At 49.2% G+C, this 57,671-nt stretch carries 57 protein-coding genes; 19 read left to right on the top strand and 38 right to left on the bottom strand.

The window, feature by feature from the left end:
• Positions 1 to 75: 75 nt before the first annotated feature.
• Positions 76 to 285: a hypothetical protein gene (locus tag KDM89_RS13190; RefSeq protein ID WP_212688378.1), complete on the top strand. Its 210-nt coding sequence runs from the start codon at positions 76 to 78 to the stop codon at positions 283 to 285.
• Between the two features lie 52 nt (positions 286 to 337).
• Here KDM89_RS13190 and KDM89_RS13185 read toward each other — a convergent pair whose 3' ends face one another.
• Positions 338 to 1,519, bottom strand: coding sequence for a cystathionine beta-lyase (locus tag KDM89_RS13185; protein ID WP_212688377.1), 1,182 nt, complete (start codon positions 1,517 to 1,519; stop codon positions 338 to 340).
• Positions 1,520 to 1,690: 171 nt separating this feature from the next.
• Here KDM89_RS13185 and KDM89_RS13180 point away from each other — a divergent pair, with 171 nt between their 5' ends.
• Positions 1,691 to 2,593, top strand: coding sequence for a type 2 periplasmic-binding domain-containing protein (locus KDM89_RS13180; RefSeq protein ID WP_212688376.1), 903 nt, complete (start codon positions 1,691 to 1,693; stop codon positions 2,591 to 2,593).
• Positions 2,594 to 2,623: 30 nt separating this feature from the next.
• Here KDM89_RS13180 and KDM89_RS13175 read toward each other — a convergent pair whose 3' ends face one another.
• The 6 genes from KDM89_RS13175 to phaC form a co-directional block, all read right to left on the bottom strand.
• Positions 2,624 to 3,715 (bottom strand): hypothetical protein, encoded by a 1,092-nt coding sequence (locus KDM89_RS13175; RefSeq protein ID WP_212688375.1) that lies wholly within the window; start codon positions 3,713 to 3,715, stop codon positions 2,624 to 2,626.
• A 139-nt stretch (positions 3,716 to 3,854) separates the two neighbouring features.
• Positions 3,855 to 4,289 carry a hypothetical protein gene (locus KDM89_RS13170; RefSeq protein WP_212688374.1) on the bottom strand — a complete coding sequence of 145 codons (435 nt, stop codon included), beginning with the start codon at positions 4,287 to 4,289 and terminating at the stop codon, positions 3,855 to 3,857.
• Positions 4,289 to 5,671 (bottom strand): 30S ribosomal protein S12 methylthiotransferase RimO, encoded by a 1,383-nt coding sequence (gene rimO / locus KDM89_RS13165; RefSeq protein WP_212688373.1) that lies wholly within the window; start codon positions 5,669 to 5,671, stop codon positions 4,289 to 4,291. The genes KDM89_RS13170 and rimO overlap by 1 nt, the downstream gene beginning before the upstream one ends.
• Before the next feature lie 138 nt (positions 5,672 to 5,809).
• A complete protein-coding gene (gene phaR / locus KDM89_RS13160; protein ID WP_212688372.1) occupies positions 5,810 to 6,367 on the bottom strand; it encodes a polyhydroxyalkanoate synthesis repressor PhaR in 558 nt (185 codons plus the stop codon).
• 249 nt (positions 6,368 to 6,616) lie between these two features.
• On the bottom strand, positions 6,617 to 7,357 hold the full coding sequence (locus KDM89_RS13155; protein ID WP_212688371.1) for a 3-ketoacyl-ACP reductase: 741 nt from the start codon (positions 7,355 to 7,357) through the stop codon (positions 6,617 to 6,619).
• A 51-nt stretch (positions 7,358 to 7,408) separates the two neighbouring features.
• Positions 7,409 to 9,127 (bottom strand): class I poly(R)-hydroxyalkanoic acid synthase, encoded by a 1,719-nt coding sequence (gene phaC, locus KDM89_RS13150; protein ID WP_212688370.1) that lies wholly within the window; start codon positions 9,125 to 9,127, stop codon positions 7,409 to 7,411.
• Between the two features lie 98 nt (positions 9,128 to 9,225).
• Here phaC and KDM89_RS13145 point away from each other — a divergent pair, with 98 nt between their 5' ends.
• Positions 9,226 to 9,441, top strand: coding sequence for a hypothetical protein (locus KDM89_RS13145; protein WP_329604670.1), 216 nt, complete (start codon positions 9,226 to 9,228; stop codon positions 9,439 to 9,441).
• On the opposite strand, the gene pgeF is transcribed toward KDM89_RS13145, so the two are convergent.
• Positions 9,416 to 10,198, bottom strand: a complete 783-nt coding sequence (gene pgeF / locus KDM89_RS13140) for a peptidoglycan editing factor PgeF (protein ID WP_230427851.1) — start codon at positions 10,196 to 10,198, stop codon at positions 9,416 to 9,418. The two genes, KDM89_RS13145 and pgeF, sit on opposite strands and share 26 nt — an antisense overlap.
• Positions 10,198 to 11,238 carry an RluA family pseudouridine synthase gene (locus tag KDM89_RS13135; RefSeq protein WP_212688368.1) on the bottom strand — a complete coding sequence of 347 codons (1,041 nt, stop codon included), beginning with the start codon at positions 11,236 to 11,238 and terminating at the stop codon, positions 10,198 to 10,200. Before KDM89_RS13135 ends, pgeF begins: the two co-directional genes overlap by 1 nt.
• A 43-nt stretch (positions 11,239 to 11,281) precedes the next feature.
• Between KDM89_RS13135 and KDM89_RS13130 the strand changes: the two genes are divergently transcribed.
• Positions 11,282 to 12,085 carry an outer membrane protein assembly factor BamD gene (locus KDM89_RS13130; protein WP_212688367.1) on the top strand — a complete coding sequence of 268 codons (804 nt, stop codon included), beginning with the start codon at positions 11,282 to 11,284 and terminating at the stop codon, positions 12,083 to 12,085.
• A 361-nt stretch (positions 12,086 to 12,446) separates the two neighbouring features.
• Here KDM89_RS13130 and yaaA read toward each other — a convergent pair whose 3' ends face one another.
• Positions 12,447 to 13,223, bottom strand: a complete 777-nt coding sequence (gene yaaA / locus KDM89_RS13125) for a peroxide stress protein YaaA (RefSeq protein ID WP_212688366.1) — start codon at positions 13,221 to 13,223, stop codon at positions 12,447 to 12,449.
• A gap of 21 nt (positions 13,224 to 13,244) precedes the next feature.
• Here yaaA and KDM89_RS13120 point away from each other — a divergent pair, with 21 nt between their 5' ends.
• From KDM89_RS13120 to KDM89_RS13085, 8 genes are all read left to right on the top strand, one after another.
• Positions 13,245 to 13,703, top strand: coding sequence for a putative toxin-antitoxin system toxin component, PIN family (locus KDM89_RS13120; RefSeq protein ID WP_230427850.1), 459 nt, complete (start codon positions 13,245 to 13,247; stop codon positions 13,701 to 13,703).
• A 239-nt stretch (positions 13,704 to 13,942) separates the two neighbouring features.
• Complete coding sequence (locus tag KDM89_RS13115; RefSeq protein WP_212688365.1) at positions 13,943 to 14,698, top strand: protein phosphatase CheZ; 756 nt, start codon at positions 13,943 to 13,945, stop codon at positions 14,696 to 14,698.
• A complete protein-coding gene (locus tag KDM89_RS13110) occupies positions 14,698 to 16,584 on the top strand; it encodes a chemotaxis protein CheA (RefSeq protein ID WP_212688364.1) in 1,887 nt (628 codons plus the stop codon). Before KDM89_RS13115 ends, KDM89_RS13110 begins: the two co-directional genes overlap by 1 nt.
• A gap of 144 nt (positions 16,585 to 16,728) precedes the next feature.
• Positions 16,729 to 18,213: a protein adenylyltransferase SelO gene (locus KDM89_RS13105; protein WP_212688363.1), complete on the top strand. Its 1,485-nt coding sequence runs from the start codon at positions 16,729 to 16,731 to the stop codon at positions 18,211 to 18,213.
• A gap of 13 nt (positions 18,214 to 18,226) precedes the next feature.
• Positions 18,227 to 18,619 carry a peptide-methionine (R)-S-oxide reductase MsrB gene (gene msrB / locus KDM89_RS13100; protein WP_212688362.1) on the top strand — a complete coding sequence of 131 codons (393 nt, stop codon included), beginning with the start codon at positions 18,227 to 18,229 and terminating at the stop codon, positions 18,617 to 18,619.
• Between the two features lie 15 nt (positions 18,620 to 18,634).
• Positions 18,635 to 19,267, top strand: a complete 633-nt coding sequence (locus tag KDM89_RS13095; protein ID WP_212688361.1) for a septation protein A — start codon at positions 18,635 to 18,637, stop codon at positions 19,265 to 19,267.
• Entirely contained in the window at positions 19,245 to 19,526 is a 282-nt protein-coding gene (locus KDM89_RS13090) for a BolA family protein (protein ID WP_212688360.1), read from the top strand. The genes KDM89_RS13095 and KDM89_RS13090 overlap by 23 nt, the downstream gene beginning before the upstream one ends.
• A 41-nt stretch (positions 19,527 to 19,567) precedes the next feature.
• Positions 19,568 to 20,350: a peptidylprolyl isomerase gene (locus KDM89_RS13085; RefSeq protein WP_212688359.1), complete on the top strand. Its 783-nt coding sequence runs from the start codon at positions 19,568 to 19,570 to the stop codon at positions 20,348 to 20,350.
• Between the two features lie 572 nt (positions 20,351 to 20,922).
• On the opposite strand, the gene purL is transcribed toward KDM89_RS13085, so the two are convergent.
• The 20 genes from purL to KDM89_RS12985 all read right to left on the bottom strand — a co-directional run bounded on the left by purL (position 20,923) and on the right by KDM89_RS12985 (position 43,905).
• Positions 20,923 to 24,912 carry a phosphoribosylformylglycinamidine synthase gene (gene purL, locus KDM89_RS13080; protein WP_212688358.1) on the bottom strand — a complete coding sequence of 1,330 codons (3,990 nt, stop codon included), beginning with the start codon at positions 24,910 to 24,912 and terminating at the stop codon, positions 20,923 to 20,925.
• 136 nt (positions 24,913 to 25,048) lie between these two features.
• Positions 25,049 to 26,719, bottom strand: coding sequence for an ArnT family glycosyltransferase (locus KDM89_RS13075; protein WP_212688357.1), 1,671 nt, complete (start codon positions 26,717 to 26,719; stop codon positions 25,049 to 25,051).
• A 67-nt stretch (positions 26,720 to 26,786) separates the two neighbouring features.
• Complete coding sequence (locus KDM89_RS13070; protein ID WP_212688356.1) at positions 26,787 to 28,004, bottom strand: EAL and HDOD domain-containing protein; 1,218 nt, start codon at positions 28,002 to 28,004, stop codon at positions 26,787 to 26,789.
• Positions 28,005 to 28,251: 247 nt separating this feature from the next.
• Positions 28,252 to 28,641 (bottom strand): chemotaxis response regulator CheY, encoded by a 390-nt coding sequence (cheY, locus tag KDM89_RS13065; protein WP_212688355.1) that lies wholly within the window; start codon positions 28,639 to 28,641, stop codon positions 28,252 to 28,254.
• A 104-nt stretch (positions 28,642 to 28,745) separates the two neighbouring features.
• The gene (locus KDM89_RS13060) at positions 28,746 to 29,822 is read right to left on the bottom strand and encodes a protein-glutamate methylesterase/protein-glutamine glutaminase (RefSeq protein WP_212688354.1); all 1,077 of its coding nucleotides are present in this window, start codon (positions 29,820 to 29,822) and stop codon (positions 28,746 to 28,748) included.
• Positions 29,823 to 29,849: 27 nt separating this feature from the next.
• Positions 29,850 to 30,458, bottom strand: coding sequence for a chemoreceptor glutamine deamidase CheD (gene cheD / locus KDM89_RS13055; protein ID WP_212688353.1), 609 nt, complete (start codon positions 30,456 to 30,458; stop codon positions 29,850 to 29,852).
• Positions 30,455 to 31,342, bottom strand: coding sequence for a CheR family methyltransferase (locus KDM89_RS13050; RefSeq protein ID WP_212688352.1), 888 nt, complete (start codon positions 31,340 to 31,342; stop codon positions 30,455 to 30,457). The genes cheD and KDM89_RS13050 overlap by 4 nt, the downstream gene beginning before the upstream one ends.
• A 27-nt stretch (positions 31,343 to 31,369) precedes the next feature.
• Positions 31,370 to 33,067: a methyl-accepting chemotaxis protein gene (locus KDM89_RS13045; RefSeq protein WP_212688351.1), complete on the bottom strand. Its 1,698-nt coding sequence runs from the start codon at positions 33,065 to 33,067 to the stop codon at positions 31,370 to 31,372.
• Between the two features lie 30 nt (positions 33,068 to 33,097).
• On the bottom strand, positions 33,098 to 33,592 hold the full coding sequence (locus tag KDM89_RS13040) for a chemotaxis protein CheW (protein ID WP_212688414.1): 495 nt from the start codon (positions 33,590 to 33,592) through the stop codon (positions 33,098 to 33,100).
• A gap of 27 nt (positions 33,593 to 33,619) precedes the next feature.
• Positions 33,620 to 35,626 (bottom strand): chemotaxis protein CheA, encoded by a 2,007-nt coding sequence (cheA, locus tag KDM89_RS13035; RefSeq protein ID WP_212688350.1) that lies wholly within the window; start codon positions 35,624 to 35,626, stop codon positions 33,620 to 33,622.
• Positions 35,627 to 35,670: 44 nt separating this feature from the next.
• Positions 35,671 to 36,036, bottom strand: a complete 366-nt coding sequence (locus KDM89_RS13030; protein WP_212688349.1) for a response regulator — start codon at positions 36,034 to 36,036, stop codon at positions 35,671 to 35,673.
• A gap of 43 nt (positions 36,037 to 36,079) precedes the next feature.
• Positions 36,080 to 36,628: a chemotaxis protein gene (locus tag KDM89_RS13025; RefSeq protein WP_212688348.1), complete on the bottom strand. Its 549-nt coding sequence runs from the start codon at positions 36,626 to 36,628 to the stop codon at positions 36,080 to 36,082.
• A gap of 46 nt (positions 36,629 to 36,674) precedes the next feature.
• On the bottom strand, positions 36,675 to 37,604 hold the full coding sequence (gene motB, locus KDM89_RS13020) for a flagellar motor protein MotB (RefSeq protein ID WP_212688347.1): 930 nt from the start codon (positions 37,602 to 37,604) through the stop codon (positions 36,675 to 36,677).
• Positions 37,605 to 37,628: 24 nt separating this feature from the next.
• Positions 37,629 to 38,489 (bottom strand): flagellar motor stator protein MotA, encoded by an 861-nt coding sequence (motA, locus tag KDM89_RS13015; RefSeq protein WP_212688346.1) that lies wholly within the window; start codon positions 38,487 to 38,489, stop codon positions 37,629 to 37,631.
• A gap of 139 nt (positions 38,490 to 38,628) precedes the next feature.
• Positions 38,629 to 39,405: a class I SAM-dependent methyltransferase gene (locus tag KDM89_RS13010; protein WP_212688345.1), complete on the bottom strand. Its 777-nt coding sequence runs from the start codon at positions 39,403 to 39,405 to the stop codon at positions 38,629 to 38,631.
• 21 nt (positions 39,406 to 39,426) lie between these two features.
• Positions 39,427 to 39,975, bottom strand: coding sequence for a flagellar transcriptional regulator FlhC (flhC, locus tag KDM89_RS13005; RefSeq protein ID WP_212688344.1), 549 nt, complete (start codon positions 39,973 to 39,975; stop codon positions 39,427 to 39,429).
• Positions 39,976 to 40,019: 44 nt separating this feature from the next.
• Positions 40,020 to 40,337: a flagellar transcriptional regulator FlhD gene (flhD, locus tag KDM89_RS13000; RefSeq protein WP_189357986.1), complete on the bottom strand. Its 318-nt coding sequence runs from the start codon at positions 40,335 to 40,337 to the stop codon at positions 40,020 to 40,022.
• Positions 40,338 to 40,799: 462 nt separating this feature from the next.
• Positions 40,800 to 41,501, bottom strand: coding sequence for a DNA polymerase III subunit epsilon (gene dnaQ, locus KDM89_RS12995; RefSeq protein ID WP_212688413.1), 702 nt, complete (start codon positions 41,499 to 41,501; stop codon positions 40,800 to 40,802).
• 29 nt (positions 41,502 to 41,530) lie between these two features.
• Positions 41,531 to 42,934 carry a tRNA lysidine(34) synthetase TilS gene (tilS, locus tag KDM89_RS12990; RefSeq protein WP_212688343.1) on the bottom strand — a complete coding sequence of 468 codons (1,404 nt, stop codon included), beginning with the start codon at positions 42,932 to 42,934 and terminating at the stop codon, positions 41,531 to 41,533.
• The gene (locus KDM89_RS12985) at positions 42,931 to 43,905 is read right to left on the bottom strand and encodes an acetyl-CoA carboxylase carboxyltransferase subunit alpha (protein WP_212688342.1); all 975 of its coding nucleotides are present in this window, start codon (positions 43,903 to 43,905) and stop codon (positions 42,931 to 42,933) included. Before KDM89_RS12985 ends, tilS begins: the two co-directional genes overlap by 4 nt.
• 433 nt (positions 43,906 to 44,338) lie before the next feature.
• Here KDM89_RS12985 and KDM89_RS12980 point away from each other — a divergent pair, with 433 nt between their 5' ends.
• Genes KDM89_RS12980 through KDM89_RS12960 form a run of 5 tightly spaced genes read left to right on the top strand, consistent with a single transcriptional unit; the run spans position 44,339 to position 48,666 of the window.
• Positions 44,339 to 45,361, top strand: coding sequence for a nuclear transport factor 2 family protein (locus tag KDM89_RS12980; protein ID WP_230427847.1), 1,023 nt, complete (start codon positions 44,339 to 44,341; stop codon positions 45,359 to 45,361).
• A complete protein-coding gene (locus tag KDM89_RS12975; RefSeq protein ID WP_212688340.1) occupies positions 45,361 to 46,638 on the top strand; it encodes a L,D-transpeptidase family protein in 1,278 nt (425 codons plus the stop codon). The genes KDM89_RS12980 and KDM89_RS12975 overlap by 1 nt, the downstream gene beginning before the upstream one ends.
• Before the next feature lie 46 nt (positions 46,639 to 46,684).
• Positions 46,685 to 47,305, top strand: a complete 621-nt coding sequence (locus KDM89_RS12970; protein WP_230427859.1) for a peptidylprolyl isomerase — start codon at positions 46,685 to 46,687, stop codon at positions 47,303 to 47,305.
• 32 nt (positions 47,306 to 47,337) lie between these two features.
• On the top strand, positions 47,338 to 47,826 hold the full coding sequence (locus tag KDM89_RS12965; protein WP_212688338.1) for a peptidylprolyl isomerase: 489 nt from the start codon (positions 47,338 to 47,340) through the stop codon (positions 47,824 to 47,826).
• A 21-nt stretch (positions 47,827 to 47,847) separates the two neighbouring features.
• Positions 47,848 to 48,666 carry a UDP-2,3-diacylglucosamine diphosphatase gene (locus KDM89_RS12960; RefSeq protein ID WP_329604667.1) on the top strand — a complete coding sequence of 273 codons (819 nt, stop codon included), beginning with the start codon at positions 47,848 to 47,850 and terminating at the stop codon, positions 48,664 to 48,666.
• Here KDM89_RS12960 and KDM89_RS12955 read toward each other — a convergent pair.
• Positions 48,663 to 49,358: an ABC transporter ATP-binding protein gene (locus tag KDM89_RS12955; RefSeq protein ID WP_212688337.1), complete on the bottom strand. Its 696-nt coding sequence runs from the start codon at positions 49,356 to 49,358 to the stop codon at positions 48,663 to 48,665. The two genes, KDM89_RS12960 and KDM89_RS12955, sit on opposite strands and share 4 nt — an antisense overlap.
• 67 nt (positions 49,359 to 49,425) lie before the next feature.
• On the opposite strand from KDM89_RS12955, the gene KDM89_RS12950 reads away from it, so the two are divergent.
• Positions 49,426 to 50,010, top strand: coding sequence for an arylesterase (locus KDM89_RS12950; RefSeq protein ID WP_212688411.1), 585 nt, complete (start codon positions 49,426 to 49,428; stop codon positions 50,008 to 50,010).
• Positions 49,968 to 51,065, top strand: a complete 1,098-nt coding sequence (gene mnmH / locus KDM89_RS12945) for a tRNA 2-selenouridine(34) synthase MnmH (RefSeq protein ID WP_329604666.1) — start codon at positions 49,968 to 49,970, stop codon at positions 51,063 to 51,065. Before KDM89_RS12950 ends, mnmH begins: the two co-directional genes overlap by 43 nt.
• Before the next feature lie 249 nt (positions 51,066 to 51,314).
• On the opposite strand, the gene ccoS is transcribed toward mnmH, so the two are convergent.
• The 7 genes from ccoS to KDM89_RS12910 all read right to left on the bottom strand — a co-directional run bounded on the left by ccoS (position 51,315) and on the right by KDM89_RS12910 (position 57,656).
• Positions 51,315 to 51,458 carry a cbb3-type cytochrome oxidase assembly protein CcoS gene (gene ccoS / locus KDM89_RS12940; protein WP_189357996.1) on the bottom strand — a complete coding sequence of 48 codons (144 nt, stop codon included), beginning with the start codon at positions 51,456 to 51,458 and terminating at the stop codon, positions 51,315 to 51,317.
• A gap of 3 nt (positions 51,459 to 51,461) precedes the next feature.
• Positions 51,462 to 53,723: a heavy metal translocating P-type ATPase gene (locus tag KDM89_RS12935; RefSeq protein ID WP_212688336.1), complete on the bottom strand. Its 2,262-nt coding sequence runs from the start codon at positions 53,721 to 53,723 to the stop codon at positions 51,462 to 51,464.
• A gap of 7 nt (positions 53,724 to 53,730) precedes the next feature.
• The gene (locus KDM89_RS12930; protein WP_212688335.1) at positions 53,731 to 53,967 is read right to left on the bottom strand and encodes a heavy metal translocating P-type ATPase metal-binding domain-containing protein; all 237 of its coding nucleotides are present in this window, start codon (positions 53,965 to 53,967) and stop codon (positions 53,731 to 53,733) included.
• 555 nt (positions 53,968 to 54,522) lie between these two features.
• Positions 54,523 to 55,500, bottom strand: coding sequence for a S49 family peptidase (locus KDM89_RS12925; protein ID WP_212688334.1), 978 nt, complete (start codon positions 55,498 to 55,500; stop codon positions 54,523 to 54,525).
• Positions 55,501 to 55,505: 5 nt separating this feature from the next.
• Positions 55,506 to 55,871: a Rieske (2Fe-2S) protein gene (locus KDM89_RS12920; RefSeq protein ID WP_212688333.1), complete on the bottom strand. Its 366-nt coding sequence runs from the start codon at positions 55,869 to 55,871 to the stop codon at positions 55,506 to 55,508.
• 25 nt (positions 55,872 to 55,896) lie between these two features.
• A complete protein-coding gene (locus tag KDM89_RS12915) occupies positions 55,897 to 56,556 on the bottom strand; it encodes an HAD-IIIA family hydrolase (protein WP_212688332.1) in 660 nt (219 codons plus the stop codon).
• Positions 56,557 to 56,648: 92 nt separating this feature from the next.
• Positions 56,649 to 57,656, bottom strand: coding sequence for an RluA family pseudouridine synthase (locus KDM89_RS12910; protein ID WP_212688331.1), 1,008 nt, complete (start codon positions 57,654 to 57,656; stop codon positions 56,649 to 56,651).
• Positions 57,657 to 57,671: the final 15 nt, after the last annotated feature.

The raw sequence follows: 57,671 nt of genomic DNA, 5'->3' as shown, positions 1-57,671 counted from the left end.
AGGAAGTTCCGCTACGCTGCAAAGCAACGAGGCAGGCTTGACGGCTTCGCGAATCTACAACTTAAGGAGATGACTATGTGGAAAGTTCTGGTGGCGTTTATTGTGTTTGCGGCCGCAGCGCTGTTTTTGATTTTCAAAGCCGGCGATAAAGTGGACATGCAGGGTGAGGCCGGTGCGCATAACCCTACCGAAGTTCACGCAGCACCGGCCAGTGAGCCAGCGGCTGCACCAGCACCGGTTGCCGCCCCGGCGCCAGCTTCCGCACCGGACAGCGCCAGCAAGTAAACGGTTTTCGGCGATGTGCGCCAACATCGCCAAATCCCATCCATCGTCAGGCTTACAGTTGCTGTAAGGCCTGACGAATATCTGCTTTCAGATCTTTTGTATTTTCCAGCCCGATATAAAAGCGCACCAGTTGCCCTTTTTCAGTCCAGCTGTCGCGCATTCCCTGCATGCGGTACGGCACACATAAGCTATGCGAACCGCCCCAGCTGAAGCCGATACCAAACAGTGCCAGCGCATCAACGAAGCGATCGATCTGCTGTTCTGAATATTCTTCTTTAAAAATCACAGAAAACAATCCGGCTGCACCAGTGAAATCACGCTGCCATATTGGGTGTCCCGGGCATTCCGGTAATGCAGGATGCAAGACGGTTTGAATTTCTGGCTGCTCTTTCAGCCATGCAGCAATCTCACGTGCACTGCAGTCATGTTCGGCAAAGCGCAAGGCCAGGGTCGGCAAGCCGCGTAGAACCAGATACACATCATCCATACCGACGCCCAGCCCCAGCCGCATATGGGTCAGTTGCAGGCGCTTGTACAGCTCGGCATCGTTCACCAGTACCGCACCCATCAGCACATCCGATCCGCCGCTCTGAAACTTGGTCAGCGCCTGCATAATGATGTCCGCGCCATGTTCAAAACCCGGATACACAATCCCGGCAGACCATGTGTTATCCAGCGCCACCACAATCTGATGGCGATGTGCAACCTCAGCAATAACAGGTAAATCCGGAATTTCCATCGATACCGACCCCGGCGCCTCCACCCAGATCAGACGAGTTTCCGGCCGAATGTAGTTTTCAATGCCAGCGCCGCACATGGGCGGATAAACCGAGACAGCGATATCAAATTGCGATTGCAGCCAGTGCGCCAGCTCTTTATTCGGCGAATAGGCATTATCCGGTATCAGCACATGATCACCGCTTTTCAGCAATGCCAGATCAATCAGCGAAATAGCGGCCAGCCCGCTGGGAGCCAGTATGCAATGCTGCGCGTCTTCGATTTCCGCCAGACGGCGCTCCAGCGTAAAACTGGTTGGCGTACCATGCAGCCCGTACGTATAGGATTGCTTATCCAGCCAGTTTCGTGAGCGCATTGCCGCCACATTCTCAAACAACACCGTCGACGCATGATGAACGGCTGTCGGGTAGGCTGCAAAGCCTGCGGGAGCCTGATAATCTGAATGATTAAGGCGGGTGGAAAGTTGTTTTTTCTCGATTTGCGGTGAATTTTTCATCAGGTTTTCATCATTAAATGTTATAACTGATCGCTGTCAGGTATGCCGTTTTCTCTTAACTGAGCGCAAGGCATCACCAGACACCGCCTGCTTTGCTGGCCAGTGCCACAGCAGCATCATGACATAACACCAGATAAAGCAAGTGCAGTGACCGGAATTTTCAGATTCAGATTGCAAAAAAAGACGCGCTTTGCCACATGGCTGATCACAGCTTTGTTGCAGGTGCCAGCATTGCCTGCTTTCGCATCATCCGTAACGACAGTCGTTTATCCGGCTGGTGAGATTGCCGGCGACACCCGTTACCGCGATGTAATCGAATTACTCAATACAGCGCTCGAAAAGACCCGCCCTGCTTTTGGCCCTTACACCTGTCAGCCAAGTCAGCGGCAAGTGCCGAAAAAACGCGTCATGGCCGAACTGGCAAGCAATGAGAACGGTATCAATGTGTTGTGGAATCCTGGTTCGGTGAAGCTGGAGAAAGAATTTCTGGCGATCAAAATACCGTTGCGTAAAGGATTGCTTGGTTATCGGGTCATGCTGATCAGAAAAGATAAGCAAACCATGTTTGATGCCGTACGCTCAGTGGCGGATTTGAAAAAGATCCGTTTCGGACAGGGCACTGGCTGGATCGATAATGCGATCTATCAGCATCAGGGCTTGCCCTTGGTAGAGGCACCCTATCCGCAATTGTTCGCCATGCTTGACGCAGAACGTTTTGATGCATTTCCGCGCGGAATTGGTGAAATTCTGGATGAACTGGAAATGCAGAAAGAAAAGCTGCCAAATCTGGCTGTCGAAAAGAATCTGCTGCTTTACTATCCGTTTCCGTATTATTTCTTTTTTAATAAAAAAGATGCTGCACTGAAACACCGTGTGGAAACCGGGCTGAAATTGATGCTGAAGGATGGCAGCTTTGATGCGATTTTTATCAAATATCATCAGCAAGCGCTGCAAAAACTGGATTTACGTAACCGCCGGGTGATCGCACTGACCAACCCGGACTTATCGCCGGATACCCCACTGCAGGATAACCGGCTCTGGTACAAGCCTGTTGTCAGCAGCAACAATCGCTGACGATCTCAGCATTTTTTCTGCGATATCTGCTCAGACTTTGACATCAATATGCTGTAAAGCTCTGGCCGTGCCATTTTCACTCAGCCAGAATCCACTGGAACCCAGGCGTGCTGCCTGCTGACCATCAGGTGTTCTCATATCCCAGCCAGTTGCTGCATTCCCGAGAAATAATGCGCCGACACCAGCGTCTTTCAATGAAATAAACTGGTTTCCGTCAGTACCACCAGGCACGATCAGCCCCAGCTTGCTGAACACTGGATCATTTTCATCTATCCAGTGATTTGCATCACTGTCATAACGGGCAAGTTCTGCAAAACCATCGCCGCTCGCAGGGCCAAACAATTGACTGCCCTGGGTTATTGCCTCGCCTGGGTGAGATTGCAATGCAAGATAGCCACCATGCAAAATAGCTGGCAAGGCGACCTGGTGTCCGTTGTTATTCAAATCCATCATCAGCTTCTCGTCGCTCAGCTGTGCGGAACCATTATCGAAATTCAATACCAGCGGATCGCGCATTGCCTGCGACTGGACCCGCACACTGGTGCTTTGCCGCAAAGTAATCTCGGATTGCATTTCAAATGAAAACGCGACACTGATTTTCCGGTTATCAGCCGTTGTGATTTCACCTTGCGCTTCAAACTTGAGTGAATTGACTTGCTTAAAATACAAAGTGTCGGATACCAGTGTCGTTTGGCCTGTGTTATTCGGTGCCTCATTGCCGCCGGTGGCTGTTCCGGCAGACTGGCTGATTTCGCCAGGTAACGCGACCTCCATCCCAAACATTTCGCGCAGCAAATCCACCAGCGTTTGCAGGTTTCCATCACTGATTCCGGATCCGGGCCGTACACCACTCCCGGCAGCGCGGGCGGGTACGCTCAACTCTGCATTCGCAGCTCCCTGCGATGCAGGAAAATCCGGAAGGCGATCCGGTACAGCACGATTGCTTTGCAGGCTGACGCGATCCTGGGGGATTGTTGCAGGATTTACAGCAGCATCCGTGGCAGCGTTTACCAGGCTAGAAGATCGTGATGAGGAAATGGCCAGTGTGGATTGCTGACGAAACTGTATTTGCTGTGAAGTCTGACCGGAGGACAGACCGACATTGGAACTCTGGATACGCATGACGCCTCCCGTCGGATTCATTGCGCCGCAAAGGTGGCTCCTGTGCAGCATGTTCCGGTAACGGCAGTTCCTGTGTTTTCTGCAATAAAAAACCCCGCTATTTTTCAATAACGGGGCGGATACTGAAAACTGGCACAAGTCAGTTTTTTCGCTTTTGCGGTAAGGCCTTCTTCACAGCTTGCAAGCGGAAAGTCACTTTCAGCGTTTCGTCGGCAGGCATCCAGTTGCCGGATAAACCGTCAGCCAGCCATTCTGCTTCCAGCGTACCGGATACATCCGTACCATTCTCTGACTCTTCCAGACTGATTTGTGCGCCGGACCACTCTCCGGCCAGCAATACTTTTTTCTTCCAGTCAGGGCCAATCAGATAATAGCCTTCCAGACTCTCCGGCTCGTCCTTTTTGGGCTGCAAATGCATCTCAATCAGCTTCGCACCCAGCTGGCCCCGGAAGATCTGTGGCTGTGCAAATGAGCGCTGCTGTTCAACGGCTGGCACAGCCTTCATTTCTGAAGCGACCGCTGGTATTGCCTGCATCAACGCACAGGCAATAACAAATCCGGCAATGCCACGCATCAGACTGCCTCACCCCACATGTCATGAGCATCCGCTGCGGTAATGCGAACGTCTACAAATTCACCGACTTTCAGTTTACGGTGCGGCTCGAACGGTGGTTTTACATACACAACGCCGTCGATTTCAGGTGCGTCAGCTGCGCTACGGCCAATTCCGCCACTGCGATCCAGCTCATCAATCAGAACACGCACTGTTTTACCGACCCTGGCCTGCAAACGCTCACGGGAAATCGATTCCTGCAACTCCATGACGCGACGACGACGATCTTCACGCACGTCATCCGGCAACTGATTTGCAATTTCATTTGCTGTGGCACCCTCTACCGGTGAATACGCAAAACAACCCAGACGGTCAATTCTTGCTTCCTTCAGGAAGTCCAGCAGATACTGGAATTCTTCTTCCGTCTCGCCCGGGAAACCGGCGATAAATGTCGAACGAATAGTCAGATCAGGACACATCTCACGCCATGCTTTGATGCGTTCGATATTTTTCTCGCCGCTGGCAGGTCGTTTCATGCGCTTCAGCACATCCGGATGCGCATGCTGCAACGGAACATCCAGATACGGCAGCACATGACCGTTATTCATCAGTGGAATGATTTCGTCGACATGCGGATACGGGTAAACATAATGCAGACGAACCCATGCATCATATTGCTTTGCCAGCTCACCCAGTGCTTCCGTTAATTGCGTCATGTGTGTTTTCACAGGACGGCCATTCCAGAAGCCGGTACGGAACTTCACATCCACGCCATAGGCGCTGGTATCCTGAGAAATCACCAGCAATTCCTTGACGCCGGCTTTAAACAGATTTTCAGCTTCCAGCATCACATCCGCAATCGGACGCGACACCAGATCACCCCGCATAGAAGGAATGATGCAGAAGCTGCAACGATGGTTACAGCCCTCAGAAATTTTTAAATAAGCGTAATGCTTCGGTGTGAGTTTCACGCCTTGCGCCGGAATCAGATCAACAAACGGCTCGTGCGGCTTTGGCAAATGTTTATGCACTGCAGCCATCACTTCACCAACTGCATGCGGTCCGGTCACTTCCAACACTTTCGGATGGACACCCTGAATCAGGTCATTCCCTTCGGCATCCTTCTTCGCCCCCAGACATCCGGTGACGATCACTTTACCGTTTTCAGCCAGCGCTTCACCGATAGCATCCAGTGACTCCTGCACGGCGGCATCAATAAACCCGCAGGTATTGACGATAACCAGATCTGCACCATCGTAGGATTTTGCGGTCTCATATCCTTCAGCGCGCAATTGCGTCAGAATCTGCTCTGAATCGACAAGGGCTTTAGGACAGCCGAGTGAAACAAACCCGACTTTCGGTGCATCGCCTGCAGGCTGGCGACGGATTTCAGAAATAGCCATAGTATTTATTCAACAAAAAAGGTACAAAAGCGAACCCGCTATTGTACCTTTTTTGCTGTCAGTATGATCTATTCGCCGCAAAAAACAGCCTTCAGATCAATACCTTAGCTAAGCCACACAGAATACTGTCGTTTGACTTTATTTCTTTTCCTGACCATCTTGCCCGAATGGAAACACCGTAAACATTGTTTTTGCCTGACTTTGCATTTGCTCCTGCATCTGCATAAACAGATTTTTACTTTGTTCGATGTAATTACCCATCATGCCTTGCATCATCGGGCCCTGCACATTCATAAACTGGTTCCAGACTTCAGGACTGAACGGCTTTCCATCATACAAACCCTTTGACCCCTCAGCGAGTTTATTCTGAATTTCAATGAAAGCCTGTACATTTTTTTCAAGATAGGATCCCATCATGCCCTGCATCGCGTGACCGTAGAAACGGATAATCTGGGAAAGTACCGCACTGGAAAACATTGGTGAACCGCCCGCTTCTTCTTCGAGAATAATTTGCAGCAAAATACTGCGCGTCAGATCTTCACCTGTTTTCGCATCAACGACAGCAAAATCATCATTTTCCAGCACGAACAATTTCACATCAGCCAACGTGATATAACTGCTGGTTTGTGTGTCGTACAAGCGACGGTTTGGATACTTTTTAATCAGGTGTTGCGTTGTTTTTTTGGCGCTATTCATTGATATCTCAATTGATAACTACGAACCCGGTCATGCCCGGGCATACTCAAGCAAACCCGCCCATCTTTTATGCAGATGGTGCATTCAGGTTTGTCCCCTCTTTTTTTGTATAGCCTGCTTCTTCTCAAAGCATATTAAAAAGCCCACCAGTACTTTTGTACTGATGGGCTAATTCTACCGCATTGCGTCAAAAAACAGCACCAAAATCATGCACTGCAAAACAACGGTTGTTGCAGCGCAAAACCCGGCTTATCCCATATGCAAACCACCATTCAGTGAGAAATCAGAACCAGTCGCGTAAGCGCCATCATCCGATGCAACCCACGCCACGATCGAAGCAATTTCTTCCGGCTCCGCCAGACGTTTTACCGGAATGCCCGAGACAATTTTTTCCAGCACATCAGGGCGGATTGCGCGAACCATATCGGTACCGACATAACCTGGAGAAACAGTATTCACCGTTACGCCTTTGGTAGCCACTTCCTGCGCCAGCGCCATGGTAAAGCCGTGAATACCCGCTTTTGCCGTGGAGTAATTAGTCTGACCGAACTGGCCTTTCTGCCCATTAACCGAGGAAATATTGATAATACGTCCCCAGCCACGATCGATCATGCCGTCAATCACTTGCTTTGTGACATTAAACAGTGAGTTCAGGTTGGTATCAATGACCGCATCCCAGTCAGCTTTGGTCATTTTACGGAACTGACCATCACGGGTGATGCCTGCGTTATTCACGAGCACATCAACCTCGCCGATTTCCGCACGTACTTTCTCAAATGCCGCCTTTGTGGATTCCCAGTCAGAAACATTTCCTTCTGAAGCAAACACTTCAAAACCTTCTGCGCGCATGTCAGCAAGCCATTTATCTTTACGTGCCGAATTCGGGCCACAACCTGCAACGACCACATAGCCTTCTTTGCACAAACGGCGGCAGATTGAGGTTCCGATACCACCCATACCACCAGTTACATACGCAATACGTTTTGTCATTCCTGATCTCCTGTTTTGATCACTCACTGAAAACTACGCTATTAATACAACTTAAGCTGCTCTAACCTTCACATACCGGCCGGGCGCCTGCTCAATCGCCGGGAAGTCTTTACTTCCGGCAGATGCAGGCGCTTTTACTTTTTTGCCTGCATGCTCGGTCAGGAAATCAGCCCAGACCGGCCACCAGCTGCCAGCATGCTCAGAAGCCCCTGCAAACCAGTCATCTGATTTTCTGACCTGATCGTGATTTACCCAGTAACTGCGCTTTTTCTTGGCTGGCGGATTCACAACACCGGCAATATGACCTGATGCACCAAGAACAAATACATTTCGCTCAGGTTTGCCGGGATTTAACAATGCCGTCGATGCAAACGCAGCCTGCCACGGAACAATATGATCTTCGCGCGAACCGTAGATAAAGACGGGTGCATCAATCAGCCCGAGGTCCACAGTTTCACCGCAGACGCTCAAACCATTCGGGATACACAGTTTATTTTCAAGGTAGGTATTACGCAGATACCAGCAAAACATCGGGCCGGGTAAATTAGTACTGTCTGAGTTCCAGTACAGCAAATCAAATGGCGGCGGCGCCTCGCCTTTCAGATAGTTCGCCTGCACATAGTTCCAGACCAGATCATTTGCACGCAACGCAGAGAATGTGCTTGCCAGATCGCGGCCGGGCAACAATCCTTTTTTACCAATGGTTTTTTCGCGCAGCGTAACCTGCATTTCATCAACAAACACATCCAGTACGCCCGTGTTTGAAAAGTCGAGCAATGTGGTCAGCAAAGTCACACTTGCAGCAGGATGCTCACCACGCGCAGCCAGCACAGCCAGCGCTGTAGATAAAATTGTCCCGCCGACACAGAATCCGAAGGTGCTCAGTTGTTTTTGACCAGAGATCGCCTTAACAGTACTGATCGCAGTAATGGCGCCTTCTTCGATGTAATCATCCCAGGTTACCTGATCCATGGTTTGATCAGGGTTCGCCCACGACACAAGATAAACCGTATGCCCCTGCTCAACCAGATAGCGGACAACGGAATTTTCCGGCTGCAAATCTAAAATATAAAATTTATTAATGCACGGTGGAATCATCAGCATCGGCCGCTGATGTACTGTTTCAGTCAGCGGTTTGTACTGAATCAGCTGGAATAAGCGGTTTTCAAATACCACCGATCCTTCCGTGGTAGCCACATTCTGACCAACATGGAAAGCGCTCTCATCCGTCTGAGAAATACGACCCTTCTGCATATCCGCCAGCATTTGCGTAATGCCTTTGGCGAGGCTCTCGCCTTTCGTCTCAATCAACTTTGCCTGTGCATCCGGATTGGTTGCCAGAAAGTTCGCTGGCGACATCGCATCAATCATTTGCTGCACAGCAAAAATAATTTTCTGACGAACCTTCGGGCTGGCATCCACCGCTTCTGCCAGCGCCATCAGAAAACGTGCATTCAGCAGATAAGCTGCAGCGCTGTAAGCGGATACCGGCTGATCTTTCCATGCGCCGGAGGTAAAACGGCGATCACTCAGCGCAGGAATTTTTGAAGCGACGAAATCCTGCCAGAGCTGGGCTGCCTCACGTGCGTAATCCTGCTGCAAGGTCAGTAGCGCTTCGGGTGCAATACTTCCGCCAGCTTCGCGCAGCACTTCGAGTAAAGGAGCGGCATTCATTTGCTGAGCAGACTTCATCCACTCTTGCCATGCGTCCGGTTGATAAAATTTTCCCACCCATTCATTCATCATGGATTGCGGGTCAAAACTCTGCATGCGCGCCTCCTGAAAATCGCGTATCGTTGCGGGTCTGTCTGGAAAAAACTGAGGAAAACGGGAGAATGCAATACATCGTTGCAATTGCGTGGATATATGTGACACTGCTGATGTCGGCCACAGAGACTTCGGTTGTGGCCGGCGTGATGACGTTTGCCATGTACTGTGTTTTTCCTTTAACAATTCTTTTATACCTGATGCGTTCAGGCAAGCGCAAGCGGGAAAAACGGCAGATTGAAGTTGCAACGCAACAAAAACCACAACAAAACCTTACGCAGGCATCGCCGGCTAACTCTGAGGCTGGCGATAAATGAAGCTGGCCATGCGTCCGGTTTGCTGATCGCGCCGGTAGGAGTAAAAGTTTTGCGTGTCAGTTACGGTACACATGCCGCCACCGGAAATCTGCTCTATCCCGCAAGCATGCAGCTTGCGTTTTGCAAGCGCATAAATATCTGCCAGATACTTACCTTCTTTGCCATTTTGCATCTTAACAAAACAACTATGCGCTTCGGAATCCGATTCCGTAAAGACTTGCACAACATCTTGACCTACTTCAAAGCAAGCAGGACCAATAGCCGGCCCCATCCATGCAATTAACTCGCCGGCACCTTTCGCCCGCATTGCATTAGCCGTTGCTTCGAGCACACCACCCGCCAGTCCACGCCAGCCAGCGTGCGCAGCACCGACAACATTTCCTGCAACATCACTGAACAGCACAGGCAAGCAATCCGCGGTCAGTACCGCGCATACTTTGCCAGGCTGATCAGAAATCACAGCATCTGCCTTTGTATCGCGCTTTAGCTCTGATGCATCAGCAACAAGTATGCCATGCACTTGTGATAAAAATATGACATCACTGTGAATCTGTTGAAAAAATGCAAGCCGGTTTTGCTCAACATCGCCAGCCGCATCACCAACATGATCACCCAGATTCAAACCACCCTGACCGTCTGCCGCAGCAAACGGTCCGCGACTGTAACCACCGCTGCGGGTTGTGAAGCCTGCCGTAACACCCGCAGGCTTACGATCCCAATCCTCGACAAAAACAACTGGCCGCATGCGTTCTGTCATTATTCAGACCACTCCAGACTGGCCTGATCCAGCAATTGCTGCAGATCATCAGCGAGATCAACTTCCCACAGACATTCTTCACCGGTTTCAGGATGAATCAGGCCGAGACGCTTGGCATGCAGTGCCTGACGATGAAAGAAGCGTGCCAGATGAGACTTACCGTACAAAGGATCGCCAACCAGTGCAAATCCGTGATGCTGCATGTGAACACGAATCTGATGCGTACGACCGGTTTCCAGCTTGCACAGCACCAGACTGACCGGGAATTTTTCAAGCATACCGGTTGCAAGACGGCGGAAATGCGTCACCGCTGGTTTTGCGAACATGCTGCGCGATACACACATTTTCAGACGATCACGCGGATTGCGTGCAATTGGTGCATCGATCGTGCCACTCAGGTTAGGTGCGCCCCAAACCAGCGCATAGTATTCGCGGGATACAGTGCGTTCCTGCAACTGGCGTACCAGATCAGTTTGCGCTGTCAGCGTTTTTGCCACCACCATCAGGCCGGAAGTTTCTTTATCCAGACGATGCACGATACCGGCACGAGGCACGTTTTTCAGGGCTGGCCAGCGATGCAGCAAAGCATTCAGCAGCGTTCCGGTCCAGTTACCGGCAGCAGGATGAACAACCATGCCTGCCGGTTTATGAATAACAATCAGCGTATCGTCTTCATACACTACATCGAGCGGAATATCTTCAGCCTCGAATGCCAGATCCTGTACGCTGGCCTGCGGTTCAATCGTCAGCACTTCATGACCGAGCACTGCCTGCTTGCCCTTCCCTTGTTTGCCATCCACCGTCACGAAACCGTCATCAATCCATTGCTGGATACGGCTGCGGGAGTATTCAGGCATCAGGCGCGAGATCACTTTGTCGAGACGCTCGCCGCACATTTGCGGATTCAGTCTGAATTCAATACGCTCAGGCGCAGTATCCTGCACTTCTGTAGTTTCATCCTCAAAAAACGCATCACTTTCCAGTTCTGCTTCAGTTTCTGCGAAAATCGGGGTTTTAGTTGGTTTCACATTGTTTGCCATCGGCTATAATCCGTAACTTATTTTTCTGCTCATGCACATATTTATGCACGGTAAATCTTTGAAATTGCTGGTTCTCGCTTGTGCCACTGTCGTTTCTTTAAGCGGCTGCGGAACGTTCGGTGAGAAAGGGGACGACACAAAAACCTGGTCAGCAGCGAGATTATACGCTGAAGCCAAGGATGAAATGGCGGCAGGCTCTTACGAGAAAGCGATTCAGTACTTTGAAAAACTGGAGTCACGTTATCCGTTTGGCACTTATGCCCAGCAAGCTCAGATGGAAACCGCGTATTCTTATTACAAGCAAGGTGATCAGGCTCAGGCGCTGGCTGCCGTTGAGCGCTTCATCAAGCTGCACCCGAATCACGACAATCTGGACTATATGTACTACCTGCGTGGCCTGATCACATTTAATGATCAGCTCGGTTTGCTGAACTTCATCGGCAATCAGGATATTACTGAACGTGACCCGAAAGCATCCCGCGATTCTTTCGATGCGTTCAAACAACTGGTCACACAGTTCCCGGACAGCAAATACACGCCGGATGCCCTGTCCCGCATGAAGTATCTGGTCAATGCACTGGCACAGTACGACGTTCACGTTGCACGTTACTACTTCCGCCGTGGCGCCTATCTGGCAGCAGCAAACCGTGCGAAAACCGCTATTACCGAATATCCGGATGCTCCTGCGATTGAAGAAGCATTGTTCATTATGGTGAAATCCTATGACGCAATGGGCATGACGGAATTGCGCGATGACGCCCAGCGCGTATTCACGAAAACATTCCCGAACAGTGAAATTGCTTCCGGCAAAAAACAAGGAAAAAGCTGGTGGCAGATCTGGAAGTAATCAGCTTCTGCATCAGCATCTGTTTCCGGTGCTGATTCATCAAAAAAAACCGCATCCTGTCAGGCATGCGGTTTTTTTATGCTTCGCCGGATTATCAACAAAACGCAGACAACCCTCGTCGTCCGCGTAGAATTTCAAGCAATTTTAAGAGCGGCGGCGCCGGAAGCCTCTGCAGCACCCGAAAATGCCTCAAATGCGGTGTTCTGCACAGCCATATCGCTGTCGTCGGCACAAAGTCCGGCTCTCCGAAAAGCATCAGTGACGATATCTGCACAAATACACCTGTTTACCGATCATCATCAGGCGAAATGACTGACCATCCGATATCGCAGAAAAGTGCCGGACAGCCATGCCTTTTCACTTATTCGCCCAGTCTTCGCCTGAACACCCAGTGATCCGCATCGGAAGCATCCTGACAATACTGATAACCATCCGTATCAAACGCTTTCATTTGCTCAGGATCGGCAAGCCGTTGTTCGGCACAAAAACGTGCCATCAGACCACGCGCACGTTTAGCGTAAAAAGAGATGATTTTGTACTGACCGTTTTTCCAGTCATAAAATTGTGGCGTGATCACTCGCCCGCCGAGCTCGCGAACTTTGACAGATTTAAAGTATTCATCGGAAGCCAGATTCACCAGCGTATCCGTCTTCAATGCTTTCATCTGGTTTCGCAAAACATCCGTAATCTGCTGTCCCCAAAAGGTGTACAGATTTTTTCCGTGATCCGTGACCAGTCGCGTCCCCATCTCCAGGCGATATGCCTGCAATGCATCCAGCGGACGCAACACGCCGTACAAGCCCGATAAAATCCGCAGCCGGTTTTGAAGATAGTTCAGCGCATCTGCGGACAATGAAGCCGCCGCCAGTCCTTCATACACATCACCATTAAAAGCGAACACCGCCTGACGCACCGTTGCCGGGTCCGGGTGACGCTGCCACGCACGAAACCGTTGCACATTCAGATTACCCAGATCTTCTGAAATATCCATCAGCTCGCGCACTTCCTGCACGGACTTATGCTTCAGTACATCAATCAGTAACTGCGCCTGATCCATCAGCACAGGTTCTGTCATCATGGTTTCAGAAATGGTACTTGTATAATCCAGGCTCTTTGCAGGCGAAACAACAATCAACATAAACAGACTCACAAAACAAACATGGACGCCATCATACCGAAGCCCGTCGTTCTCGACACGAATGTCTGCCTGGATCTTTTCCTGTTTCAGAATCCTGCCGTCACACCGATTCTGGACATTCTCAGCGCTCATCAACTCCAGCCCGTTACCTCACGCCGGTGCCGCAATGAATGGCTGGCAGTTCTGAAGTATCCGCATCTGAAGGCGTATATGAACGATACCGATGCGGCCATTGCGCACTTCGACGCACTGATTCAGGTGATCGAACCCGACGAAGACGCAGCCAATGCAGTACTGCCGCAATGCAAAGACAAAGACGACCAGAAATTCGTCGTCGTTGCAGCCGGAAGCCAGGCCATCGCCCTGGTTTCTAAAGATAAGGCTTTACTCAAACTGAACAAACGCCTGCAAAAATCAGGTCGTTTTCCTGTACTGACACCGGCAGATTTCATTAAACGCTTTAACGGCGCGGCTTCCTGACTGTGTCTATTGAGCAAAACATTGATAAATTTAATGCGTTACGGTTACTCTTCTACAAAGTCCTGCTACTATGACGTTGTCAGAGTCCGTCGCTGCAGCAGCGGGTTTGCTCAGCATCAGGTCTCCGCCTCAGATACGCGGTAAGATGGTCGTCGTACTTTTTTGCCGAAAAGAAACATAAACCATGGTACTTGTGGAACAATTGCACAAAAGTCACAGCGATATGGAGAACCAATAAGATGACCGATTCAGCAGATGATCTGGAAGCCCTGTTTGAAGAAATGGCCTCCCAGCGCCAGGAAACATTAAGCGCTGCTCCGGATACAACCAGCACCGAAAGTACCGCAGCCCCGCAAACGGAAGAAGATCCTGCTGGCAAGCTGGACCTTTCAGGCACCAGTGATGATGCAAACCTGCCTATTTTTGATCGCCTCGGCAATGTCGTGCGTATGTTGCATGACTCGATGCGTGCACTGGGCTACGACCGGTCTTTATCCGATGTCGCCATTCAGGTTGCCGATGCGCAGGACCGTCTTGAATACGTTGCCACCCTGACCGAACAGGCCGCCAATAAAGTTCTGAATGCAACCGATCTCGGTATGCCTGAACAGGATGCACTGGCCAAAAAAGCGAAAGTAATCGACACCCGCTGGGACGATCTGTTCGCTGGAAAAATGTCTGTCGAAGAATTCAAATCACTGGCCCGCGATTCTAAAGAGTTCGCCAACGTCGTCATGGCAGCAACGGAAGCTGAAAAGGCCCGTCTGCTCGACATCATGATGGCACAGGACTTCCAGGATCTGACCGGGCAGCTGATTAAGAAAGTTGTTGCCATCAACAAGCGTGTTGAACGCGAACTGGCGCAGATTCTGCTGGACAATGCTCCGGCAGATTTGCGAGACAAAGCAGTTGAACTGATGGAGGGCCCGTCTGTTCCGAACGCTGCACTGGAACAGGACGATGTTGACAACCTTCTTGAGAGCTTGGGTTTCTAATGGATGAGATGCTGAGAGAGTTTGTTGTCGAGGCACTGGACCTCGCAACAAACGTAGAAGAGCACTTGTTATCCCTGGAACGCAATCCCGGGGATATGAATACACTGAATGCAGTGTTTCGCTCCTTCCACACCATCAAAGGCGGCGCGGGTTTCATGAACCTGACTGCGATGGTATCTGCCTGCCATCTGACTGAAAACCTGTTCGATGCGCTTCGCACAGGCAAAGCAGCAGTCACACCAGAAGCGATTGAAGCGGCACTGGAGGCAAGCGGATTTGTTGCAGACCAGCTGGCAGCACTGAATAACGGCACGCCGCCGGAACAGTTATCAACAATGCCGCCAGCGCTGGAACGCATGCTGACCGATGCGATCGAAGGTGGTTCATCCACCCCGGCTGCAGTCGCTGCCCCCGCACCAGCACCGGTAGCTGCGCCTGCTGCAATTGCGCCTGTCGCTGCTGCACCGGCACCTGTTTCCGCAGAAGCGAATAACAAAGATGGCGAGATTGACTGGACGGCCTATTACCGCGCCGTCGTTCCGCCAGGCACATTGCCGGAACAAGTCGCTGACGTTATTGCTCAGCCAGTTGCTTCAGCACCTGTAGCCGCAGCACCTGCACCGGCCAGCATTCGCGAAGAAACAGAAGCCGTTAAAGCAACGCTGGCAACGCCTGACGCTGCGATCAAACAGAATGCTCCGGCCAAAGAAGAAAGTATCCGTATTGATGCCGTCAAACTGAACACGCTGCTGGAAGTGGCAGGCGAGTCTGTTCAGGCGGCAAATCAGGCTGCTGTTCTGCTGGAAAAACTCAGTCAGTTCAAATTTGACGGACAAGCTGCACCGATCATGTCCGCATTGACGGAAACGCTGACCCGGGCATCGCGTTACTCTACTGAACTACAGCGCGCCACACTGGCGACACGTATGCAACCGGTTGGTCGTCTGTTCCAGAAATTCCCGCGTCTGGTTCGTGAACTGGCACGTGATCTGGGTAAAGATGTCGATCTGGTCATCTCCGGTGCTGAAACCGAAGTGGACCGCGTTGTGGTTGACAGCCTGTATGATCCACTGGTTCACATGCTGCGAAATGCGCTGGATCACGGTATCGAATCCGCAGAAGACCGTGCACAAATCAACAAACCAGTACGTGCCACAATTTCTCTGAAAGCCTGGCAGGAAGCCAGCAGCGTCATGATTGAAGTCTCTGACGACGGCAAAGGCATGGACGCTCAGAAATTGCGTGATAAAGCGATTTCCAAAGGTCTGATCAACCCGCATGATGCGCGCACGGATGACGAAGCATTCCAGCTCGTTTTCCTGCCCGGCTTCTCCACGAAAGAAGTTGCCTCCAGCGTCTCCGGACGCGGTGTCGGCATGGACGTGGTGAAGACAGCCGTTGAGCGCCATCGCGGAGCGATTCGCATCGCCTCCGAGCTCGGCAAAGGGACGACTTTCCTGATTCGTCTGCCGATCGAATTATCGATTGTTCCGACGATGGTTGTCCGCACGGACGGTGCTTCACTGGCGTTACCGATGGCGACCGTACAGCGCGTTGTCGAATTGCCGGAAGAATTTGAGAGCGTTGGTGGTCAGCCTGTGTTGCGCGATCTCGGACGTCCGTTACCAGTTAAATCTCTGGGACGTATTCTTGGATACTCGCCAGCCTCTGAACGTGTTGGCATTGTCATTGCAGCGCCAAGTCCGTACATCCTGTCCGTCGATTCTGTTGATGGCACAGCGGATCTGGTGATAAAACCACTGACGTGCATTACAACGCCGGGCGTAACAGGTACTGCGCGCTCTGCCGAAGGTGAGCTGGTACTGGTCATTAGTCTGTCTTTCCTGATTGATGGCTGCAGAGTACGTGAGCTGATGAGCGCCTGATCTTTTACCACTCAGTCACTCATTTTGCTTTCACAAAAAAATAACCCGTCAAATGACGGGTTATTTTTTTGCCGGCACAGCCTCCGGCAAAAAAACAGCAGCTCTGTCACAATACGCGCATGATAAAAACCCGATTGCCTGACTATGCCAGATGCTCCAAACGAACTGCCTTCCCTACCCCTGCAACGTGCGCGCTTTCTGACTTTGGGTAAATCGTTTTATAGCGAAGTTACCCCGGCGCCACTCAGCAAATCCTATCGTATCTTACTGAACGAACCGCTGGCAAAATCCCTGCTAATACCGGATTCTCTGATCTCTTCAGAAAAAGCGATTGCTGAGCTCACAGGCGACCGCATCAGTGCGACGCAAACGCCGGTAGCAACAGTTTATTCCGGACATCAGTTTGGCGTCTGGGCAGGACAACTGGGTGACGGACGCGCGATGTTGCTGGGCGAACTCCGCGATAACGATGGCCTGCAACAGGAAATCCAGTTAAAGGGAGCCGGAGAAACACCGTATTCGCGCCGCGCAGACGGGCGTGCGGTGCTTCGCTCTTCGATCAGGGAATATTTGTGCTCCGAAGCGATGCACGGACTAGGCATTCACACTACACGTGCGCTGCACCTTTCAGGATCGAAGCAATACGCGATGCGTGAACAGCCGGAAACAACCGCAATTGTGACGCGGGTTGCGCCCAGCTTCATCCGCTTCGGGCACTTTGAACATTTTTATTATCAGGGCAGGATAGATGAACTGAAACAACTGACTGACTTCGTACTGCAACAGTATTATCCGCACTGCCTGTCCGAAGAAAACCCGTACGCCGAACTTTTGGGAGAAGTTGCCATTCGCACGGCGCGACTGGTCGCGCAATGGCAGGCATCTGGCTTCATGCACGGTGTTCTGAATACGGACAATATGTCGGTACTCGGACTGACGCTGGATTACGGTCCGTTCGGTTTTATGGAAGCGTTCAACCACGATCACATTTGTAATCACAGCGATCATCAGGGGCGCTATTCATACCGCAACCAGCCCGCCATCGGACAGTGGAATGTGTTCGCGTTCGGGCAAACGCTGGTGCCGCTGATCAACAGCGTGGAAACAACCGAGCAAGCGCTGGACAATTACAAATCAGCATTTGAGCAACACTGGCAACAACTTTGCTGTGCCAAATTCGGCCTGGAAACTGTTCAGGAAAACGATGCGAATCTGTTCAACGAGTTTTTCCAGCTGATGCAGGATCATCGTGCCGATTTCACTTTGAGCTTCCGCACCTTATCGCATCTGAAAATCGAAAAAACAGCCGACGACGACGAATTATTTGCGTTATTCAGCGGTGCGCAGGCGCTGCCTGACTGGCTGCAACGCTACCGCGAACGCTGCCAAAGAGAAAACAGGAACGACTCAGAACGCAACGCTGCCATGCTGGCTGCGAATCCTAAATATATACTGCGCAACTATCTGGCGCAGATAGCAATTGAAAAAGCGCAGCAGGATGATTTCAGTGAAATTGATCGCCTGCACCGGATTTTGCAGCAACCGTTTGCAGAACAGCCGGAGTCTGAGATTTATGCCAGCCTGCCACCCGACTGGGCTGGTGATTTATGCGTGAGTTGCTCATCATAAACAGGAGAACAACATGGAAAAAGTGATTAAATCCGAGCAGGAATGGCAGGAACAACTGAGCCCGCTGGCCTATCAGGTCACCCGCAAAGCCGCGACCGAACGTGCATTTACCGGTGAATTCTGGGATCACCACGCAACAGGCATTTATCATTGCGTTTGCTGCGGAACCGCGTTGTTTGCTTCGGATGCGAAATTTGACTCAGGCTGCGGCTGGCCCAGCTATTTTCGTGCACTGAATCCGGCCAATGTGCGCGAACGCGCCGATTACACACATGGCATGACGCGCACTGAGATTTTGTGTAACATCTGCGACGCTCATTTAGGGCATGTATTTCCTGATGGTCCGCCACCGACCGGCCTGCGTTACTGCATCAATTCGGCGGCGATGACTTTTACTCCGATTTAATACTCAGACTACTGCATGAAAATTCTGTTCGACATCTTCCCCGTTCTGCTCTTCTTTGCAGTTTTTAAATGGGGAGAGTCTCATCAAGACAGCGCCCAGCAATGGGTGACTGCTTTATTCGCCACTGTTTCCGCCGCCGGTGCGATTACAGCAGAAGTTGCACCGGTCATGCTGGCGACGGGTGTTGCGGTGCTGGCATCCTGCGCACAAATTCTGTATTTACTGGTGCGCCGGCAAAAAGTGGAGCCGGCACTTTGGGTATCGTTCATTATTATCTTGGTGTTCGGTGGCGCAACTATTTACTTCCACAGCGAAACTTTCATTAAATGGAAGCCGACTGTGCTGTACTGGACGTACGCCATTGGTTTACTGGCAGGGCAATGGCTGTTTAAAAAGAATCTGATCCGCGCTGCAATGGAAAGCCAGATTCAGTTACCTGATCCGGTATGGAACAGTCTGTTATACAGCTGGGTAGGCTTCTCTGTTGTCATGGGCGTTGCCAATATCCTGGTCGCACAACATTTCAGTACCTCCGCATGGGCGAATTTCAAACTGATCTCGGTGATTGGTATCATGCCGGCGTTTCTGATTGCCCAGAGTTTTTACCTGTCGAAATACATGAAAGATGAGCAGCATGAACCGCACTGAAAAACTTCGTCACAAAATCGAAAGCACATTCGCACCGGTTTCGTGTCAAATTGTGGATGAGTCAGCCCTGCATGTAGGTCATGCAGGGGCGGCCAGCGGTGGCGGACATTACAAAATCCACATCGTTTCTGCGCAATTTGAGGGATTAAACCGTTTATCACGCCATCGTCTGGTGTATGATGCTGTCGGCGATATGATGCATGCGGAAATCCATGCACTGGCGATCACCGCAGTGGCTCCGTCAGAGATCCCACAATAATAATTTGATTAACCATCCGTTTTTGCCTTTAGGAACAGACAATGAATTTCAAACCTGCTCAATTGCTGGTAGTTCTTCTTGCAACAGCAGTACCTGCAATGGCTCAGAATGTCGCAACCGTCAACGGTAAAGCAATTCCTGCTGCCCGTCTGGAAGCTTTCGTTAAACAAGCAACTGCACAGGGTCAACAAGATTCGCCACAATTGCGTGAAGCGATCAAACGCGACCTGATCGTTCAGGAAGTTGTCTTGCAGGAAGCAGTGAAATCTGCAGCTACTCTGGAAAAAATCCCTGAAGTCAAATCCCAGTTGGAACTGGCACGTCAGCAAGTGCTGATGGAAGCCCTGATGTACGACTACGCAAAGAAAAATCCGGTTTCCGATGCTGAAATTCAGCAAGAGTATGACCGCATGAAAGCACAGGCTGGCGACAAGGAATACCATATCGCCCACATTCAGACAGACAAAGAAGATGAAGCGAAAGCAATCATCGCTAAACTGAAAGCCGGCGCTAAATTCGAAGAACTGGCAAAACAATCCAAAGATACCGGTTCCGCAGCAAACGGCGGCGATCTGGACTGGGTTGTTCCATCCGGTCTGCCACCAGCATTCGGTCAGGCATTCACTGCCCTGCAAAAAGGTCAGTTCACAGAAACGCCGGTCAAATCTGATCGCGGTTTCCATATCATCAAAGTTGACGATACACGTCCGATCAAATTCCCGACACTGGAAGAAGTCAAAGGCCAGCTGGGTCGTGGTCTGCAACAGCGTAAAGTGCAGCAATATCAGGAAGGTCTGCTCAAAAAAGCGAAAATCGCTGGCTGATCTCAGCCCTCCTCAACAAAAACCCGGCCCGCGCCGGGTTTTTGCTTTTCAGTCATACCAATTTTTCGCAGACGCATTGTGCTCATTCCCGCATCGGCATTTTTTGAAGAGCCGGACTTTCTGCCGACGAGCGCCAGATCGCTGTGCTGAACACCGCATTCAGCCTGTTTTGCGGGCTCAGGAAGCGCCATGGAACACTACAGGCTTACTGCGTATTCTGCCTGCCTGTAACTACAGCGAATACCGGATACAGCATCTCGCAAAATATAGCTGGTATTAATCATTACTGACATTCTATCCACCCCGGACTACCGTTAACGCTCACGTAACCATCCCGTTTGCATTAACGCCCTCAAAGCGCCGAAAAACCCTCAAATGCGGAGTTGAGCACAGCGATCCGGCGGTTGTCGGCAGAAACTCTGGCTGCCAGAAAATACAAAATGCTGATATCTGCATAAGTTAATCAAAGCGAATCCGTCTTCACTGCCTTGCCCTGCGCTCATTCGATCCCAGAGTAGCACTGCAGAAACGAAAAAAGGCGCCGAAGCGCCTTTTTACTGAGCGTAGCCGGATCAGCCAACCCACTTGCGCGCATTACGGAACATGCGCATCCACGGAGAATCTTCACCCCAGCCCTCCGGTGCCCATGAATGAATCACGGAACGGAATACACGTTCCGGATGCGGCATCATCACGGTAAAGCGACCGTCATCATTGGTGATGGCGGTAATACCTGCCGGTGAGCCGTTCGGATTGAACGGATAGGCTTCCGTTGGCTGGCCATAGTTATCAACAAAGCGTGCGGCTACCTGCACCGCGCTTTGCTGACCAGTCAGAGAGAAGTCGGCAAAACCTTCGCCATGCGCTACCGCGATCGCAGCACGTGTACCTTGCATGCCATCAAAGAATACCGAGCGGGATTCCAGAATTTCCACCGTCGCAAAACGGGCTTCAAACTGCTCCGATTTATTACGTGTGAATTTCGGCCATGCTTCCGCACCCGGAATGATGGATTTCAGATTGCTCATCATCTGGCAACCGTTACAGATACCCAGACCAAAGGTGTCGTCACGGTGGAAGAAACCGGAGAACTGCTCTGCCATCATCTGATTGAACAGTATCGTTTTCGCCCAGCCTTCGCCTGCGCCGAGTACGTCACCATAAGAGAAACCACCGACCGCGATCAGACCTTTGAAGTCTTCCAGACGGGCACGACCTGCAATCAGATCGCTCATGTGAACGTCCACTGCTTCAAAGCCGGACTTATGCATGACATATGCCGTTTCGATGTGAGAATTGACGCCCTGCTCACGCAGAATGGCAACACGCGGACGTGCGCCGGTTGCGATGAATGGTGCGGCGATATCTTCCTGCGGATCGAAAGTCAGGTGCGGAGTGATGCCCGGATCATTGACGTCGAGAATACGTGCATATTCAGCATCTGCACAGGCTGGATTGTCACGCAGACGGGCGATTTGCCAGCTGGTGTTACTCCAGATGCGGTGCAACGCAGAACGCGCTTCACTGAAAATCACTTTTACGTCACGGGTGAACTCAATCTTATCTGCGGCAACGACTTTACCGATGATGTGGCTGCATGCGCCGAGATTGAAGCTGCGCAGTACATCCATCACTTCAGAGCGCTGCTCAGTGCGTACCTGCAGTACAGCGCCGAGCTCTTCATTGAACAGTGCGCGTAATGTCAGATCGTTACGGCGTTCAGCAACCTGCGTCGCCCAGTTTTTTGCATCGCCCTGATCAGTTGCGTGCTCGTTTTCCATTGTCAGGATATCGAGGTTGACCGTGACACCTGCACGGCCTGCAAATGCCATCTCGCACAGCGTGGTGAACAAGCCACCGTCAGAACGATCATGGTAAGCCAGCAGCTTGTCATCCTGATTCAGTTGCTGAACTGCGGCGAAGAAGCCTTTCAGATCGTCTGAAGAGTCAACATCAGGTGCTTCGTTACCGATGGTTTGCATCACTTGCGCAAATGCAGATGCGCCCATACGGTTTTTACCGCGACCCAGATCAATCAGAATCAGACTGGTATCGCCCTGGTCCAGGCGCAGTTGCGGCGTCAGGGAACGACGGATATCTCCCACCGGCGCAAACGCAGAAATGATCAGGGAAACAGGTGCTGTTACCGATTTATCGACGCCCTCTTCTTTCCATGTCGTGCGCATGGACAAAGAATCTTTACCAACCGGAATACTGATGCCCAGTGCCGGACATAATTCCATACCAACGGTTTTCACGGTATCAAACAATGCTGCGTCCTGCCCTGGCTGACCGCAGGCTGCCATCCAGTTTGCGGACAATTTGATATCGGAAATTTCCGCAATATTCGCCGCAGCAATATTTGTAATTGCCTCACCGATCGCCATACGACCGGATGCCGGCGCATTGATCACCGCCAGCGGCGTACGTTCACCCATCGACATGGCTTCGCCACGATAGCCTTCGAAGCTCATCGCAGTGATCGCGCAGTCTGCAACCGGCACCTGCCACGGACCAACCATCTGGTCACGCACAGTCGTACCACCAACGGTACGGTCACCAATGGTGATCAGGAAAGATTTATCTGCGACTGCCGGCAGGCTCAGCACGCGCTCTGCGGCTGTTTTCAACTCGATACCAGTCAGATCCATGTCCGCCAGTTCCTGGCTTTCACGCTTCACATCGCGCAGCATTTTTGGCGGTTTGCCCAGCAGAACATCCATTGGCATATCCACTGGCAAATTGTCATGCAGCGGATCAATGACTTTCAGCTGACGCTCTTCGGTCGCTGTACCGACGACAGCAAACGGGCAGCGTTCACGTTCGCAGAACGACTGGAACAATGGCAGACTTTCAGGAGCAATCGCCAGTACGTAACGCTCCTGCGATTCATTACTCCAGATTTCTTTCGGTGCCAGACCGGACTCTTCCAGAGGAACTTTGCGCAGATCGAAAATCGCACCACGTTTCGCATCGTTGGTGATCTCAGGGAAGGCATTCGACAAACCACCTGCACCGACGTCATGGATAGACAGAATAGGATTATCGTCACCCAGCTGCCAGCAGGAGTTAATCACTTCCTGTGCACGGCGTTCCATTTCCGGATTGCCACGCTGCACAGAATCAAAATCCAGATCTGCAGTATTAGTACCGGTTGCCATGGATGAAGCAGCACCACCACCCATACCAATACGCATGCCCGGACCACTCAGCTGAATCAGCAAAGAGCCAACCGGTAGCTCATTTTTCTTGGTGTGTTTATCAGAAATGTTGCCAACGCCACCTGCAATCATGATCGGCTTGTGATAGCCGTAGACTTTGCCATTTACCTTTTGTTCGTAAGTACGGAAATAGCCAGTCAGGTTAGGACGGCCGAATTCATTGTTAAATGCTGCGCCGCCAATCGGGCCATCAATCATGATTTGCAATGCGGATGCAATGCGGTCCGGCTTGCCGTAGCTTGCATGGTCCTGCGCACCGGTGTTGGCATCACTGGCATTTTCCCAAGGCTGAACAGCACCCGGAATCTGGAGATTGGAAACACTGAATCCTGACAAACCCGCTTTTGGCTTAGCACCACGACCGGTAGCACCTTCGTCGCGAATTTCGCCACCGTTACCGGTAGATGCACCAGGGAACGGAGAAATCGCCGTCGGATGATTATGGGTTTCCACTTTCATCAGGATGTGTGTCAGTTCCTGACTGCCCTGATACACCTGATTTTTCGGGTAGAAGCGTGTCACTTCCGCACCTTCGATAATCGAGGCATTATCGGCATAAGCCACGATAGTGCCTTGCGGGTGCAACTGATGCGTGTTTTTGATCATCTGGAACAGGGATTTATCCTGCTGTTCTCCGTCAACGATCCAGTCCGCATTAAAGATTTTATGGCGGCAGTGCTCACTGTTTGCCTGTGCAAACATCATCAACTCAACATCAGTCGGATTGCGACCAGCTTTCGTAAATGCATCGGTCAGATAATCGATTTCATCATCCGACATTGCCAGACCGAGTGTGATATTCGCCGATACCAGCGCTTCGCGACCGCCGCCAAGTACATCAACGAATTCCAATGGTTTGGCTTCCAGCTCAGCAAATAAGGCGCCGGCTTCTTGCAAATCATTCAGTACGGTTTCGGTCATGCGGTCATGTAACAAGGCTGCAACCTGTGCGCGTAATTCAGCGTCCAGCGAACGGTTCTTACTGAACAGACCGGATTTCAGCTGAACATAGAAACTGATACCGCGTTCCACGCGGCGAATATGCTGCATACCGCAGTTGTGAACGATATCCGTCGCTTTACTGGCCCACGGAGAAATCGTACCAACGCGTGGCGTGACAACGAAAACTTCGCCGCCGGATTCGCCGGAAAACGGCTCTCCATAAGTCAACAAAGCCCCGAGACGCGAAACGTCATCGGGGCTCAGTTCAGAGGCGGCATCAATAAAGTGCTGGTATCGCGCAGTTACGCCAACAATACTGGCATCAAGCTGCTGAAGCCTGCTAAGGAGGCTGTTTGTACGAAAAGCAGATAAGGCATTAGAGCCAGGCAAAATCAACATGGCAGAGATGTCATAGAGGCGGTCACCCTCAACCTACAAAAGCGAGCCGCTGGTTGGATGGAAAAACGTCATTATACCGCGTTGAGCCCCCTTCCCTCCAGAACCGAACTATGCAAATTACCTGAAATTTCCGAGTTTAGTTCGAAAATACGTTGGCCTTACCTAACCTCGCAATGCGTTTCATCCCCGCCGCGTATGGCTTTTGATCGAAATCCGCCTGATCTTCGTCCAGTACAATTAAAGCCAGTTTTTCATTTTTTAAGACCTGAACGAATTTCTGATCATCAATGACAATCGTGTTTTTATGCAGCTTATTTCCCCAGTAGAGATCGCTGCTGCGTGAATCCACCACACGCACAGGTCGCTTAAGATAAAACGGTAAAGAAGATTGTTGTTCAAATACGCGGTACAACATCAGTTCACGATCAGCAAAATGCACTTTGCTATAGTCGACCAGATCACGGGTGGAAATTTCTGCGCTCTTAGAATTCGCCCCGTCTACAAGTACCGGTATAGTCACGAAAGGCACAATGAGTAACGGGAGCATCGCCCATGAAGGTCTTTTGTACGCCATCCAGACAACACCACCCGCGATCATCAGGAAGACACAAGCAAATAACTGCATCAGATTTGTCGCCGTCATTCCCAAAGCGAGTTGCTCAGAGCCCCCTTGTTTACCCGCAGCAAAGAACAAGAGCGATGCCAGAAGAGCACAAATTCCGCCAAGCACGATTCCACCGTAGCGCTTCATACCACCCGTCTCTTCCAACCAGCAAGCAATTTGCAACGCAAGCAAAGGCATGACCGTAACGAGGTAGTAATTCGCTTTTGCACTGGATACAGAGAAAAATAACAGCGGCATAATCCATCCGGCTGCTAACAAAGCATGTAGCGCCGGAACCGTTGGCATAACGCGCTTAATCCTTAACAGCACGGGCAATATCAGTGCCCACGGAAAGAGAAAAATCGCCATGCGAGGCAAGTAATACCACCATGCACCAGCATAATAATCGTGTGGTTCCCGCTTACCCATGAAGCGCAGAATGTGTTCATTAATAAAATAAAACCAGGCGAAAATCGGCTCCGCAAACATAGCAGCAATATGCCAGGGCAACACAACCAAAAGAAACAAAGCCCATGGCTGCCAACGCAGCCACATACCCAGTGCGGAAAACATGCCTGACACAGATCTGGTTTTCAACGCCAGATAACCACCACCGATTGCAGTGAATAAAATAGTGGCTACAAATCCTTTGGCAAGTATCGCCAACGCGAGAAATACCAAACTCCTGCAGCCATAGCGTAACTCCTGTCGCTCATGAAAAAGCCAGGCATTCATAGCAGCGCCAAGCAAACATGCTGTCAGGAGCATGTCAAACATCAGGGAACGACTCATCAACATGACGCCAAGCCCGCTGATGAACATTAACGCTGCAAGTTTTGCTGCAGCCTCTCTTTGCAATTGGCGGCCAAACCATTGCAGCAATCCCACACAAGCCAGCGCCGAAACAGCAGGAACCAGGCGAATGACTGTTTCAGATTCTCCGAACAGAGCCATGCAAATAGCCGTCAGCCAATATAGCAGTGGTGGCTTTTCCATATAAGCTAAACCGTTTAGATGCGGAATTACCCATCCTTGCCAATTTCCGGATGCAAGCATTTCGCGCGGTATCTCCGCGTACAAACCTTCATTATTATTCAGTACCGGATATCCGCCCAACTGAAAAGTTACGATCAGAATCGCACATATCCAGATAAACCATTGCGGCAGGTCCGGCAAAAAACCGGGCTTGTCTTGCGAAATCACATCGACCTTCTATTCAAAAAAAACGGCAAGCAAAAATGCTTGCCGCTCTGTTATTCAAAAACCGGACTTAGCCAGCGGTCACCACATTTTTCGACCAGACTAAAGCAGATAAATGCGCAGCGTTCAGATCTTCAGCAGAAATTTTAAGCGTTTCTGCCAGTGATCCTACCAGCATGCTATTCAGTTCGCACGCTTCTGCCAGTGCGAGGAAAGGCCCGTAGACACCTGACCGGCTCAGCAGTGCCTCAGTAACAACGTCGGGCAGCTGAATTGAAGCAAGAATTTCATCCATTGGCAAGCCAATTAAGCGATCCAGCAAGGAAAACATACCGGTCACAAATAAATTTTCTGCTTCTGCTTTTGACATTTTCATCTGTCCGAGCAATTCCGCAAATCGCCCCCTGATAATTGCTGTCTCCAGCAATACCGGGGAGAAACCACTGGTACTCGCCGTAGCCAATAACACCGTCAGCCAACGATACAAAGGACTATAGCCCAGCATCTGAACGGCATGTTTCAGCGACTGAACTTCAGAGCGCAGACCAAAGCCTGCAGAGTTAATGTAGCGCAGCAGTTTGTATGCCAGCGTAGCATCACGCTTTACTACCAACTCCAACTGATTGACGTCAGCATTCTTACGAACCATTTCCATTAATTGCAAAATCGTTGTTTGCGCCGGATTGAGCGACTTCACAACGGTTCCGGGACGCGGCGTCAAATGCAATTTACCGACAAAACTGTGAAGTCCCAAGGCAGAGCACGCCTCGAAATCCTGCCAGGAACCAACCTGCCGGGCAACCATACGTACCGGACTCTGCTTCAGAGCCGCATATACTTTCGCCTGAGATGCAAAATTTGCGGCGCTGAATTTGACTTCAATGTGTGAGGCAAGTGAAAAAAATGCGCGTTCAAGTGTTGTTACTTCTGCTCCTCGAAGACAAATTCCGAATCCGCGTGCGCGCAAAGCTTGCACTGATTCCACCACGGCAGGGTTAGCAAAATGCTTTTTGTGAAGAATCAGCACCGTATTTTTTGCCGGAAATAAATTTAACGCATCAACAGCCAGCAATTCCGGAACTGCCTCAAAAAATAACTGGCTCTCACCCAAAAGAAAGCCTTTCTCATCGTCATTCAGATGGCCTGCGACAAACTGCAATAATGCATCCAGCTCGTCCTTGGTTGCATCCACTTGCTCATCAGCTCGTTGCCACGAAAATTGAAAGCCTGAAACTTTTTGCTTGGGATCCAGTAAAGGTTCGCGTGTAATGAAATGAGTATCGATCATATTATTTCGCCAGTAATCAGCGCACTCTGTAAAACTAAGCTTGGTAAAGCATTCACTATACCGCCACAACACTATCTTCAGTACAGTTGTAACCGGGAAAATGGTTTCCGTAACAAAAACGAGGATATTTCACAATTGATGTGACTTTTATGCAAACCGCCGAGATAAAAAAATAGCGCCTGAGCACAGTCTTACGACTAACACTGAGGCACTACTGTCTACTTCTGGATTACCGCAATACCGCAGCTTATTTCCCCATTTTTTCAAAAATTTTGGTGAGCTTTTCATCCAGTGTTGCGGCCGTAAAAGGCTTGACGACATATCCGTTAGCACCAGCTTGCGCTGCAGCAATAATGTTTTCTTTTTTCGCTTCTGCCGTCACCATAAGCACTGGCAATTTAGATAATGCTGGATCTGCTCGAATGTGTTGCAACATGGTCAAACCGTCCATGTTCGGCATATTCCAATCAGAGATAACAAAATCAAAGTCTCCGTTTTTAAGCTTTGCAAGGCCCATTGCCCCGTCCTCAGCTTCGTCTACATTGGAATACCCTAATTCTTTGAGCAAATTCCTGACAATTCGACGCATTGTGGAAAAATCGTCGACAACGAGAAATTTCAGATTTTGATCGGCCATGAATTACTCCAATATTTCTTTAGGGATAGTTATTAGTATTATCGGACAAAAGCCCGAAGAAAGGTGTTCAATTTACGCTTAAGCATAGCATGGTTGCAAAAAAATCAGACCCTGAGCGCTCTTCCCCCTTGCGTGGCAAGATATTGCAGCACTTTCGCTGGCAATTCATTCAGTGAAGCAACTTCATGCGAAGCGCCAACGGCGATTGCTTCACGTGGCATACCAAAGACAACACAACTTGCCTCATCTTGAGCAAAATTATACGCACCGGCATTCTTCATTTCGAGCATACCCTGTGCACCATCTTTCCCCATACCAGTCAAAATAACACCAACAGCATTTTTACCAGCAGAAGCCGCAGCCGATCTGAACAAAACATCAACCGATGGACGATGCCGATTAACAGGCTCCCCGTCGTCTAGTTTTGTCACATAGTTCGCACCGCTACGAGCCAGTAATAAATGAGAGTGGCCCGGAGCAATATATGCATGACCGGGTAAGACACGCTCACCACCAACTGCCTCAGAGACAGCAATTTTGCAAAGGCCGTCCAGTCGCTTAGCAAACGATCGGGTAAATCCTTCAGGCATATGCTGTGTAATTAGGATACCAGGACAATCGGACGGCATTTGCATCAGAAAACTCTTGATTGCCTCTGTACCTCCGGTCGACGCTCCAATAATAATCAGCTTTTCACTACTTGTAAGCGGATTACGTATCAATGGCAACGCTGAATCGCCGCTTGGCTTTACCTCCGAATGCTGTATCGTTCTCGGCCGAATTCGAACTTTTGACGCGATACGAATTTTATCCGCGATCATTTCAGCATACTCGCGCATACCACTCTGAATAGAGAGCTTTGGCTTTGTTACAAAATCAACAGCACCAAGTTCCAACGCACGCATTGTGATTTCTGATCCGCGCTCGGTCAGGGAAGAAACCATAACAACTGGCATCGGTCGCAAACGCATCAGCTTCTCAAGGAAATCCAATCCGTCCATGCGAGGCATCTCAACATCGAGCGTCAGTACATCAGGATTAGTTTGCTTAATCAATTCTCTGGCAACGATTGGATCCGGTGCAACGCCAACCACTTCCATGTCTGGTTGACTTCCAATAATCTCAGACATGACACTGCGAATCAGTGCGGAATCATCAACAATTAAAACTTTAATCTTCATCGAAATTCTCTATACCGCAAATACGGGTCAGAACAAATCCACTTCACCGCCGACAGATGTCGTTTTCAGACGACTCGCGTAATCCTGCTCACGTTTACGGAGCGTATCGTTGTGCTCAACTTTCAGCTTTTTTACCAGCACTTTACCTGTTCGAGGAAAAAAATACACCTTGCGCGGATAGATGTCATTTAAATCTTCTGCGACAACCTTCATTCGCTCTGCCTTCAGGTAGTCAAGAACAAACTTAGCATTACGCTCACCAACATTAATAGCAGTAAAGCCGCGCAATACGTTTCCACCTCCAAAAACTTTTGCCTCGAGATTTTCTCGTCGCGCACCAGCCTTTAACAATTCATTAATAAGTACTTCCATCGCATATGTACCATAACGCATTGAGGCTGACACAGGATTATCGGCGTCCCCACCACTGTCCGGCAACATAAAGTGATTCATTCCACCTACACCACTGACACGATCGCGAATGCAAGCAGAAACACAGGAACCCAGAACCGTAACAATCAGCATGTCCTTATTGGTGAAATAAAATTCCCCCGGCAAGATTTTCGCTGCATCGCAGTCGAAGACCCTGTCAAAGTAGACATTCGTGGCGAAATGTTCTTCGCTTAATTGACTCATACGCTACCTCTGTGAAATTGACCTGACCCTGCTCTTCCACGTGAAGGAGCATTTGCGAGCTCGTAGACTGTTTTTCCTTTTAATCGGAATTCGTCAGAAACATACAAAAAATTCTCAGAATGCCCAGCAAACAACAAAGCATCTTGCTTCATTAGAGGAACAAATTTTCTGAGAATTTTACCTTGAGTTGGCTTATCGAAATAAATCATAACATTGCGACAAAAGACAGCATCAAACTCACCTGATATTGGCCAACTGTCAGCAAGTAAATTCAGTTGCTTAAAAGTAATTAAGTCACGCAATTCCTGTCTAACCTTAACATATCCATCCTGCGCACCTTTTCCTCGCAAGAAGAATTTCCGAACTCTCTCTGGAGATAATTTCTCTATTCGATCAACACCATAGACGCCGCGTGCTGCGGTATTCAAGACGTTTGTATCAATATCTGTCGCGATAATTTGTGCAGGTGGACGTAATGTTCCAAATGCTTCACAAAGCGTCATCGCAATTGAATAGGGCTCTTCACCAGTTGAGCTCGCTGAACACCAAATATTAACTGGTCGCTCGCACTTCATAACGTGCTCTGCGAGAATCGGAAAATGATGCTCCTCACGAAAAAATGATGTCAGATTAGTTGTCAATGCATTCGTAAATGATTCCCACTCTGCGTTCTCAAGATCACCTTCCAACCAATCGAGATAATCAGAAAATGCACCAATTCCAGTTGCGCGCAAGCGGCGGGCAAGCCGGCTGTAGACCATTTCCTCTTTGCTATCAGCCAAAGAAATGCCGGCACGCTTATAAATTAATCCGCGCACACGTTCAAAATCGCGATGACTGAACTGAAACTCTTTCGATGTTTCAGATTTTGTAATATCTCTCATATGCAGTTATCCGCAAAGATCTTAAACTCAAAACTCTTCCCAAGAACCGTCTGCATCATTTTTCACAGATGCTGCAACGCTTGCCTTTTTTGGATGATGTGCCAGAGTTGGTTTTGATACATCCCTTCTTACGATATCCTGCCTGATGGAAACAGGGCTAACTGATGCATTAAATTGCTCATTCATTACTTTGAAAACACTTACAGCCTGAGCCAGTGCCTGCGCTTGCTCTTCAAGACTTTCCGCTGCTGCTGCAGCTTCCTCAACTAGAGCAGCATTTTGCTGAGTCATTTCATCCATCTGAGCAATTGCTAAGTTAACCTGCTCAATACCAGCACTCTGCTCCTGGCTGGCCGCGGAAATTTCGCTCATAATATCTGCAACATGCTGAACACTTGTTACGATTTCTCCCATTGTCTGCCCGGCTTCATCAACAAGCTTACTACCTTCATCAACTTTTCCCACCGAATCACTAATCAGCGACTTAATCTCTTTTGCAGCACTGGCACTGCGTTGCGCAAGACTACGAACTTCAGCTGCGACAACTGCAAAACCTCGCCCCTGCTCACCTGCACGAGCTGCCTCCACGGCAGCATTTAAAGCAAGAATATTTGTCTGAAAAGCGATACCGTCGATAACACCAATAATATCAACAACCTTACGGGAGCTTTCTTTAATCGAGCCCATTGTTTTAACAACTTCGTCAACGACCGCACCGCCTTTAGTTGCCACGTTAGTCGCAGACACTACTAGCTGATTCGCCTGGCGAGCATTATCAGCATTTTGTCTGACAGTACTCGTCAACTCCTCCATTGAACTAGCAGTTTCCTCCAATGAACTCGCCTGAGATTCTGTCCGACTGGAAAGATCCGCGTTACCGGTGGAAATTTCTTTTGCAGCAACTGTAATCAATTCTGTACCAATGCGGACTTGCCCAACAGTGGCGGCGAGTTTGTCGTTCATATCTTTCAATGCTGCGAGCAAGCGTGCGACCTCATCGTCTCCTTCGACAACAACGGTACTACGCAAATCTCCAGCAGCCACCGTTTCAGCCAGAACAACTGCTTCATGCAATGGATTAACGATACTCTTTGTAATGACCAGAGCAAAAACGCCACCAACAAGGATTGCAACGATCAATGACGTATATAAAACATAACCAAGCCTGCTACCTTTTCGCTCAGCATCTTCAAAAATAACTTTCGATGCATCCGTTTGTAAATCGACAAGCTTATTAATTTCCTGGATAGATTTTTTACTTAATGGCTCGAGAATACTGGAAATTACCTTTACAGATCCTTCAGCATTAAATGCCATCGCTTGCCCAATAGCATCTTTAAATGGTTGAGCCATTTCATTATCAATTTTTGCGACTTCTGCCAATATCTGGTTTTCCTGCTCACTAAGTCCCAGCGATACAAGTTGGGCTTTTGCCTCTTCGTATTTTTTGCGCTGACTCTTAACTTTTTCCTCTTCTTTTTGCATATCCGAAACATCGGATTGAATTCCGATGTTTCGCATAGCAATGCCTGACTCATAAAGGGATGATTTCAACTGATTTGCCAACATCTGCTTCTGACTGGCAACACTAAGGGATTCACTGACAGTCTTCCTGGTTGATGCATTCATCGCATTGATAAACAACATCAAGATAGAAATACCTACAAGGATTAATCCAAATGCAAACGTCAGCCTCTTACCAATTTTTAAAGTACGCAGGTTCATGTTCTCCTCCAGTTCCTTTGAATTGTGTTATCAGGAGTTTTCTACCAATGCCATTTCCGGACTAAGCATCAATCTATCAATATCAACAAGTATCAGCAGACGCTCATCAAACGTTCCCAAACCGATCAGAAAATCTGTGCTGAAAGTTGTGCCCATTTCAGGTGCAGGACGGATTTGATCATTTTTGAGTGTAGTTACATCTGAAACACTGTCCACAACCATGCCGACAATCCTTCCGGAAATATTCAGAATGATGACAACTGTAAATTGGTCATAAATAACATCGCCCAATGCAAATTTAATTCGCATGTCAACAATAGGCACAATGATTCCGCGTAAATTAATCACACCCTTCATAAATACAGGCGCATTCGCAATCCTTGTTACTGCTTCATAACCACGAATTTCCTGAACCTTCAGGATGTCGATACCATACTCTTCATTCCCCAGCGTAAATGCGAGATATTCATGCGTGGCCGCATCTGCAACGCTATTTGCAACCTGCAATTCAGAGTTGTCTGTCATCGAAATACTCATGATGAATTTTGCCTATTAATTTGCACTTGCTCTTGTTATTGCTGGCACATCCAGAATCAAAGCAACACCGCCGTCACCCAAAATTGTTGCCCCGGAAATACATGGCACTTTCTTATAATTTGATTCAATATTTTTTACTACGACCTGCTGTTGTCCGACAAGATCATCAACAAACAATGCTGCTTTCTTACCGTCAACTTCAACAATGACCACAATTCCCTCCGATGGCAAACTATGAATAGGGTTCAAATCAAAAATTCGATATAGCGGTATTAAAGGCAAATACTCATCCCGAACTTTGACCACCTGACTTTTACCATTGATATCTTTAACATCGTCCATTGACGGTTGTAACGATTCAACGACATAGTTCAAAGGCAATATGTAAATTTCTTCACCTAGCTTCAAGGACATGCCATCAAGAATCGCCAATGTCAGTGGCAATGAAATTGTGATGGTGGTCCCAAATCCTTTTGCCGATCGAATGTCTACGACACCGCCCATTGCCGTAATATTTCTTTTAACGACATCCATACCCACGCCACGGCCAGACACATCAGTAACAACTTCTGCAGTCGAAAATCCAGGTGCAAAGATCAGTTGCCAGACGTCGGAATCTGACATTGAGTCAGGTGCATTAAGCCCATTTTCACGGGCCTTTGCAAGAATCCTGTCCCTGTTTAATCCGCCGCCATCATCGGATACTTCAATGACAATATTTCCTCCCTGATGGACTGCTGACAGGGAGAGGCGCCCTGTTTCACTTTTTCCTCCAGCACTACGGATAGTTGGCACTTCTATTCCGTGATCAATACTGTTTCGAACAAGATGTGTCAGGGGATCGACGATTCTTTCAATCAATCCTTTATCCAATTCCGTTGAAGCACCATAAGTAACAAACTCAACTCTTTTACCAAGTTTATGTGCAAGATCTCTCACCATACGAGGAAAACGAGAAAATACGTAATCCATCGGCATCATTCGGATCGACATCACAGCTTCTTGTAAATCCCTTGTATTGCGAGACAGATGAGCGATGCTGCTAAGCAAACGTTCATTTATGATTGGATCAAGATGCTGGGTACGCTGCTCTATCATTGCCTGCGTAATCACGAGCTCGCCGATCAAATTAATCAATTGATCTACTTTTTCAATACCGACACGGATAGTTGAGGACTCAGAGTTAGCATGCGCTTTTTCAGGTTCCTTTTTAGCCGCCGGTTTTTTTTCATGGACTATTTCGATCGGCTTCTCCGAAATAACAGAGCCCGCATCCTCAATCGGTGGGAACATTTGATCCAAAGGCTCAAAGAATCCATATCCCAACTCGTCTTCAGAGAGCTCTTTTGGCTGCTCCAGCAAATCAGGTTCTTCAGAGATTTTCAGCGCATCAGGATTAAGAATAAATGAACAAATTGAAATAATGTCATCAGCCGATTCATTTGTCTTGAGATGCAAGATTATTGAGTCAACTGTATCTGGCTCTCTTGATATTACGCCCAGCAGTCCGAGCTCAGCCACCAAGGCCTCAGTATCTCCCTGGTTTACTTTTGGCATTTCAATCTTAAATGCCGATTTAAAATCCGTATCTATATGCAAATCTTCTACTACAGGAGCAGGTGGTGGTGGCGGAGCATCGAGAGACAATGATTGCAATAACATACGCACATCACCTACTGCATCTTGGTCTACCGGGCTTCCATTCCTGTGACCATCTAATTGCATTTTTAAGATATCTTTTGCTGCCAGAAATGCATCGACATGTTCAGAGGTCAACGCCATTTCACCTTTGCGGATTTTATCCAGCAAAGACTCAAGGACATGGGTGACATCGGTCATATCATTTAAGCCAAAAGTCGAGGAGCCCCCCTTAATTGAGTGTGCCGTTCTGAAAATCGCATTCAAGTCTTCCGGATCAGGAGTGGACGCGTCGACTTCCAGCAACAATTTTTCCATCTCAGCCAGCAATTCTTCGGCTTCATCAAAAAAAACCAGGAAAAACTGACTCATGTCAATTGTCATTATCGAACTCCGCTTTCAGCAATTTCATCGGAAAAAGGCTAAATTTAGCCAATTACCTTTTTCACAACTTCCGTTAACTTTTGAGGATCAAACGGCTTAACCAGCCAGCCATTCGCACCAGCAGCTCGCCCTTTTGATTTCATCTCATCACTTGACTCAGTTGTGAGCATTAAAATCGGTACTCGCTGATAAGTTGGCAATCCGCGTAAAGACTTGATAAGGGTTAAACCATCCATTCTTGGCATGTTTTGGTCGGTCAGCACAAGATCTACTACTTGATTTCGAGCCTTTTCAAGACCATCCTGACCATCTACCGCTTCAATTACCTGATAGCCAGCCGCTTTTAAACTGAAAGCGACCATTTGTCTAAGGGAACCAGAATCGTCCACAGCTAAAATTGTCTTGGCCATATCTACTCCATCTACTTTATGTAAGGCAAATGCCTGAATTCCATCAAAAAAGTTCTATATCACCACTATCTAAATGATTCTGATGCACGGCTTTACGTAACACTGTCTGAAGATCATTACTCTGTTTTTCTAGTCGTGCGATTGCATTTAGCAGGATTTGTTCGATATTTTCATTAATTTCTTCGCTTGCTGACTGTCCACTTTCGGCGCCAAGCAGATTCAATACTTCACGCAGTCCTTCACATCTTTGAATTGTGCGTGAGATCAGCTGACTTGTGAGATCCTGAAACTGAAGACTAGTAACAGCTGCATTTACATGCAGCCCTATTTCGTGCTGAATTTCACGGATTTTTTCGATACTTTCGGGGGGGACATTCCCAACATTTATCAGCACATCGATTTCTTGCTGTTCTTTTAAGACAGCTTCATGCATTGCCATGAAACTGATTCCAAGCTTTTCGATTGCCTCACCAAGCAACAAGGCCGTCTGAGTCAGATCCGTCTCTACTTCAAGCAAATGCGTACGCCCGTGATCAGAAACTCCTGAGAGCAGCTGCTTTACCTGAGATCCAATTAATTTTTTTTCTGACATCTCTGAGCATCCTGTCCGAAATTAATAATATTACTGATCGACAGTGCTATTTCTCCGATTTTACGGATACACCCGCTCCGGAATCCGCCTGACTGGTTACCTCAACGGAACCACCATCCCTGCTTACAGATTCTTCGGTCTTTTTATTCATAACAATAATACTGATACGGCGATTAATTGGATTAAAGGGATCATCTTTATCAAAAAGTACCGAAGATGAAAGTCCAACCACACGCATTACCTTTGCATCATCCATCCCGCCATAAATCAACTCTCGTCTGGATGCATTCGCCCTGTCAGCTGACAATTCCCAGTTACTGTAGCCTTTTTCCCCAAGGCCGTAAGGAGTCGCATCGGTATGGCCAGATAAACTAATTTTGTTTGAAACTTCGTTTAACGCTTTACCAATTTCATGCAAAATTTCACGAGTATAAGGTTGCAACTCAGCACGCGCTAATGCAAACATAGGCCGATTCTGCTCGTCAACCATCTGAATCCGTAACCCCTCCGTTGTAATATCAAGCAGCAGTTGTTTTTTATACTGTTTCAGTGCAGGGTTTGACTCAATCAGATTCTCAATTTTCCCTTTTAATTTTTGCAATCGTTCAGACTCTTCTTTCGCCAATGCAGCTTCAGCTGCTTGTAAGCTATATGTTTTCTTAGGAGAGTCGATATCACCTTTTCTGTTTTGCCCCTCACGCATGCTGAGATCTTTACCGCCGCCTTTAATCACACTTGAGCTATCACCGCTGCCGTCACCACCCGACATCGCAACTTTGAGCGGTGTTTGAAAATACTCGGCAATCCCCTGAAGATTTCCTTTTGCGGTAGAACCAAGAAGCCACATCAGCAAAAAAAATGCCATCATCGCCGTTACAAAATCGGCGTAAGCAATTTTCCATGCACCACCATGATGTCCTCCACCATGCTTCTTAATACGTTTTACAATAATCGGTCTTACTTCTTCGTTAGCCATTTAAACTCTCACTTACACCAGGCATCACTTCGACTTCGATTGTTTAATGTGCTCTTCTAACTCACGGAATGATGGACGCTCTGTTGAATAAAGTACTTTTCGACCAAATTCAACAGCCAGCGCCGGCGCATACCCATTCAAACTTGCGAGCAAAATCACTTTTGTACATTGAAATGTTTTTGCTGATTCCTCGTTTTGCTGTTCGATCAAACTGGCAAGTGGGCCGATAAAGCCATATGCAAGCAAAATGCCGAGAAATGTACCAACCAGCGCATGAGCAATCAATATTCCCAGTTCTGCCGGAGGAATACCAACTGACTCCATTGTATGCACCACTCCCATTACGGCGGCGACAATACCAAATGCAGGTAAACCATCACCTAATTTCGCGATGAAATGTGCTGGTACAGCCGCTTCGTGGTGGTGCGTTTCCAGCTCGTTATCCATCAGATTTTCTATCTGAAACGCATCCATATTGCCGGACACCATCAACCGCAAATAATCACACACAAACTCCATCAGATGATGATCATGCACAATAGACGCGTATTTACTGAATAATGGGCTGTCTTCTGGTTTTTCGATATCACCTTCGATAGACATCAAACCTTCTTTACGCACCTTGGTGAGAACATCAAACATCATCGTCATCAGTTCCATATAAAGTGCTTTTGTGTACTTTGAACCCTTAAAAATGCTCGGCAACGCTTTCAGGGTCGCTTTCAGACTTTTAGCGTTATTACCTACCAAAGACGCACCAACTGCAGCCCCCCCAATCATCAACAGTTCGAGTGGCTGAAACAAAACAGCAAGGTGACCGCCGGACATGACGAATCCACCAAACACAGAACCGACAACAACGATATAGCCAACGATGACTAACACAGATAAACCCCCTCTGTAGAAACGCATTATTCATATCACTAGCGTCAATCATATCAGCCAGATCAATAGGAATCATGAAAAAATGCAAGAAATTGATACTAGCGCAGGAAATATTTCCAATTCCCAACACACGATTTCCCTACATTTTCCACACATACAAGAATGTGCCCTCTTCTACACACTGTATTTCAAAATCCGCCTTTCTTCCATCAACATTAAACTCATAACTGATAAATAATGTTCCATGCCGCATTTCTGCCAACGCTTTCGCCCAAACACTTTGCATTACAACAGGCGACAAATAAGTGTAAACAACATCGAACTCTGTGAAACTGATGTGCTGAAAATCACCAAGCACGAACTCAACGTTTCTATGTTTTCCAATTTTTGCGAAAAGTGCTGAAATGAAAAATGGCATCCAGGCTAACTCAATGCCACGAAAATATGCGGATGGCATCTTTGATGCCAAAGGAAACAACACCTTCCCGAACCCCGAACCTACATCTAAAAACTTAAATGAAGCTATCGGAAGGACAGGAGTGAGTAAATCTGTGATGTTGTCTGGTGAGGGGAAATACGGAACCCGACTTCGGAAAGTCGCGCCGTATATAGTGAAAGACAGTATGAAGATCAGCAGGTAATACCAATGATCCGTTATAACAAACAGAGACGCCAAAAATAGGAATGGCGCAAAAAAACTCATCAGCACCCACCACCGCTCGAGCCTCAACAGGCGCGCTACGGCTGCACTTAGCGCCGCTTGCACCAACAATAGAAGCAGTGGCGTAAAGGGGAATTTACTACGAAAATCAAATTGCAACGCCGGCAGAAAAAGAACCGACGCGATTAATATCTGTGTTGCGAGTACTGTTAATGCGGAACGAAACCGAATCCAAGCAGAGCGCTTGCTAGACAATACAAACTCCTTAATTATTAATTAAGCAACCATCGCCAATTCCCCCTCTTTTGACTTTTTAGTTTTGCCTGCACGAGAAGGAACATGACAAAGTCCACAGCGAAACTCGTTGTGCAAGTCGAGTGAATGTGCCACGAAATGCCCACCACATTCTGAACATTTCGCAAAAGTCAGCATTTTTCCATCAAAAAACCGAACCAAAGTCCAAGCACGAGTCAGTGACAATACGGCATCATCAGGTGAAACACAACTGACCTGTTCCAAATAAAGCCGGTAAGCTTTAATGATTGCGTCAATCCCGGAAATATCCGCATGCTCAACAAGGTAGCGATAAATATTCATAAACAGTGACGAATGAATATTTGGCTGCCAAGTCATAAACCAGTCAGCGGAAAATGGAAGCATACCCTTTGGAGGAGATACGCCCTTCAACTCTTTGTAAATTTTGAGCAACCGCTCCCGCGAAAGACTGGTCTCTGATTCTAGTAACTGCAGACGAGCACCAAGTTTCACTAATTCAATTGCGAGTTGAATTTCATTTGCTTCATTAACCACACTTTTGCCAGCCATCACACTCTCCTTCAACTAACCAGTGAAACCTGCAAGAAACTATATTACTGAATTTCTTCGACAGGTTGCGCCGCCATCAGAATGGCTGCATGAGAATGGGCCAGTGAGCGCTCTTTATTATAGTTTGTCAGCATGCAAAGAATTGCGCTGTCGTCGAAGCGAAACCTAGCAAGCATCATATTTGAACCTGCAAGCTTCAAAATTTGAGAGTTATTGAGACCTTCTATCAAATCAGCAATCTCTTTGCTGATACCAAGGCGAAAGATCGCCGAAGCCTTATCAGCACGAATCATTTGCTGCGCGAGCATCAGGTAACTGAGATTTGCATCGCGAATTTCAGCCATCATGTCATTTTGTGTCATTTTTAAACCCTCCTATCTGGATTCAAAGGGATTTCATTGCCGTTGAGACACATTGTGCGCAAGCCTGAAGATTGAGAATATTGGACAACTTCCGTATTTAAACCCAGAAAAACAAAAAGCCACACGTAGGAATATATCCTACATGCAGCATCTCTCGATTAATCAGACTCCAGATTTCCGAATAATCTCTTTATTTTCAACTACTTAGAGCAAGTTACACGGCATATAACTTCACTCTCAATTTATTTAACGGCACTAAAATCCAAAACTTTAGGGGTTGACGCTAAAAATATTTTTGACTCTGTTTGTATTAACGGCGCAACTTTCCAAAACTTTAGGCTTACATGAAAATATTTTTAAAAACTTTTAACTCCTGTGATTGTTAACGGCGCCCTTTCGTGAAACTTTAGGTTTCAAAGTAAAAAAATCCGCAAATTGCGGATTTTTTAGCCATAACCTGACTTACGACTGTCTCCACAAACACGGCTGCTTGTTTTGCTTATCAAGCCCATTCAACAAATTACTATGATCATCCAGTTCAGCCTGCGATGCAGGCATGACAATAATTTCTGGCAAAGGGGCCGAATCATCTTCGATAACCTGAAGGCTACTCTCCGGAGTCTCATCAACATCCATCATCAGACTATTCTGACCTCTCGACATCGCCAGAAAAACGTCTGCAAGTAATTCGGCATCCAGTAAAGCGCCATGCAACTGGCGATGCGTGTTTGATATTCCGTAACGATCACACAAGGCGTCAAGAGAATTCCTTTTACCCGGATGCAACTCTTTAGCTTGCACCAGTGTATCAGTCACTCCCGATACGTAATCGTCAAAACACCCAAGGTTTAACCTGCTAAATTCGGCATTCAAAAAACCCAAATCAAAGGGTGCGTTATGAATAACAACCTCTGCACCCTGTATGTACTTTATGAATTCGTCGGATATTTCTGCAAATTTTGGCTTGTCAGATAAGAATTCTGTAGTCAGTCCGTGAACCTGTAACGCTCCCTCCTCTGAGTCGCGCCCTGGATTAATGTATTGATGATAATTATTTCCGGTTAACTTGCGATCAATTAGCTCCACACACCCAATTTCAATTATCCGATTTCCATCTCTCGGATTAATACCCGTGGTTTCTGTGTCTAACACGACCTGACGAATCTGTGGTTTCATTATTTTTTGCATATCTTCTAGTGCTTAAGCCAGGTAATTTTGATCACCCGGCATCCCGACTCTCTGTTTTGCTCAGAACAGTAATCTGCATTCATTCCGATACCAGCCGCAAATAAAGTACCGGATTGGTTTGAAACTAAAGGCAATTGCATTCTGGTTGGTGCGGGGATACCCGCATCCTGATACAAGTGCTTAAGCGATCTAGACGGCCGCCCAACACCTATCCGCATCCGCTCCCCCCCCTGACGCCAATGCAAAGTAAGCAAATAGCCCGCCAACTCAAGCTCAGGTATTCCGTAGTCCGAATACTCGAACACCAAACGTCCACGGAATTCCGGAAAGCTGATTTCATTGTGTGAGTCCCAACAAAAACAACGAATCACCCCCCTGCTGTCCAAGTCATCTGGCAATTCAGACTGAAAACAAACTAAATCTCGATAAATGTAGACATACCCATTATCTATACCGATCCTGACTGACTGATCATTACTAACGGAAATGACCTGGCGCACAATCTCAGAAAGTTTTAACTCGGACGGCATCTGCACCGAAATTGATTTTAGCCAGCAGCGAAAAACTTGCATACGCTTTGCAGGAGATAAATTACGCAGAGCACTTCGGCTTAAACCGTCATCAACTCTGCACGAATTAAACTCCGCAGAAACATATTCAGCAAGTAAATCGGATGCCTCATTAAGCAATCTGCCACTTCGAGCGAACGCCTCTAGCGAACCCGGGCGTATTGATTCCAAAACGGGCAAGACCTGGTGTCGCAAAGCATTACGAAAGAACTTCGGGTTATCATTCGACTCATCAAATATATATTTGCAGCCGCATTGCGAAACATACGATTCAAGCAAATCACGCCGAACATCCAACAAAGGCCGAAATACGCGGACTCCATTAGTGCCCGCCAGCGGAAAATCTGCTTCAGCGCGCATACCACCTGCACCGTCAAGTCCGCTTCCACGCAACATTCGAATGAAAATAGTCTCAACCTGATCGTCCAGGTGGTGTGCAAACAAAACTGTTTCGATGCCGCTTTCTATCGCCATGTCTTTCAAAGCGACATAACGCTGCCTACGGGCTGCAGCCTCCAGGCCATCACCAGTTTCGTTAACCGTAATTTTTCTTGAACAAAACGATATTCCCATTGAACGTGCTTGCCGGTGGCAATGGTCCAGCCAGGAATCTGCGTTAGGACTCAATCCGTGGTGCACATGAAATGCACTCAGCGCAATTTTTTTCTGCGCACAATACGCAACAGCCAAATGCAAAAGGGCTGTTGAATCCAGCCCCCCGCTAAACGCCAGTGCCAATTTCAGTTCGCCGCCACTGACTGATACATGCCGCGAAATGTAATCATCCATCCGCTGACAGAATTGCTCTGCCAGCGCCGCACTTAATTCAACGTCATTCATTCCGACGTATTTGTTTCCTTGAACTTACCATACGCCATCAGTTTCTCATGGCGTGCAGCTAGCAGGTCACGAGTTTTTACGCCCTGGAACTGTCTCAAAGTATCAGCTAAGGCACGCTTCACGAGTGCACACATTTGCTTAGGATCTCGATGCGCACCACCCAAAGGTTCATTAATAATTTTATCGATTAAACCGAGCGCCTTGAGACGGTGAGCCGTCAAGCCAAGTGCCTCAGCGGCATCAGATGCACGATCAGACGTTTTCCAAAGAATCGAAGCACATCCTTCAGGGGAAATAACGGAATACGTCGCATACTGCAACATCAGAACGGCATCACCAACTGCAAGCGCCAGCGCCCCGCCTGAACCACCCTCGCCGATAATTGTTGTAATCAATGGTACTTTAAGCTCTGCCATGACATAAAGATTGTGACCAATCGCCTCAGATTGTCCACGTTCTTCTGCGTCGATACCAGGCCATGCACCGGTGGTATCAACGAATGTAAATACGGGAAGACCAAATTTCTCAGCAAGCTTCATCAAGCGCATTGCTTTACGATACCCCTCTGGCTTAGGCATCCCGAAATTACGTAATGCCCGTTCCTTTGTATCCCGCCCTTTTTGGTGACCAATCACCATACACGCCTGACCATTAAATCTGGCAAGACCGCCTACAATCGACTGATCATCAGAAAAAGTACGATCTCCGTGCAGTTCATGGAAATCTGTGAAAATCTGATTCACATAGTCCATTGTGTACGGACGCTGAGGATGGCGGGAAATCTGGGAAACCTGCCACGGTGTCAGCTTTGCATAAATATCTTTCGTCAGCATCTGACTCTTTTTCGACAGCCTCTCGATTTCTTCCGAGATATCTACCGCTGAATCGTCCTGCACAAAGCGCAGTTCTTCGATTTTAGTTTCAAGTTCAGCAATAGATTGCTCGAAGCTCAGAAAAGTCGTTTTAGTCATCGTGACTCCTTCACTCTACACGTGTTGTTGCTGCCATCATCGCATGCAATCCGGGTAGGATCGCGACGCAGATCAACAAATATTGTCTCTCATCCAGGCAGTAAATAGGTAAAAGACGGAATGAAATTCCATAAATCTTTTTTGACGGACGAGATTAGATATCAAAAACAGGGCATCTGTCCAGCCTAGAATACTTCCTCGAATTCATAAACCTGTGCATATCTGATGTACTTTCATTAAATAAATTGCAGGTACTGCACAAAATTGATGTATTACCAACTGATTCTGCCTAAATACGACCAGCCTCAGAACTTATTTGATAAGATGCTGTGATTCGTAATCTGTGCCTTTCAGACGCACGGTTTATTCCTAAGTAATAATCAAATTAATGAAACGCCAGCCTACTACAAGCATGAAACTCAGGAATCTCTTTTTGCTTTCTGCCGTCAGCAGCAGTCTTTTATTTTCAGGACTCAGTTACGCTGATGACGCTACTGATATCAGCCGCCTGCTGCGCACAGGTCAGACCGCCGAAGCATTGCAGCGTGCTGAGGCAGGACTTGCATCTAAACCGAAAGATGCGCAGTTGCGTTTTCTGAAAGGTTTGATTCTTACGGAACAAAACAAAAATGGCGACGCCATTGCTGTTTTCACCAAACTGACCGACGACTATCCTGAATTGCCGGAGCCTTATAATAATCTGGCGGTGCTGTATGCAGCAGCCGGTCAATATGATAAAGCACGGGCAGCACTGGAAATGGCAATACGCACCAATCCAACCTATGGTACAGCGCACGAGAATCTCGGCGATGTGTATGCAAAGCTGGCAAGCCAGTCCTACGATAAAGCATTGCAGCTTGACTCCAATAATGCCACAGCAAAACTCAAGCTGACCATGGTGCGTAATCTGGTAGGAAATACCAGCGGAGGCACAAATCCTAAAGTTGCTGCCAACAGCGCATCGGCGGTTGCCAGCGCTCCAAAGCCTGCTCCGGTAAAAACCGAAACCGAACCGGCAAAAGCTTCCGATCCTGCCAAAGCCAAACCGGCTCCTGAACCAGTCAAGGTTGCCGAAGCACCTAAAGTGAAACCTGCGCCTGCTGTAACACCGGACAAGGATGAAGACGAAGTCATGCGTGCGGTAGAGAACTGGGCAAAAGCCTGGAGTACACAGGATACATCTGCCTATCTGAATCATTACGCGAAAGATTTCCAGACACCAAAAGGCGAATCGCGTAAAGCATGGGCTGATGAGCGCCGCAGCCGCATTGAAGGTAAAGGCCGTATTTCTGTCAAAATTGAATCGGCAAAAGTATCCGTTGATGGCAGCAGCGCTTCTGTCAGCTTCCGCCAGATTTACACCTCAGACAAACTAACTGCGAATTCCCGCAAAACTCTGGTTCTGACACGTCAGGATGGGAAATGGCTGATTAAGCAGGAAAAAGCAGGCGGCTGATGTTTTCGTTTTTATCCGCTTCAAAGGCGCTGGTAAAGCCAGCGCCGGTTTTTTTTCGTCACTCCGTTATTACGGGTGTACTGATTTCCTCGTTTCTGGCTGGTTTTTACAGCAATGCTCTTGCAGCAAAACGCAATACCGATTCAGTGAGTTCGGTTACGCAGCCATCCGGCGTCAATCCGGATCAGTTGCTGATCGAAACTTATCAGGCCTTATCTAACAATCAACTGAATCAGGCGGAGCAAAAAATTGATGCTTTGCTTGCCGCATACCCGAATTACCAGCTGGCTCACTTGATTCGCGGTGACTTGCTGCTGATGCATACGCAGAAAGTGACTGGTTTCGGCGCAATGTCTCACGTGCCGCCGGACAAACTGAAAGAGTTGCGGGATGAAGCCGCGGCACGCCTGAAGGCCATTCAGTTTCGCCCAGGCCCGAATCAGGTTCCCCGATCCGTCCTGCAGTTAAGAGACGATCAGAAGCAAGTCATTGTGATTGACGCTAAAAAATCGCGACTCTTTCTGTTTGATCATCTCGGAAACCAGCAACTGCAACTCCGCAGCGATCACTACATCAGTCAGGGAAAATTCGGCGTCGACAAGCTCAAAGAAGGCGACCAGAAGACGCCACTTGGCGTGTATTACATTACCAGCCGCTTATCAGGAAGCAAATTACCGGATTTTTACGGTCCCGGCGCATTGCCACTGAACTATCCGAACGAGTGGGATAAAGTCAATGGCCGCAGCGGCTCCGGTATCTGGCTGCATGGTATGCCGTCCAACAGCTTCAGCCGCCCTCCGCTGGCTTCCGATGGATGTGTTGTACTGACCAATCCGGATTTTTTAAATATTGCGGCGCAAATTGAGATCGGGCGTACACCCGTGGTGATTGCGGAACAGCTGGAATTTACCAGCCGTGAAAAGCTGCAACAAGAACGCCAGCAACTTGCGCAAGTACAGGAAAGCTGGCGCCTGGATATGGAAAGCATGAATGCGAACCGGATTTTTGCGAACTACTCCCGCAATTTCCGTTCACCGCAGGGCGAAGATTTAAATAGCTGGTTTGCCAAGCAACGCCCGTCCTGGGAGGGCTGGAGCAACCCTGTTGTAAAACTGAAAGACATTACACAGTTTCGCTACCCTGCACGTGACGAAATGCTAGTCACCACGTTTACGATGGAACTGAGCTCCGGTCGCTCACACATGAGCACACGGAAACGTCAGTACTGGATCAAAGAAGCCACCAAATGGCGCATTATTTACGAAACCAATGTCTGAGGAGAACCAGATGAAATTATCCCGCAGAATCACTATCGCAACACTGATGCTGGCCTGTGCTTTTCCGGCAATAGCGGCTGACCAGCCACACCCGAAAGTGTCGCTGAAAACCAATATGGGTGAAATCGTGATCGAACTGGTGCCTGAAGCAGCGCCGGTAACGGTTGAGAATTTCCTCAAATATGTGCGTTCAGGTCATTACAAGGGCACCTTGTTTCATCGCGTTATCGACGGCTTTATGATTCAGGGTGGAGGCTACACCAAAGGTTTAAAAGAGAAACCAACCGGCAAGCCGATTCCGCTTGAGGCTCGCCGTGCGCTGGAAGCCGGATTGAAAAACGACATCGGCACTATCGCGATGGCACGTACTCAGGACCCGAACTCTGCCTCCGCACAGTTCTTTATCAACGTGCGTGATAACGAATTTCTGAATCATCAGATCCTGCCCGATGGTGATCCGGTTGAATTTGTTTTCCGCGGCACACCAATCGTCAAACCACGCGCTCAGGCGCTGATGGCGACTGCCGGCTATACGCCGTTTGGTCGCGTCATTAAAGGGATGGATGTCGTCGAAAAAATTAAGCTCGTCGAGACCGGCAGCACTGGCGGCATGCAGGACGTTCCGAAAAAAGACGTCGTCATTGAATCCGCGACTGTAATAAAATAAGACTTTCGTTTGAAATTTTGTAAAGGACAATCATGGCCGTATTACTGACCACCAACCATGGCAACATGAAAATTGAACTGGATGCTGAAAAAGCACCGAAAACAGTTGCAAACTTCCTCGCTTATGTCGAGTCCGGTCATTACGACAACACGATTTTCCATCGTGTTATCAATGGTTTTATGATTCAGGGTGGTGGTTTTGCTCCGGGCATGAAGCAAAAAGACACACAAGACCCTATCGAAAATGAAGCAAAGAACGGTTTGAAAAACGAAATGTACACGCTGGCAATGGCACGTACGTCGGCTCCTCACTCCGCTTCTTCCCAGTTCTTTATCAACGTCGCTAACAACAGCTTCCTGGACTATCCGGGTCAGGATGGCTGGGGCTACTGCGTATTCGGCAAAGTGACTGAAGGCACTGACATTGTCGACAAAATCAAAGGCGTTAAAACAACACGCGCAGGCATGCATGCTGACGTGCCGGTTGAAGATGTCGTCATCATCAAAGCTGAAATCGTCTGATCTGACTGACAGGCTTTGATTGTGACTGAACACGTTTACTCCTGTTCAGACATCAGTACAGCGCAACCCTCTGTGGTTGCGCTGTTTGTTTCTGATGTCCATTTATCGGCAGATATACCCGCGACCACACACGCTTTTCTGCAATTCCTGCAGGGGCCTGCCCGCGCTGCGCAGGCGCTGTATCTGATGGGGGATATGTTTGAGTACTGGGTAGGTGATGATGATATCAATGACCATTACCATCAATCCATTTGCGCTGCCTTGCTCGACTGCACAAACGCAGGAATTCGTCTGTACTGGATGCATGGAAACCGTGATTTTCTGGTTGGTGCGGATTTCGCTGATCGCTGCGGTCTGCAATTGCTGCCCGAAACACAGAGCTTGCGCGCCGGAGATAAAACCATTGTCATTACGCATGGTGATGCGGAATGCACCGGCGACCTGGCTTACATGCAGTTTCGCAAGCAAGTGCGCAACTCACAGTGGCAACAGCAGTTTTTATCACAGCCATTAGAAAAACGGCGTGACATTGCAAAGCAGATGCGTGCCCAGAGTCAGCAAAAACAATCAGCTGCAATGGTGCTGAGCGATGTTGATGAAGATGCGGTAAGCAGCTTAGCTAAGGCGCATCAGGCACACATTCTGATTCACGGCCACACACACCGCCCTGCCCTGCATCAGTACGCAGACTTCAGCCGTTATGTGCTGCCTGACTGGGATTGCGATCATGCGGCCAGTCCGCGCGGTGGCTGGCTCGCATTATTGTCGGATGGCGGTCTGCAGGCTTACGACGTTCACGGTGAAGCAATACAACTGCCAGTCAACCGGCACACTGCTTAAACTTCCGCCAGACATCCTCCCTGAATCCGGATCTGTCGCACACAGCGTGCGGCAATTGCCGGATCATGAGTCACCAGCACCAGCGTGGAGCCGAACTCCCGGTTCAGACTAAACATCAGCTCCATCACGGCCTGCCCTGTTTGCGCATCGAGACTACCGGTCGGTTCGTCGGCGAACAGAATTGCCGGACGTGTCACAAAAGCCCGCGCCAGCGCTACCCTTTGCTGCTCACCGCCGGATAAGAATTTCGGATAATGCTTCAGGCGCTGCCCCAGACCAACCTGCTCCAGCATCGCCGCTGCTTTGCTGCGCGCATCCGGATCGCCGCGTAACTCCAACGGCAGCATGACGTTTTCCAGAGCGGTTAAATGCATCAGCAACTGAAACGATTGAAAGACAAAGCCCACATGCTGTTTGCGGAACACTGCACGCTGGTCTTCTGTCAGTGCAAAAATATCCTGTTGCTGCAGCAGAACCTGACCACTGCTCGGCAGATCCAGTCCGGCCAGAATACCGAGCAAAGTGGATTTACCGGAACCGGAAGCACCAACAATCGCCAGCGATTCTCCCTGCATCACGTTAAAATGAATATCCTTCAGAATCTCCAGCGATCCGCTGGAATCCTGCACGGTTTTGTGCAGATGACTGACTTGTATTGCTAACCCGTTTGTTAACCCTGCGTTTTCTGTCATGCTGACTTTCCTGAAAAAATACGTTCGCGGTATTCCTGTTATTTTTGTGTGGCTAGGGCTGCTGGTAATGCCAGCCAGCGCACATTCTGCCGGAAAAACCCTGCTTGTGCTTGGTGACAGCTTATCGGCCGAATATGGCTTACCACGCGGTAAAGGCTGGGTCGCTTTGCTGGATGCCCGGCTACAGCAGCAGTTTACCGGCTGGCAGGTCAGCAATGCCAGCATCAGCGGGGAAACCACTGCCGGAGGCAAATCCCGCTTGCCCGCATTACTGAAACAACATCAGCCGGATATTGTGATCATCGAACTCGGCGGTAACGATGCCTTACGCGGACTAGCGCTGGAGCATACCGAAAACAATCTGCGCGAAATGGTGCAGGCATCAAAAAAAGCCGGTGCCAGCGTGTTGATTCTGGGTATGCGTATGCCGCCGAATTATGGCAGCCAGTACACAGAAAAATTCAGTGCTTTGTTTGCACAGGTCGCCCGACAGGAAAAAACTGCGCTGCTGCCGTTTTTTCTCGACAAAGTAGCGGATAAGCCGGACTGGTTTCAGGCAGACCGCATTCACCCGAATACGCAGGCACAACCACAGATGCTGGACAATGTGTGGCCGCATCTCGAACCTTTGCTGAAAGCCAGAAAGAAATGAAGTATCCGGAATTGCTGACGCTGGAAGAAACGCTGGCGCAACTTGATCAGTTTGACGGCATTATCGATGCCCGCTCCCCGGCTGAATACGCTGAAGATCATTTGCCCGGCGCAATCAATTTACCTGTACTTGATAACGAGGAACGTATCCGCATCGGCACCATGTATAAACAAACCGGTGCATTTGAAGCCAAGCGTCTGGGTGCTGCGCTGGTTGCGGCGAATATTGCACGTCATCTGGAAAATCAATTACAGGACAAACCGCGTGAATGGCGGCCACTGATTTATTGTTGGCGCGGCGGTAACCGCAGCGGATCGATGGCCCATATTTTTGCCCGCATCGGCTGGCCGGTTGCGCAACTGCAAGGCGGCTATCAGTCTTTCCGCCGCCGTGTGCATGCGGAGTTACCGCAGCTGGTGTCACAAGTCAGCTGGAAAGTCATTTGCGGGCCGACCGGCAGCGGTAAATCTGCGCTACTGGAAACGCTGGCAGCACAAGGTGCGCCGGTGCTGGATCTGGAGCAACTGGCCAGTCATCGCGGCTCTTTGCTCGGGGCATTACCGGGCACGGTGCAGCCATCGCAAAAGCAGTTTGAAAGCCAGATCTGGTTACGACTGAAACAAGCTGCAGGCAAAACCCTGTATGTGGAATCGGAAAGTAAAAAAGTCGGCAATCTGCGCGTACCGGATTGTGTGATGGAAGCGATCCGCGCCGCTGAGTGCGTATTCATTGAAGCGCCGTTTGAGGAGAGAGTGCGTTTCCTGTGCGACAGCTATCCGCACTGGATGCAGCAGCCGGATGTGTTATGCGAGCGCTTATCGCATCTGGCAGTGCAGCACGGGAATCAGCAAGTGCAGGTATGGAAGGAGATGGTTCAGCAGGCTGCCTTCCGCGAACTGACGGCTTCGCTGCTGGAGCAGCATTACGATCCGTCCTATCGCAAGTCGATGGCGAAGAATTTTGGCAAGTTGCAAACGGCGCGCACGATCTCACTGGCCGATTTGCAGGCAGACAGTCTTCAATCTGCAGCCATGCAATTGATTCATCAGAGCTGAAGCCTCCCGCACTGCAAGTACCACAAGCGCCATCGCCAATGTAAGCAAGGGGATGGCGCTGACAACCACACGAACCAAGCTCAACGGAACTCAGAGAAGCCCGGAGAACCTTTTTCGCACCAAATTTGTGCGAAATGCGGTATTTAGCAGAGTAAAAAGTGGCTTTTTCATGGACGTCCGCATGAACTCTGGCTCTCCAAGGGGGTATCAAAACAGGTAAATGCGGATTTCTGCACAACCGAGAGCTGATCAGCCCTCTTTATCATCCAGAATACGCTGCCCCTCATCTTCCAGATTTTCAAACTGACGGCTGTTAATCGCCCACCAGAACACTGCGCCAATCGCAAACACCAGTAACAGACTGACCGGCACCAGCAAATACAAAATATCCATGCATTACTCCGTAGCGTCATCGGTCAGCTGATATTCCGGCTGCGACAACAGATATAAACGCAGCGCATTCAGCACCACAATCAGCGAACTCAGCGACATACCGAGCGCCGCATGCCAGGGTTCCAGCCAGCCAATGACGGCGGCCGGAATAGCGACCAGATTGTACAGAATCGCCCAGCCCAGATTCTCACGGATCAGGCGGAAGCTGTAAGTGGCTGCACGGACACCGTAACTCAGATCCGGCAAACGGTTAGATACCAGCAGCAAATCACTGCGGGTCTGGGAAATCGCAGCGCCCTGCCCCATCGCCACTGCCACATCGGCAATCGCCAGTACAGGGCCATCATTCATGCCATCGCCCACCATCACCACTTTCGCACCTTGCCGCTGCAAGTTCTGCACCCAGGCAAATTTTGCTTCCGGCGTCATTTGCGCATGTGCTTCCTGAATACCGGTCAGCGCGGCAATCTGCGCAACGGGTTCCGGCTGATCACCGGATAACAAACAAATCTGCTTACCGGCGGAGCGAAGTTGCTGCAATGCATCCACCGCGTCATCGCGCAACTGATCCTGCAACAGAAAAGCGGCGAGTACCTGCTGTGCGCTGACCAGCATACTGACCGTTTTTCCCTGCCAGTCAGCTGGCATTTCCGGCATATGCCCGAGCAAACCAGCAACAAAGCGCGGCTGACCGAAACGGTAAGTCACACCATCCACCACTGCCTCAATACCGCCACCGGCCACTTCCTGCATTTGCTGAACCTGCGCCGGATGATTTCCCTGTTGCGCGATCAGATAATCCGCCACCGACCTTGCCACCGGATGATGTGAAGCCGCCGCAATCCCCAGCGCCAGCGGCATCACGATGGCGGCATCGACTTCACATTGCACCGCCTGCACCTGCAACTTACCACTGGTCAGCGTACCGGTTTTATCAAACACAATATGCGTAGCCTGTGCCAGCCCCTGTAAAGCCTTACCGGATTTCACCAGTACACCGTTCTTTGCCATCAGGCCTATAGCGGCCGCCATTACCCCCGGCGTTGCCAGCGATAAAGCACAAGGGCAAGTCACGACAATCACACTGATCGCAATCCACAGCGCACGCTCAGGCTGAATCTGCCACCAGACCAGTCCGCTGACCAGCGCAACCAGCATGATGATCATCAGGAAACGGCTGGCATGGCGGTCTGCCAGCAATACGATTGCCGGTTTTTCACTGGCCGCGCTTTCCATCATGCTGATCAGGTGTCCGAGACGGGTTGCGTGGCCGGTTTGTTCTGCACGCATAATCAGACGGCCTTGCAGATTCACGCTGCCTGCCGTCAGGCTGTCTCCGCTGGCTTTGCTGACCGGATGCGACTCGCCAGTCATCAGCGCCTCATCACAGGCACTGTCACCTTCCAGGACCACGCCATCTGCCGGAATCTGATCTCCCGGCAATACCAGAAGCACATCACCGGTATGCAGCGCGCGGGCATCTGTCAGTTCTTCTTGCTGATGATCAGGATAATTTTTCAGACGCCGCGCCTGTACCGGCTGCAACTGGGTCAGAATGCGCAAGGCACGGGTCGCTTTATGCTGCACGCGCTGCTCAATCCAGCGTGCGCCGAGCAACAGAAACACAAACATAATCGCGGAATCGTAATACACCGCACCGCCACGGAAAGTGGTCCAGACACTGGCAAAAAAGGTCAGCAGAATCCCCAGAGAGACCGGCACATCCATGCCGATATGGCGCAGCTTCAGATCACGCCAGGCAGCGCGGAAGAATGGCAGCGCACAGAAAAATACCACCGGCACTGAAATTGCCATGCTCGCCAGCTTCAGTAATAAATCCTGATCCGGCGTCAGCTCGCCGTCCGCAGTCGGTACTGGTACCAGATAGGAAGGCCAGGCGAACATCATGACCTGCATCATGGCAAACCCGGCAATAAAAATACGTAGCAAGGCCATCCGGTTTTGCTTTCTGACCTGCTCGTCAGCCTCCTGCCCGGCCGGATAAGCGCCATACCCCAGTCCAACAATCGCATTCAGAATGTCACGCAAATCCAGGCGCTGACCGTCATAATGCACCGCTGCGGTATGGGTTGCAGGCTGGATGCGGAAAGACGCAATACCGGGCAATTGTTGCAGACGGAATTCGATCAGTTGCACGCATGCAGCGCAGTGCATGCCGGAAATGGCGAGCTTTTCGGTCAGTATGGAAGAGGCAGGATCAGACAGCGGCGCAACCGGCCCTGTCGCAGAGAGTTGTTCAGACATGCGTTGCTTATTTCCCGGACGGTGCCTGACGCTCTGCCAGATAGGCGTCGGTCAGAAGATTTTTTTCAACGGTTTTCAGGATTGTCAGGCAGCCGCGACAACACACCGGCTGCTGCTGCCCATTGAATGGCACATACAATACCTGACTCTCGCGGGCAGTTTCGCCGCAATGATAACAGGCGATCCTGGCTCCGGAAGATTTTCCGAGGCCGAACCAGTCAAACATGGAAGTCAATACACGCATGGTTGCCTACACAATAACACCACCCTGATGCATGCTAACCGATCAGAACAGATCAGTGTTGATCTGACACAAATACCCGCATTGCACCGGTGATTTGTTAGCAAACAACCTCGCTAAGGTTTGTTTTGCACAAACAAAAAGGCGGTAGCATTGCACCACCGCCTTTCTGAGCACTGCACCATTCATGGGGAGAAACCGAAAGCTTCTCAAACTTCCGCCACAGCGGATCGTTATTACACAGATTGTCAGAACTTCAGATACGAATTACAAATTTACCACTTACAAATCAACTACTCACAAATTTACTTCTGGCAACACATCAACTACATAACGAACATCAATACAAAAGCTACACAACTAACAGGCAAAAACAAATTACCGCGCCTGTGCAACCGGTCAGCCTCGTCAGGGGTAAAACAGCTGGTTGAGGTTAAGAGCCTGAGAACTGCGCCGATCACGCTTCTAATATAGCCCTGTTGCCGCTAACGCCCAAGAAAAATATAGCTATACAATCGCCAGAGCAGATTGAAAAAATCAACTAAATGATTCTGCAGATTAGTGTAACTTGAAGGTTTTATCTTTCAGCATAGTGCTTGCCATGCCGCTGCCAACGGAAGCACCGAATTTCTTCAGCACACGTTCCGGCAACCCTTCCTGACGGGTATAGTCGACGATATCTTCTGCCTTCACGACATCGCGCGCCACAGATTCAACAGTACCAAAACCATCTGCAAGCCCCATATCGACAGCCTTGCTGCCAACCCAGAATAATCCGGAAAAAGTCTCTGGTGTTTCTTTCAGACGCTGACCACGACCTTTACGCACGGCATCAATGAACTGTGCATGAATTTCATTCAGCATGTTTTGAGTGTAGGTCTTTTGCTTTTCTGTCTGAGGCAAAAACGGATCCATCATGCCTTTGTTTTCGCCAGCAGTCATCAGCCGTCGCTCCACGCCGAGCTTGCTCATCAACCCCGAAAAACCAAAACCATCCATCAGCACACCAATGGAACCCACGACGCTGGCTTTATCCACGTAAATAGCATCCGCTGCCGCCGCCACATAGTAGCCACCGGACGCACAGATTTCCTCAACCACGACGTAAAGCTTTTTCGCAGGATATTTGTCGCGCAAACGGACGATTTCGTCATTAATCATCCCAGCCTGCACCGGACTACCACCAGGGCTATTAATTCTCAGAATCACAGCCTGCGCAGTATCATCGGCAAAAGCACGGTCAAGTGCAGGAATAATTTCGGCAGCACTGGCCGTACTATCCTCTTCAATCGAACCAGTCAATTCAACCAGGGCTGTATGCGGACCTGGTGGCGGCGTATCTTCCGCAGAAATATTCTGAAATTTGTAGATTGCACCCAGTGCAACCGTCAGAAAGGCAAACCGGAAAAAAATATTCCAGCGACGTCTTGCCTTCTGTTCCTTCAGTGTTTCCAGTGCCAGTTGTTCCAGCAGTCTGCGCTCCCAACCAGCTTCCTTTTGATCTGTTTGCGGTTTATCTGACTCCAGCATGCTCATATCCTTCAGGCGATCACAGCGGAGACATAATCATCCGGATACCAGCGAACTTGACCTTCAGCCTCTTCCAAGATCAGCTTACGTAAACGACTGCCCTTGCATGGCCCACCCGCACAATAGCCGCTTTCCGGCTCATATACTGCACCATGAGTGGAGCACATAATGTACAAGCCACTGGATTCCAGAAACTCACCGGGTGCCCAGTCCAGTTCGATAGGCACGTGCGCACAGCGATTCAGATACCCATGTACTTGTCCGCCAAACCGGATAACAAAGCCCGTCGCCTCGTCACTGCCTGCAGTAACCGGAAAGCGCACACCTTTTCCACCCTCTTCCAGCGCATCCGATGCGCAAATGAAAACGGACTCCATCCGACTATCTCCTAAAATCTGAAATTTAAGCGTGCTCGTTCAGCCACACATGTAAATCCTGTATGGATTTTGCAGAATACAGCGGCATCATTTCTGCCAGCTCATCGGCCGGATGCGCACCAAATTCCACAGCAACACCAGCGGCACCCGCATTTTTTGCCATCAGCAAATCATGCGTTGTATCGCCGATCATCACAGTGCGGCGCATGTCCTGCCCGAGTTCGCGTGTAATTTCCTGCAACATTGCAGGATGCGGCTTGGAGAAGGTTTCATCCGCACAGCGGGTTGCATCAAAAACCGATGTGAGATTTGCCGTATGCAGGGCACGGCTGAGTCCGACACGGCTTTTGCCAGTGGCAACGGCCAGAAAATAACCTTGCTGAGATAAATCATCCAGCATGTCGCGCACGCCGGTAAACAAAGTCAGCTCATGATCACGGGTCAGATAATGAAACCGGTAACGCTCTACCATTTTGGCGTGCATACGGGAATCAACATCCGGCAACACTGCCTGCATCGCTGCAGGCAGAGACAAACCAATCACAAACGCAGCAGCTGAGTCCGCCGGCACAGGCAAGCCCAGATCTTTTGCAGCAGACTGTATGCATTTGACGATGGTCGGCGTACTGTCCATCAGTGTGCCATCCCAGTCAAACACCAGTAAATCAAATTGTTTTTTTGCCATTTTGCTATGCGGATTCAATCTCTGAACCCGTATTTATCTGTTAATCAGTGATGATACCACTGAACAGCAAATTGCTTTTTCCGCATGGAAATTCAGTGCAAAGATTGCAAAAATGCCTCACATTCCGGAGGCAATGCTGCCCTGACCGTGACCGGTTTTTCAGAAACCGGATGGATGAAGGTAATCTGATGCGCGTGTAGAAACATACGCTTCAGCGCCCCACGGTCCGCAGCGGCTTTTTGCAACGCCTTATTCAGCGTGAAATCACCATACTTATCATCACCCGCGATCGGAAAGCCGCTGGAAGCCAGATGCACGCGAATCTGATGTGTACGCCCGGTCTTCAGCTCCGCTTCCAGCAATGCAAATTGCTGCCATTTTTTCTTCAGAGAAAAAATGGTGTGCGATGGCTGACCACCTTCCTGCACCCGCACGCGGCGCTCACCATCCGGCGTTGTGTATTTAAATAATGGCAACTTCACGTGCTGACGCTGATTTTTCCAGTCACCGGTGACCAGCGCAAAATAACGCTTATCGGTTACGCCATCGCGCATCTGTTCATGCAAATGGGTCAGCGCAGTGCGCTTTTTGGCGATCAGCAAAATACCGGAGGTTTCCCTGTCAAGCCGGTGCACCAGTTCCAGAAATTTTGCATCAGGACGTGCGGCCCGCAACTGCTCGATCACACCGTAACTGACACCGGATCCGCCGTGCACTGCCACGCCTGCCGGTTTATCAATGACCAGCAGTGTCTCATCTTCGAAAAGAATCGGAAATTCGAGCTTAGGTACAACTGCAGGCGTTGCACTAGCAGCAACACGCACAGGCGGAACGCGTACAACATCACCTTCCACAAGACGGTAAAGCTGATCGACACGTCCTTTATTAACCCTGACTTCCCCTGACCGCAAAATCCGATAGACATGACTCTTAGGAACACCCTTACAAATCCTGAGCAGAAAATTGTCTATACGCTGCCCGGCTTCCTCTGAAGAAATCGTCATCAGCCTGACTTGCGGCTGAACTGAAGGCTCCGACATTGATGATGCCTGCTGCGTTTTTTTTTGGTTTTGCAGATTATTTGTCGCTAAGTCCTTCATTTTGAATATATAATC

It is taken from the genome of Cognatundibacterium luofuense, assembly GCF_018139685.1.
Classification (GTDB): domain Bacteria; phylum Pseudomonadota; class Gammaproteobacteria; order Burkholderiales; family Burkholderiaceae_D; genus Undibacterium; species Undibacterium luofuense.
This window is presented reverse-complemented; position numbering and strand designations above follow the sequence as displayed.

Coding starts and splice junctions, on each gene's coding strand:
- KDM89_RS13190 (WP_212688378.1), top strand. CDS start 76: ATGTGGAAAGTTCTGGTGGCGTTTATTGTGTTTGCGGCCGCAGCGCTG.
- KDM89_RS13185 (WP_212688377.1), bottom strand. CDS start 1,519: ATGAAAAATTCACCGCAAATCGAGAAAAAACAACTTTCCACCCGCCTT.
- KDM89_RS13175 (WP_212688375.1), bottom strand. CDS start 3,715: ATGCGTATCCAGAGTTCCAATGTCGGTCTGTCCTCCGGTCAGACTTCA.
- KDM89_RS13170 (WP_212688374.1), bottom strand. CDS start 4,289: ATGCGTGGCATTGCCGGATTTGTTATTGCCTGTGCGTTGATGCAGGCA.
- rimO (WP_212688373.1), bottom strand. CDS start 5,671: ATGGCTATTTCTGAAATCCGTCGCCAGCCTGCAGGCGATGCACCGAAA.
- phaR (WP_212688372.1), bottom strand. CDS start 6,367: ATGAATAGCGCCAAAAAAACAACGCAACACCTGATTAAAAAGTATCCA.
- KDM89_RS13155 (WP_212688371.1), bottom strand. CDS start 7,357: ATGACAAAACGTATTGCGTATGTAACTGGTGGTATGGGTGGTATCGGA.
- phaC (WP_212688370.1), bottom strand. CDS start 9,127: ATGCAGAGTTTTGACCCGCAATCCATGATGAATGAATGGGTGGGAAAA.
- pgeF (WP_230427851.1), bottom strand. CDS start 10,198: ATGACAGAACGCATGCGGCCAGTTGTTTTTGTCGAGGATTGGGATCGT.
- KDM89_RS13135 (WP_212688368.1), bottom strand. CDS start 11,238: ATGGCAAACAATGTGAAACCAACTAAAACCCCGATTTTCGCAGAAACT.
- KDM89_RS13130 (WP_212688367.1), top strand. CDS start 11,282: ATGCACGGTAAATCTTTGAAATTGCTGGTTCTCGCTTGTGCCACTGTC.
- yaaA (WP_212688366.1), bottom strand. CDS start 13,223: ATGTTGATTGTTGTTTCGCCTGCAAAGAGCCTGGATTATACAAGTACC.
- KDM89_RS13120 (WP_230427850.1), top strand. CDS start 13,245: ATGGACGCCATCATACCGAAGCCCGTCGTTCTCGACACGAATGTCTGC.
- KDM89_RS13115 (WP_212688365.1), top strand. CDS start 13,943: ATGACCGATTCAGCAGATGATCTGGAAGCCCTGTTTGAAGAAATGGCC.
- KDM89_RS13110 (WP_212688364.1), top strand. CDS start 14,698: ATGGATGAGATGCTGAGAGAGTTTGTTGTCGAGGCACTGGACCTCGCA.
- KDM89_RS13105 (WP_212688363.1), top strand. CDS start 16,729: ATGCCAGATGCTCCAAACGAACTGCCTTCCCTACCCCTGCAACGTGCG.
- msrB (WP_212688362.1), top strand. CDS start 18,227: ATGGAAAAAGTGATTAAATCCGAGCAGGAATGGCAGGAACAACTGAGC.
- KDM89_RS13095 (WP_212688361.1), top strand. CDS start 18,635: ATGAAAATTCTGTTCGACATCTTCCCCGTTCTGCTCTTCTTTGCAGTT.
- KDM89_RS13090 (WP_212688360.1), top strand. CDS start 19,245: ATGAGCAGCATGAACCGCACTGAAAAACTTCGTCACAAAATCGAAAGC.
- KDM89_RS13085 (WP_212688359.1), top strand. CDS start 19,568: ATGAATTTCAAACCTGCTCAATTGCTGGTAGTTCTTCTTGCAACAGCA.
- purL (WP_212688358.1), bottom strand. CDS start 24,912: ATGTTGATTTTGCCTGGCTCTAATGCCTTATCTGCTTTTCGTACAAAC.
- KDM89_RS13070 (WP_212688356.1), bottom strand. CDS start 28,004: ATGATCGATACTCATTTCATTACACGCGAACCTTTACTGGATCCCAAG.
- cheY (WP_212688355.1), bottom strand. CDS start 28,641: ATGGCCGATCAAAATCTGAAATTTCTCGTTGTCGACGATTTTTCCACA.
- KDM89_RS13060 (WP_212688354.1), bottom strand. CDS start 29,822: ATGAAGATTAAAGTTTTAATTGTTGATGATTCCGCACTGATTCGCAGT.
- cheD (WP_212688353.1), bottom strand. CDS start 30,458: ATGAGTCAATTAAGCGAAGAACATTTCGCCACGAATGTCTACTTTGAC.
- KDM89_RS13050 (WP_212688352.1), bottom strand. CDS start 31,342: ATGAGAGATATTACAAAATCTGAAACATCGAAAGAGTTTCAGTTCAGT.
- KDM89_RS13045 (WP_212688351.1), bottom strand. CDS start 33,067: ATGAACCTGCGTACTTTAAAAATTGGTAAGAGGCTGACGTTTGCATTT.
- KDM89_RS13040 (WP_212688414.1), bottom strand. CDS start 33,592: ATGACAGACAACTCTGAATTGCAGGTTGCAAATAGCGTTGCAGATGCG.
- cheA (WP_212688350.1), bottom strand. CDS start 35,626: ATGACAATTGACATGAGTCAGTTTTTCCTGGTTTTTTTTGATGAAGCC.
- KDM89_RS13030 (WP_212688349.1), bottom strand. CDS start 36,036: ATGGCCAAGACAATTTTAGCTGTGGACGATTCTGGTTCCCTTAGACAA.
- KDM89_RS13025 (WP_212688348.1), bottom strand. CDS start 36,628: ATGTCAGAAAAAAAATTAATTGGATCTCAGGTAAAGCAGCTGCTCTCA.
- motB (WP_212688347.1), bottom strand. CDS start 37,604: ATGGCTAACGAAGAAGTAAGACCGATTATTGTAAAACGTATTAAGAAG.
- flhC (WP_212688344.1), bottom strand. CDS start 39,975: ATGGCTGGCAAAAGTGTGGTTAATGAAGCAAATGAAATTCAACTCGCA.
- flhD (WP_189357986.1), bottom strand. CDS start 40,337: ATGACACAAAATGACATGATGGCTGAAATTCGCGATGCAAATCTCAGT.
- tilS (WP_212688343.1), bottom strand. CDS start 42,934: ATGAATGACGTTGAATTAAGTGCGGCGCTGGCAGAGCAATTCTGTCAG.
- KDM89_RS12985 (WP_212688342.1), bottom strand. CDS start 43,905: ATGACTAAAACGACTTTTCTGAGCTTCGAGCAATCTATTGCTGAACTT.
- KDM89_RS12975 (WP_212688340.1), top strand. CDS start 45,361: ATGTTTTCGTTTTTATCCGCTTCAAAGGCGCTGGTAAAGCCAGCGCCG.
- KDM89_RS12970 (WP_230427859.1), top strand. CDS start 46,685: ATGCTGGCCTGTGCTTTTCCGGCAATAGCGGCTGACCAGCCACACCCG.
- KDM89_RS12965 (WP_212688338.1), top strand. CDS start 47,338: ATGGCCGTATTACTGACCACCAACCATGGCAACATGAAAATTGAACTG.
- KDM89_RS12955 (WP_212688337.1), bottom strand. CDS start 49,358: ATGACAGAAAACGCAGGGTTAACAAACGGGTTAGCAATACAAGTCAGT.
- KDM89_RS12950 (WP_212688411.1), top strand. CDS start 49,426: ATGCCAGCCAGCGCACATTCTGCCGGAAAAACCCTGCTTGTGCTTGGT.
- ccoS (WP_189357996.1), bottom strand. CDS start 51,458: ATGGATATTTTGTATTTGCTGGTGCCGGTCAGTCTGTTACTGGTGTTT.
- KDM89_RS12935 (WP_212688336.1), bottom strand. CDS start 53,723: ATGTCTGAACAACTCTCTGCGACAGGGCCGGTTGCGCCGCTGTCTGAT.
- KDM89_RS12930 (WP_212688335.1), bottom strand. CDS start 53,967: ATGCGTGTATTGACTTCCATGTTTGACTGGTTCGGCCTCGGAAAATCT.
- KDM89_RS12925 (WP_212688334.1), bottom strand. CDS start 55,500: ATGAGCATGCTGGAGTCAGATAAACCGCAAACAGATCAAAAGGAAGCT.
- KDM89_RS12920 (WP_212688333.1), bottom strand. CDS start 55,871: ATGGAGTCCGTTTTCATTTGCGCATCGGATGCGCTGGAAGAGGGTGGA.
- KDM89_RS12915 (WP_212688332.1), bottom strand. CDS start 56,556: ATGGCAAAAAAACAATTTGATTTACTGGTGTTTGACTGGGATGGCACA.
- KDM89_RS12910 (WP_212688331.1), bottom strand. CDS start 57,656: ATGAAGGACTTAGCGACAAATAATCTGCAAAACCAAAAAAAAACGCAG.